Consider the following 57526-nt stretch of genomic DNA (forward strand, 5'->3'; position numbering starts at 1 on the left):
GGAAGGCAAACCCTCAGAGATATAAACACTTTTTAATCCCATAAAAAGAAAAATATCTCAACACAAGAGGAAAACGCCTTCCAACAAAAACACCGAACAACCACTCACACACCAACGGAACTACTGGTGCCCCGTTGAGCGGTTCGTGGTGAAAACTGGTGGTCCTCGTTCGCCTTTGTGGTGTATCATATTTCATTAAAATTAAGGCTTTTATATTATCTCTTTTAAGAAATCAATGCCTTCTTTTGAGTTGAATATGGGCGGGTCCCATAGCTCATCAAGCTCCGTGCGTATGGCGATGACCTTTTCTTTTTTGACCGGATCGTAGCCCTCTTTTTCGACTTTCTTCTTATACACAAGTACTCCTTTCCTCTGCCATCCCGGCGTCTCGCCGAGATTAACACCCCTGCGCCACATCATCTCGTGTATGTCCTCGTATTTCATACCGTGCATCTTCGCAGCCGCATCCTTTTCGTTCACGCCTTCTTTGACCAGGCTATAGAAACCGTATGACTGCATGTGGTTACGCCATGCCTCTGCCTGCCTGTATTGCAGGTATTCTATCATGTTCTCGGGGTGCATGGGTATCACACGGGCATCGAAGGCGAGCGGCGTGTCGATCTTCAGCGCTATCGTCAGGGCGCTCGAAAGGAAGGAAGGGACCACAGAGTCCAGCTTTTCCAATCTTCCCTCAAAAGGGAGCTCCTTAAATAAAATATTAAACTCATCGGAGAACGTGAACACCCATTCCGGGGAAAGGCCGCTTTCCAGTATCAGCCTTCGCGCCGCCGTCACCATTCCCCTTTCAAATGAAATATCGTAGGGCTTTTCAAAATTAAGTCTTTTAAGGGACTCCTTAAAGTTCCTGCCGTCCGCTCTGATGATAATGGGCGGCACCGTTTTTATGTCCCTGTATATTTCATTTTTCTTCACTTTTAATGCTCCGATAGTCAAAGAATATTTAATGGAAAATGATATATTACTAATTTTCCTTTGAAGGTAACATATGGCGTCTCGACTGAACGTGTTTATGGGTCTGCGTCTACCGTCATTCGACCGTAGGGTCTGGATATTGTTCCTGGGGACAGCCCTGAACCAGTTCGGGATGTCCATCGTGATGCCGTTCATATCCATATATCTGTACGTCTATCAGGGTATCCCTGCCAGCTATGTCGGACTGGCCATGTTCACGGCATCTTTCGTGGGAGCTATGTTCCAGTTCATAGGCGGCGAGATGTGCGACAGGCTAGGGCGCCGTTTCGTGCTCATAGCCGGGCTGGTGACGCTCATTATCAGCTTCCTGCTGCTCGGATGGGCGGTGAGCGTAAAAGCTCCCTACGCATATTATCTCGTATTTCTCTCGATGACGCGCATGGCTACGGGGCTATTCAGGCCGATACCTAATATTATCGCTGCCGATATAGTCCCGTCAGAAAAAAGGCTTGAAGTATTCGGAATACTGAGAATAGCCCTGAACATCGGGTTTGCGACAGGCCCTGTGGTCGGCGGACTTATGGCCATCATATCCTATTCGTCGATGTTCTACCTGACGGCGGTCACGAGCACGATATACTTGCTCCTTGTAATATTTTTCATCGGCGATACGAGGACGTGCAAGCCGGCAGGAAAGTTCAGCCTGAGAGACCTGAAGTCTATAAAAAGCGACAGGCCTTTCATGATCTTTTCTGTCATGCTGTTTTTGGTCGCCATAGTGTATTCGCAGATGTACACGCCTCTTTCCATGTACGCCAAAGATTTCGTGGGGCTGTCTGAGCCCGAGATAGGGATGCTGTTCGCCGTCAACGGTCTGATGGTTGTCTTCATGCAGTATCCTGTGACATTGATCGCTGACCGGTACCGGCTGACAGTCTCCATGGGTATCGGCGCGCTGCTTTATGGACTTGGATTCGGGATCGTATCGATATCCAGCGGTTTCTGGATGCTGGCGGCATGCATATTCGTAGTGACGCTGGGCGAGCTTTTCTTTAGCCCGTCGTCCACTAATCTTACTGCTAATTTATCCGCCGGGGATAAACGGGGCCGTTACCTGGGATTTTCCGGGCTTGCCAACAGTATGGGCTTCGCAGTAGGGCCGCTGCTTGGAGGGGTCCTTCTTGATGTTTTCGCAGGCTCACAGGAATATACGTGGATGATTATCGGGGCGGCGGGAGCACTGTGCACTCTGGGGTTCCTGTCGTTAAAAAAGCTGGTGCCGCCGGAAAAGAACGATGCGGAGTATTTCGGATGAGATGTTCATAGCATTAGCTATTATCAGAGAGAAATTTTATTTAAAAAATTTACTTTATAAGATCCCGGGAGATCATATCTCCTCAGGCTCTTCCTTACCGTATAAAGACACCGACGGTTGCCTTATGATGACGACATCCGCTGCAGCGAGAACCCACCTGTAAGGAATTATTACTCCCCTGGTCTCAACGTCAAATATATCCCTGTTTATGTTTACCAGCGCCAGACCGGAGATCTTTCTCTCATTAGACTCTAACTGGACGTCGTTCACCTTGCCCACGTACTTCCCCTTGTCCGTGTAGACGTTCAGGTCGAATAAAGAGGTTATATCAGCAATCATTTAGACTCCTCTCCCCTACTTATTGTAGTATAATGATATATACTTTGTTAGATAATATTTTCTTTGTATGAAGTCTTCGCTAAAGATTGCGAGCGTGATGGGGATTCCTATCAAGCTTCACATCACATTTTTACTTATACTTCCTTTGATCGCATACGCATTCGCGACGAATCCCGCTGATTTCGGGTTCAACTACGTTGAGGACACGTTCGTAAGGTACTCGATGGGAACGATCGCGGCGATATTGCTATTCGCATGTGTGCTCATCCATGAGCTGGGACATTCGTATGTGGCCGTTAAGAATAACATAAAGATCAGCGATATCACGCTTTTCCTGTTTGGCGGTGTTTCATCCATGGAGGACATCCCCCGCAATCCGAGGATAGAGATGAAAGTGGCCATCATAGGGCCGATCATAAGCATAATCCTCGGGATAGTGTTCGGGTTGTTGTATTACGGGGTCCCGGTATTAAGGGATTACCCGATAGCCAATACGATGGTCTTTCTGATGACCTATCTGAACCTGATGCTTGGATTCTTTAACATCCTGCCGGCGTTCCCGATGGACGGCGGCCGTGTCCTTCGCTCTTTCCTGGCGATGAGGATGCCATACATCCAGGCGACGAGATACGCTGTCGGGGCAGGTAAGATATTTGCGTATATGCTCGGGCTTTTCGGCCTGTTGCTGGGATTTGCAGGGATATGGCTTATCATCATCGCGTTCTTCATATACATCGCAGCAGGCGAGGAGGAGCGTTCCACTCTGGTATCGATAACTCTCGAAGGTACTAAGGTTAAAGACCTTATGACACGGGACGTTATGACGGTCGATCCCGATATGTCGGTCGCCGATTGTATCGACTGGATGTTCAAGTATAAACATCTTGGCTATCCTGTCGTAGAGAACGGAAAAGTTATAGGCATTGTGACGCTGACCGATCTCTCAAAAGTCCCTCTTGATAATCGGATGATCGTCAAGGTCAGGGACGTGATGACCAGAAACGTTATAACCCTTAAGCCCGATGATGACGCATTCACTGCGCTGCAAAAATTGTCAAAGCATAAGATAGGGCGTCTGGTGGTCATGGAAGGGGACCGGATCGCGGGAATAATATCCCGTACGGACCTGTTACGTTCCCTGGAGATCTCCGAAGTGGCGAAACAAAGCTGAACGATCGATACATTCAGATCTTCTTTGACCAGAATAGATATATTGAAATAATTATATCATATAGAATATTATATTAATCTTTGCCGGTGTGTAACATTGATGGATGAACCAGTCAATCCGCCTGTATCTCCAAACCCCCGTGAAAACGTGGTATTGATAGGTACAGCGCATGTATCTGAGAAAAGCGTAAAGGAAGTCGAGGAAGCCATCGAAAGATATCGGCCTGACGTGGTCGCTGTAGAACTTGATGAGCGGCGTTACCGGGCACTTCTTGAAGGCGACCAGCAGAAAAAAGAGATCCAGGTCAAGGAACTTTTAAAGGGAAATAATCTTTTTATCTTCATCATACAGTGGCTTCTGGCTTTCGTCCAGAGAAAGGTCGGCATGGAGACCGGAGTGAAGCCAGGCTCTGAAATGATGGCCGCGATAGAGGCGGCAAAGAAGAACGGACTTGAGGTCGCCTTAATAGACAGGGATATCGGTATCACTCTCGCCAGGTTCTGGGGAAAGATGACCCTCAGGGAAAAGTTCAGGATGTTCTATTCTCTTATTCTGGCATCCCTCGGTATAGGGACCAAGGACGTCGACATCGAAGTGATAACACAGGAGGACGTGGTCGCCGACCTGCTTGAAGAGCTGAGGAAGTTCACACCCTCGGTCGCAGAGGTTCTGGTAGACGAGAGGGACGCTTACCTGGCACATAATCTTCTCGCGATAGGCAGGACAAAAAGGGTGCTCGGAGTCGTAGGCGCCGGCCACCGTGAAGGCATACGCAAGTACATGGAGAGGCCGGAAACGATACCTTCCATTCAATCCATAATAGAGGTGCCTAAGAAGCGCGGCATAAATTTTTTAAAGCTGTTTAGCGCGCTTATAGTCCTGTCCGTAGTTGCTATCTTCGGGCTGCTCATACTTTCCGGCATACCGCTGGAGCAGCTTATACTTGCTCTTATAATATTATTTCTGGCCCAGGGAGTTCTATCCGCGTTGTTCGTGGCCATAGTTGGGGGCCATCCCAAATCGATCGCCACCGCGTTCGTTCTTGCCTGGTACGGGTTCCTGAACCCTGTGCTTGCTGTCGGATGGCTTGCAGGGATCGTAGAAGCCGCAGAAAGGCCGCCCAGCATGAAAGACCTGAATACCCTGTTGAGCGACGATGAGGACGAGGGCATCATAGATATGCTAAAAGGTATGTGGGCTAACAATCTGGTCCGGGTCATAATGGTGGCCGCGATGGCGAACATAGGCAGCATGGTGGGCACCGTTGTAGGGGCGGCAATACTCGTGTACTATTTCCACCTGACCGACCCTGTGGGATTACTGCAGGCCGGCGTATCTAACGGGTACCATGCAATAACATCGTGGCTGGGCACGTTATTTTAAGTAATGGCAGGGCCTGTAATGCTCTGTCCCTTATATCCCTTATTTTATTCGAATCTCTTTTTCACCACGAAGCGCACGAAGGCGAGTAAGGTACACTAATTTGTTAACCACGAAGCGCACGAAGGCGAGTAAGGTACACTGATTTGTTAACCACGAAGTGCACGAAGGCGAATAAGGTACACAAAACGTTAACCACGAAGCGCACGAAGGCGAGTAAGGTACACAAAACGTTAACCACGAAGCGCACGAAGGCGAGTAAGGTACACTATGTTGTTAACCACGAAGTGCACGAAGGCGAATAAGGTACACTAATTTTTTTATATTATAATCTTCTAAGAGAAGTCCTTTGTGTTCCTTGTTTGCCTTTGTGCGCTTTGTGGTTAGCAGTTTAGTGTTCCTTGTTTGCCTTTGTGCGCTTTGTGGTTAGCAGTTTAGTGTTCCTTGTTTGCCTTTGTGCGCTTTGTGGTTAGCAGTTTTGTGTTCCTTGTTTGCCTTTGTGCGCTTTGTGGTTGGAAACAGTGTCCTTGGTTGCCTTCGTGTTCTCTTAATGATCTCAACGCTTTTAATACTACACGTAATATAATTGAGTCGCGTGTTGGGCTTTCGAGATAAAAGATGCGATGGTAATACTATACATGTGAAAAAAAATTTAATCGGTATGACAGTTAAACCATTTAATATCGGGCATTATTCTCTTACATTTATCGACCGTATCTTTCTCGACGCATTCTCTATCGCATTGACGACACTGGTCGTCGGCATTATGGTCGATACCGGGATATGCACGATCTTTTCTATGGTATAGCTTACTATCGGCGCGCAGACCAGTGCCTGAGCTCCATCCCTCTCAGCCTTTATGGCCGCTACGATCGCGTCTTCCATCGTCATGGCAGAATATTCCCTTACGACGATCTTTTTGTTGTCTACGACCATTTCTCTCTCGCTTATACGGTCTAGAACGGGACGCGCAGCTATCACCGCTATGAACTTCTCCTTGCTCAAGCCTTCCAGCTGCCTTATTGCGCCGGTTATCTCCCTGAGGGTCTTGAGGTTCGGGTCCCTGTCGCCGTTCAATATCTTATAAAGGGTGCTTGGCGATATGCCCGAGCGGTCGCCAAATTCGGTAACGCTAAGGCCAAGGTCTTTTTTTATCACTTTATCCATGACCTTTCTGAACTCTTCATCCGATTGAAATGCTGCTGTAATAACATCGTCAGCTAAAGTCATCACATCAAACCTTATTCCTTATTGTATAATCCATTTAGTAATATTAGTATTTTTGTGCTAAACATACGTTTATTTGTGCAAAACGTTTATGTAAGGTTAACACATTCACTAGCTTTAAAATAAGCGGAAGGCGAATTATGGCTAATAATGATTTAATCGATCAGATAAGCAGCGGAAAGATCTCCAGAAGGACATTATTAAAGGCCGGGGCTGTAGCAGGCATCGGCCTCGCCGGCGTTTCGTTCGCAGGATGCACGGATAACGGCGGAAACGCGACCGTTACCCCTACGGGAGCCCCGCTCCAGACAAAAGACCTTGTAAGGGTCGGATATTTACCGAGCGACCACGACGCTCCGTTCTTCATCGCGGAGACAAAAGGGTATTTTGACAAGTATGGCATTAATGTCGAAGGGCAAAAGTTCAGTGCCGGTCCGGATATAATGAAGCAGATATCGGCGGGCAATCTCGACATGGCGGTCGTAGGAGCTCCACCGGTCATATCATACCTGGACAAGGACCCGGCTGCGAGGATCATTGCTCCGACACACAGCGAAGGCTCGGGACTTATAGTAAAGAAGGGTCTCGGCATAACGTCTGTCGCAGGCCTTAAGGGCAAGAAGATAGCCATACCCGGCCCGGGCTCGATACAGGACGTCATGCTCAGGAAGCTGCTGGCCGACAACGGTATCAGCTATGATAAGGACGTGAATGTCGTCACCATCCCTGCAGGCCAGATGGTCGACACGATGGCAAACGGCAACATCGACGCGGCGATCATATGGGAGCCTTTCGTTACCATGGCCGTCTTAAATGATGTCGGCGAGATACTCTTACTGTCAAAGGACATTATGCCCGGACATCCGTGCTGTGTCGTCATAGCATCGAACGAGATGATCCAGAAATATCCGGACTCCGTAAGGGCTTACTTAAAGGCTCACAAGGATGCCGTTGAGTTCATTAACGCAAATCTCAACGAATCGGCAGCAATAGTCGCCTCAAGCGAATGGCTTAACATCGACCCGGCTATCGAGGTAGAATCACTGCCGCACATGACCTTCATGTACAAGTTCGACGAGGATTATATCGCAGGTACCGAGAGCTTCGCCAGGGAGCTTAAGAACATGGGCAAGGTCAACAACGACCTTACCAGGAACGAGCTCTTCGACCTGACGTTCGTGAACGAGCTATAAATAAAATAGATCGGGGATGGAGTGTTATTTCACTCTATCCAACAACTATATTTTCTATCAGTCTTGATTAGATATCCATGCTCCAGATACGTAAACCAATATTACAAATATCGGGTGTCTTATTCGTTATCATACTCTGGGAGCTTTTAACAAGCGTATTCGGAGTGTTCAAATGGATCTTACTTCCTCCGCCGTCAGACGTGTTCATGACGATGTATAAAATGACCGCCGACGGGGAGCTTTTCATGCATGCGGGATATAGCCTGATGAGAGTCGTGCTGGGGTTCCTTGCGGCTGCGGCCATTGCAATACCTCTGGGAGTCTCGATGGGCTGGGTCCGGAGTATATCCTATATAATTGATCCGATCGTCGAAATAATCCGGCCGATACCTCCCATAGCCTGGATAGGGCTGGCGATACTATGGTTCGGCATAGGCCTTCAGTCCGCGATGTTCCTTGTTTTCATAGGTGCGTTCTTCCCGATACTGCTCAACACCATATCAGGTGTGAGAGGAGTCGAAAAGAGGCTTATAGAGGTGGCCATGACTTTCGGAGCTAACGATCTTAACGTGCTGAAAAAAGTCGTATTGCCTGCAGCCTCCCCCAGCATATTCACCGGGATGAGGATCGGCATGGGTATAGGATGGATGTGCGTCGTCGCGGCCGAAATGATAGCAGTAAAGTTCGGCCTCGGGAACCTTATTATCGAAGCGTCTAATTTCGGGCAGACGGACCGTGTCATGGTGGGCATGATAACCATAGGGGTACTGGGATTATTGATCAATTTCCTGTTCCAGTTCGCCGGGAACTACCTGTTCAAATGGCAGCAGGGTATCAACAATAACGAGGTGTGATCGATGTCGGGCGAGATCAAGATCCAGAACGTCTGTAAGGACTATAGCTCGAACGGCAGCACACTGCGTGCCATCGATAATATCTCGATCGATATAAAGGACTCGGAGTTCATTTGCATAGTCGGCCCTTCCGGTTGCGGAAAGTCCACGCTCCTCAGGATGGTCGCAGGGTTAGAGCCCATCTCAAGCGGGGAGATCCATGTGGCCGGCAAAAAGGTCACGTCGCCGACCCCAAGCATAGGCTTCGTTTTCCAGGAATATACTTTGTTCCCGTGGAGGAACGTCCAGAAGAATGTCGAGTTCGGTCTGGAGCTTAAAGGCATGCCGCCCGAAGAAAGGTCGGAACGGGCAAAAAAGTATCTGGATATGGTAGGCCTGTCGAAGTTCAAGGACTCTTATCCTCATCAGCTTTCCGGGGGCATGAAGCAGCGTGCGGCCATAGCCAGGACCCTGGCGGTCGACCCGGATATTCTTCTGATGGACGAGCCCTTCGGCGCTCTTGATGCACAGACGCGTAATCTGCTGCAGATGCAGTTGCTGGACATCTGGAAAACAGAGCGAATAAAAGTCCTTTTCGTCACGCACAGTGTGGATGAGGCAGTGTTCCTGGCGGACAGGGTCATAATCATGTCGGCCCGGCCGGGGCGTATAAAGGAGATCATAGATATTGACCTTCCGCGTCCCAGGGTAAGGACCGAGTCTGATGTGAACCAGCTAAGGAACGTCATTCTGAACTCCCTGTTCGAAGAAGTCCAGAAACTCTCGGAATATTAAACGGTCATAGTTAGTTCGTTGTGTTCATCGCATTAGGGGCACAGCGGATTTTTTTAACTTTAGCCTGTTTTTAACCGAACATTTTTGGAGAAAATTTACCGTCTATCAAGCCAGCGCTATTTTATTACGATCTTCATTAAGCCTCTGCTCAGGAAACTTTATATTAGTAGTCTTATTAATAATATTATCCAATCGTGATATTTCAGGGTGACATAATATCCATTTAGGATAATACCATTCTTAAAATAAGTTTAAATCGATGGTCTACAGATAATAAATTATTAATAACTTACCTTGAAAAATTATTTCAAATTGTAAAAATAATAAAGTATAAATCAGACTGGAAAGATGGGAAATGGAGAAAAGGCTAAGGACCGGCATACCCGGCCTGGATGAAATGACTAAAGGCGGCTTCATAAGGGGAGATACGATGCTCCTTACAGGCCCTCCGGGTACAGGTAAAACAACTTTTGGGTTACAGTTCCTGTTACAGGGAATACAGGACGGGGAGAACGGTGTATTTATCACGATAGAGGAGATGCCTAAAAAAATAATGGAGGATGCCGTTAATTTTGGCTGGGACCTGAAGCGATTACAGGCGGAGAACAAACTGAGGATATACCAGCTTCAATCGGATATGCTTCAGACCGGCGGGACCCCTATCATGCAATGCCTTGACATTATAAAGGATATTAATGCAAGAAGGATAGTGGTGGACCCGATATCCCTGTACTCCATGAACATTAACAATCCTAACGAGCTGAGGAGAGAACTTTACGCGTTCGTCAATTACATGAAGGCGAACGATGTCACGCTTCTGATGACGCATGAGGTGCCGGACATACTTGCCCGGGTGTCAAAAATATCGGATTATGGCGTAGAGTTCATCGTCGACTGTATCATAATGCTTCAGTATGTCGAGATGGAGTCCGAGATCAAAAGGTCCATAAACATATTGAAGATGAGGGGTACCGATCACGATAAGGCCATCAGGAAATATGAGATAACAAAGCGCGGTTTTGAAGTGCTGTCCCGGTTCGAAGGCTATGAAGGTATCATGAGCGGAACGGCGAGAAAGACCGGAGCGCAGGCTTTCATAGAGGCTTTTAAAAAGTAGTGTGATAAGATGGACCTACCCGGTTTCAACATTGTCCTGATAATACTGACCATCATATGCCTGATAACGATGATGGTCTTTTTATTCTTTATCAGCAGATTCTATGAGCTTAAGTTCAGGCAATCGACATATTATCTCATATACCTGATGCCGGGGCTGGCCTTCATTGCCCTGTTATTGTTCGCGCTTATTACGGGAGGCGACATTTTACAGTGGGTCGCGCTCATAACGAACCTCCTTTCGCTGATGGTCCTCTCAACTTTCGGATTTTTACTCTACTCAAAAATGATGGGGGTGTCCAGGTGATCGAAAACGGCATTCTCGACATATTGAACTGGCTTATCATGTTCGTGTCCCTTATCATAGTGTCCCTCATCTTTAAAGACCTGAGCAAGAGGCTTGGCGAGGCTCTTCAAATTAAAAAATATTACAGGCTTTTCGATGTTTGTGTGGGGATCATGATACTGGCGATGATCATGATATTCGTAGAATATGCTTCGGGTTTCGGCAGCATGCAGATACCGGGCATCGAATGGATCGCCCCTGTTTCCAGGATAATGTTCTTCGGGAGCATAGTAGTGGAAGTCGTTGTCATATTGAAATACTGGGGCTGGATAATCCCCGAGGTGTTATCATCGTTGAAGAAATAGCTCTATCAACGATACTTATAACGCTTCGCAATTAACGATTGTCTTTAACAAATATACCCAAACTTTATCAAATCGAAAATAAAATAATAATAGGTGAAGGTAGATGGCTAACAAGATCATGGTGGTCGATGATGAGCCCGACGTGGTGGACCTCGTAAAACTGGTCCTTGAGAGCGACGGGTTCGAAGTCGTCACCGCTTACAGCGGGAAAGAATGTTTAGAAAAGATCGAAAAGGAGATGCCCGATCTTGTTCTTCTGGACATAATGATGCCTCAGATGGACGGCTGGGAAGTCTTTAGAAGAATAAAAGCGAATGAGAAGACTACGAACATACCTGTGGCGATGCTCACCGCGAAGACACAGTCCATTGACAAGATGATAGGTCTCCATGTCGTAAAGGTGGATGATTATATCACCAAGCCTTTCGGAAGATCGGAACTTCTGGAGCGCGTAAAGAAGATACTGAAAGACAAGGCTCTATTGAAGAAGTGAGACCGTCTAAAGGGCATCAGGACCTTGATCCTTCACCGTTGTGGATAAGTAGTCTCTTCTATGATCTATGAACTATTAACTTCTTATCCATTGATCTTGATAGCTAAAACACTATCAAATTCTTTATCATTGTAACCTCGTCACATTTTATGATATATGGCAAATTAAAATAATTGGTAGACAATTGCTGTATATAAAATCACATATTTTGCTTATTCTTATTATTATACCGCTATAGCGATTAATATGATATATTCTTCATTTTTATATTAACAATATTTATATTTAGATATTGATTACCCTATATTGGGTAGTTATACGACTATTAGTTGATTTCCGGGACTTTTTAAATTAATGATACCGTGCCGGAGCTATCCTTTCATGTGGGGCAGAGAATGGTCAGGATAGAGGAATGTATCGGTCACTTCATTAAGAATAACACTACATTTATCATCGCGGCAGCCTTGCTTTTAATTTTCCTGTCCGTCATTTTCGCCGGAAAGATATACATGGCGACGGGGACCGAGACTTTAGTATTTAAAGATTCTCAGATCTATAAGGATATTGAATATTACAATGATCATTTTCAATCCACTACTTTTTTAATTCTCATAACATCGGACGATGTCCTGGACCCCGAAGTACTCGACGCTATGGATAAGCTTGACAGGCAAATACGGAACGATCCTAAAATAGTCGATGTTTCCGGGCTGCATGTCCTTGTCCGGGAAGGAAGCGAAGCATATTACGGTTATGATTTCATCCCCCGCAACAAAAACGATATAGAAAAGCTAATATCGCTTTCCTCGTCCAGGATGACCCAGTTCGTAGTGCCTGACAGGCATCATACCGTCATGACCGTCGAGCTTTCCAGCGACGTCGAAGAAACTGAATCTGCGGAAGTCCTCGAAAATGTCAAGTCGACGATAGCGTGGTCGCAGATGCCGCCGGGGACATCCGCGGTGATCACCGGATCGACGGCTATGATGCTCGAGATACAGAATGAGATGATGACGAGCATGACGATCATGCTTTTTAGCGCGATAATATTCATGATCGTCGCGCTTTGGTTCACTTTCGGCCATGCCAGGTGGAGGCTTCTGCCGCTTCCCATCGTCCTTATAGGGGTAATATTTACCGGAGGCGCCATGGGTTTTACCGGAGTCCCTCTCACGATGGTATCAATGGCCGTTTTCCCCATTCTTATCGGGCTCGGCGTCGAATATGCCATACAGTTCCAGAACCGCCTGATGGAAGAACTGGGGACCAGCAGCGGCCCTGGCGAGGCTGTCGTGCGTACTATCAAAAATATCGGGCCTCCTGTTTTTTATTCTATGATGACCACATGTCTCGGGTTTATGGCGATACTATCGTCGCCGATACCGATGATATTCGATTTCGGGCTCATGTGCCTCATAGGCGTAATGGTATGCTTTTTGACAGCACTGTTCCTTCTTACATCGGTGATCTACATACTGTCATCCTTATCCCGGTATAAAAAGGATAGGAAACAGAAAGAAGCCGCTCCCGGCCCCGTTGAGAACATAATAAGCTCGATCGCCGAGATAACTACAAAGAACCCCACTGTAGTCGTCTTTGCGATACTGTTGATGATCTCGGGCTACGCTCTTGACAGTAAAACGGGCATCGAGATAGACCGTTCGACTTTCGCGCCTCAAGACCTTCCGTCGGTAGTGCTTTTCAGGTCCTATAGCTCGATCATGGGGCAGGAAACGGAAGATGTGACCATACAGATCAAGGCCCACGATGTCACCAGCCCTGAGGTGGTCAAATGGCTGAATGATTTTTCCGAATATGAAATGGCCAATAACCCGGAGGTCCTCTCTGTCAGCAGCATTGCCACCGCGATGTCTGCATATAACGGCGGCACGATCCCGGATACTACAAAGGCTATCAAAGATTCTCTCAATAAAATGCCGGATGACATCAAAAAGAGGTACGTGGATGAGTATAAGACTACAGGCATTATGAGGATGGTCACAAAGGGCACGACCACTGATAACCGGATAAGCCTTCTTGAGCGTATCGACAGGGATATTCAATTCAAGCTTCCCCCGGCCGGCATCAGCGCGTCCCTTGGGGGCGAGTCACAAATGACGCTGGTAACTTTCGGCTCTTTGACTACTGACAGGCTTACAATGACCTTGCTGGGCGCTCTGAGCGTGTTCCTGGGGCTGCTGGTCGTCTACAGGGGCGACATCGTAAAAGCCATCGTTCCCGTACTTGTAGTATTCATTGTCACCGGCCTTTCTTGCGTCGTCATGTTCCTGCTAAACATGAAATATACTCCTTTATCGGTGACGCTGGGCGCTCTTACTATCGGGATCGGGATCGACTTCTCAATATTACATATGGAGCGATACTACGAGGAAAAATTAAAAGGACACGGCCCCGAAGAAGCCATGAGGATAGCCACCTCGAAGATAGGTAACGCGATTTTCTCGTCTGCCAGCACTGTTATCGCAGGTTTCGGCGCGCTTGTTATGTCAGACTTTTCCATACTCAGCAGCTTCGGTATAGTCACCATCATAGACTTTTTACTTGCGCTGATAAGCGCTTTCGTAATAATGCCGCCTTTACTTGTCACGCTGGATGTATGGATGTCAAAGAAACGTATCGTCAATCCATTTAAAGAGGATGTGAGATCATAGTCCGGGAGAAAAACAAGGCGCTCATACTCTTTTGCCTCTTTATCATATTATTCCCGGATATCTCCGTCTATAGCGCTTCGGGGCAATATGACGCGCCACAGCAGTCTCCTCCGGGTATCGGCGGAGCTCCCTGTATCGACGTGTCGATACTTGGAAACAGGGAGCTTTATCCGGGACAGACAGTCACGATAGATGTGACCCTTCAGAACGACGGTTATGTCAGCTATCTCGTGGGATACAGGTCGCCTCCGCCTGACGTGTATTATCCCCCGGTCGATCCGATAATACCCGATGATAATAACAAAACTACTCCTACTCCTACTCCTACTCCTACGGTCACGCCTACCCCTTGCCCTTCGGCTTGCGCGAACGATACAAAATGCTCAAACAATGGATCTGCATGGAGCAACTGCGGGTGCGATTCCCAGCCTCAGCCGTCAGCCAGCCCCTCCTGTGATGACTGTTATGATAAAAACGATACCGGGAACGCGACAGTCACCCCTTCGCCATCAGTATCACCCTCGCCTTCCCCGTCCCCCAGCCCGTCAGGTTATCCTGACGATTACGGGGGGTATGAGTGCCCTCCGGTATATGGGGGACTGGGGACACAATGCGGGATACCAAGCGGAATATTCCCTCCGCCTTATGATATTTACGAGTGGAACACCGACTTTAGCGGCCCCATACTTGCTACTACCGCTTTAGGTATAACATGCGACCTATCCTGTACTGGCATGCCGATGCAGGTCATATCTGATAACCATGTGGTGCTGGGTTCGCTACCGTCGGGCTCATGCTCTCTGCCTTTGAGTTTTACGCTGCGGGTAGACAGAAACGCTCCTGCCGGTGTATATGAGCTCCCGATGACAGTCACCTACAAATACATGACTGATAACGCCGCTTACTATTCTGCTTATGGCCAGTTCATGGCTTACAATAACTATGTGGAAGAAGTCGTCACTGTCAACCTTATAGTCGTTGTCAAGGATATGTTCGACCTTGTCGTTTCTGACATCTGGTCTGATAATATGGTGCCCGGTTCCGAGGGCGTCATAATAATGAAAATAAAGAACATAGGGAGTCTCGATGTGGATGAATCGGTGGCATACCTGCAGTCATCCACCATCGGCCCGCCCCAGGATATTTCCAATCTTGGTTATGGTCCGCTTTCCTCGCCTGCGACAGTAGATCAAAGCATGCTGATCCCTATCCAGAATTCTCAGTTCCTTGGCCGGATGATGGCCGGGGAAGAGAAGATAGTAAAGTTCAAGGTGGGCATATCGCCGGATGCGGGAGACGGATTATATCCTTTAAGTGTCGTAGTGTCATACGTAGATCCCTGGGGAGTACAAATGTCGTCTAACGTGAGGACTTTTGGAGTACCCGTGGAACCCGAGATGATATTTTCCGTGGATGCTGCTCCTATAGAGATTAAATGCGGAAAGAATTGCGTGGCAGATCTCACGCTTTTCAATAACGGGACACTTCCGGCTAAAGATGCCATTGTTCGTATGAACGCGCTTGACCCCTTTACGGTCGGTTATGACACGGCATATCTTGGCGATATTGGTCCGGGAGAGAACGCCAGTACGAAGTTCAGCATAAAAGTGAAGGACGATGCCGTCCCCAACACCTATTATGTTACGCTGGAAGTGAAATATTACGACTCCAACGATGACCCTCATGTGACGAGTATCATTCGTAAGCCTGTCGTTGTTGAACCTCCCCCTACTTTGCTGGAGACACTTCTGGAGAACTGGCCTCTGATAGCAGGGCTGGCGATTGCGGTGATCCTCGCTCTTGCATACTTTGCCAGAAAACTCCGAAAAAATAATAAGGCCAATGAAGGGAAATAAAAACCAGGGACTGTCATATGTCTGCCGTTAAATTGATCATGCGGTGGAATATTGTATTGCCATGATAAAAATAAGGCCTAAATTCAGCGTTTCTTAGTGCCGTGTGTCTTTAGTTCGCCGGTTTGTATTATCTTTGTCGGACTTGCTGGTATGTGCTGAGATGAAAATACATTACACAAGTGCACAGCCCGAACAACATCATTGTCACACTATCCGACAAAAACCGTATAACTCATCTACTTTAAGGGACACAGCACTTAGTTATTAATTATCATCCAAATTTACTGGTAATAGAGCACGGTGTCAAAATGTCTTTACTCTAAGCGGCTTTACTATCGCATCCCTGAGGCCTGTTAAACGATCTAATCTTATATGTAGAAAATGATCGTCCACTATTTTGTACCTTTTTATTAGCTACCGTTGTGTGCCCGGGCCACGGAATGCTAAATAGCGACGTATTCCTCTTTATTTCTTTTTTGTTCATTAATTACATGTTCGTGAGTTTATGAAACTGTTTAAAATATGTCCATACTGGTGATTTTTTAACGAACATTATCGGCAAAAGCTTAAAATAATTAATATTTTATATAATATATTGGAACAAAAGATCGGGATAGATGGGGGTAAACCAGAAAGTATTTAGGGATCAGGTGGTAATCGGTCGAAAGCTATATTTTGCAATTATAAATTATATATAGATATAAATTAGATATTAATTGCAATCTTTAAAAAATTTTGACATCTTTAATATGGCTGTTTCAAGCCGGATTAATTAAAAGTTGATACCAATTATCCAAAAACGCTAAAAGTATTTATCCTATGTAAGAAATTTAGTCGGTGAAAACAATCGGTGATTATAAGTGAGTGATGAGACGAAAACGGAAACCGTCAAGCAGGACGACCTGTGCGGTGGCCTTGAGTTCAACTCGACAAGCGAGATCGAGGTCCCGACAAAACTTATAGACCAGGTCATCGGGCAGGAACATGCGGTAGAGGTGATAAAAAAAGCTGCCAGTCAGCGCCGCCATGTCATGATGATCGGTACTCCGGGTACGGGTAAGTCCATGCTTGCGAAAGCAATGGCAGAGCTATTGCCAAAAGAAGAGCTTCAGGACGTTCTTATCTATCATAACCCCGAAGACGCCAACAACCCGAAGGTCAGGGTCGTTCCGGCAGGTAAGGGTAAACAGATCGTGAACGCACATAAGATGGAGGCGCAGAAAAACGCTCAGTTAAGAAATCTTATTATCGTACTCGCAATGCTGGGTATACTATTATTCGCATGGGTATATATGCGCGAGCAATTCATGTGGGCCATCATAGCAGTACTATTATTGTTACTCCTGTTAAGATACGTCACTCCAAAAGAAACGGCGATCACCCCTAAATTACTTGTATCAAATCAAGGAAAGACGACAGCACCCTTCATTGACGGCACAGGCGCACACGCAGGGGCGCTCCTCGGCGATGTCAGGCATGACCCGTTCCAGTCTGGCGGTCTTGAGACCCCGTCACATGACCGTGTTGAAGCAGGGGCTATCCATAAGTCGCATAAGGGTGTACTGTTCATCGATGAGATCAACACTCTCAGGATGGAGAGCCAGCAGCATCTGCTCACGGCAGTACAGGAAGGCAAGTTCTCCATAACAGGGCAGTCTGAGAGATCTTCGGGCGCGATGGTCAAGACCGACCCGGTACCATGTGACTTTATCATGGTGCTTGCGGGCAACCTTGATGCAATGGAAGGCATGCACCCCGCGCTGAGAAGCCGTATAAAGGGCTACGGTTACGAGCTGTTCATGGTGGACTCGATGGAAGACAACCTCGAGAACAGGAAGAAACTCGTAAGGTTCGTGGCGCAGGAGGTCATGAGAGACGGAAAGATCCCTCACTTTGACCGCGGCGCAGTGATGGAGGTCATCCATGAGGCAAAGCGCAGGGCTGGAAGAAAAGGTCATCTTACGTTAAAGCTGAGAGACCTCGGAGGCCTGGTCAGGGTGGCCGGGGACATCGCCCGCGCAGAGGGAGCCCAGACGACGACTGAAGACCATGTGTTGAAAGCAAAGAGGATATCCCGCTCCGTAGAGCAGCAGCTTGCGGACAACTACCTGGAGAGAAGGAAGGATTACAGGCTCTTCAAGGTAGAGGGAGAGGATGTCGGCCGCGTTAACGGGCTGGCAGTCATCGGAGGCGATTCGGGTATAGTATTACCGATAGTCGCCGAGGTCACGCCTGCAATGTCAAAGTCGGAAGGCCATGTTTATGCCACCGGTAAGCTTCAGGAGATCGCAAAGGAAGCTGTCCAGAACGTCAGCGCAATAATCAAGAAATTTACCGGACATGACATAGCCAGTATGGACGTGCACATACAGTTCGTCGGCTCGTATGAAGGCGTAGAGGGCGACAGCGCTTCAGTGTCGATAGCGACAGCGGTCATATCCGCGCTATCACAGATCCCTGTCGACCAGAGTGTGGCCATGACAGGCTCGCTTTCAGTCAGGGGCGAAGTGTTGCCGATAGGCGGTGCTACCTATAAGATAGAGGCGGCAGCGCTGGCAGGCATAAAGACGGTTCTCATACCGAAATCCAACATGGGGGACGTCCTTATCGAAGATGTCTACAAGGACCAGATTAAGATCATCCCGGTGACCAACATAGGCGAAGTCCTCGAATATGCGCTTACCGGCAAGACAAAACAGTCTTTTGTTGACAAGATCAAGAACTTTAGTGTGGATAAAATGGGCCTCGGAATATTCGACAAGGCACTGCCACACTAAATTTTTTATATTTTAGGACACTATAAGTGATAACATGCAAGAGTTCTATGACATTAGAGAACTCAACGGTTATACCACCACTATTGTGTATGACAACGGAGAGATCGACGAAATTTCCACTCATTATCTATCCGGGGCGGCTGTCAGGGCCCTCATAGGCGGCTCTTTCGGTTTCACCACGGTGGATGACCTTAACCGGGTGGACGAGGCTATCACTTCTTCTTTATCACTGGCAAGGAGGCTTAACAAGCTTAACCCCCGGCCAAAGATCGAGCTTGCTCCCAGGCCCGTCATAAAAAAAGAGGTCTATAAGGTAAAAAAGGACCCGATGAACTATAGCCTGGAGGATAAGCAGAGCATTCTTCGCTCGATAGAGCAGGCAATTAAGGAAAACGACAGCGGGGACATGATAAAAAGCACCCGCGTCAATTACGTCGAATCTTATTTTCACAGTAAATACCGCTCGTCGGAAGGGATGGAGCTAAGCTATGACGTAAGCCGCACCGGCTTTAGCGCCACGGCCGTTGCCAAAGATGGCGGCAACCTGCAGATGGGCAGGCGCAGTTACTTTAACGTGGGCGGATTTGAGATATTCGACCAGTGCGATCCTGTAAAGCTGGCGAAAGAGTCTACTGCAGAAGCTTTAGAGCTATTGAAGGCAAAGCCTTCCCCGGCAGGGCGCTATGACGTCATCCTTGATCCGGAGCTTGCCGGCGTATTCATACATGAGGCTGTCGGCCATGCGTCCGAAGCAGATACCGTCATGGAAGGCGACTCATGCCTTGAGGGTCAGATCGGGAACGTCATCGGCAGCGAGCTTGTGACAGTGCATGATGACCCGACGCTTTTACAATATGGCTATTATCCTTACGACAGCGAGGGTATACCGTCCCGGAAGACCACGATAATAGAGAAAGGTGTCATGAAAGCCTATCTGAACTCGAGGGAAACGGCACACAGGCTCGGCGGCTTACCCGGAAACGCAAGAGCCGGAGGGCTCGCGAGGCCTGTTGTAAGAATGAGCAATACGTTCATCGATAACGGCGATATGACAAAAGAAGAGGTATTCGAAGGCATCGACGGCATTTACCTTAAGGGCTCCCGCGGCGGCCAGGTTAATACGGGCGAGGGAGTTTTCCAGTTTAACGCCGTGATGGGCTATATCGTAAAGAACGGCGAAATAACGGCGCCCATCAGGGATGTCTCGCTTTCCGGTAATACGCTCAGGACGCTGAAGAGCATAGTCCGTGTAGGGGACGACCTTAAGTTCCACTCCGGCAGATGCGGAAAGGCAGGACAGGGCGTGTCGGTTGGCGACGGCTCACCGCACATACTCATTAAAGACGCGGTCGTCGGAGGGTCTTCGGAATGATGAACAGGATCAAAAAGCTCGTTAACATGGCCATAGCCCTTGGCGCGTCCGAGGCAGAGGTATACGGCTCTGTCGGCAGGAACGTCACTGTGGAGACACAGCATGGAGACATCGGCTTCGCAGAGGAAAGCATGTCGGAAGGGCTGGGTATAAGGGTCATAGCGGACGGCGCTATAGGTTACTCGTCGTCAAACGACCCTGCTAAGTATGAAGAGGCTGTCAGGGCCGCTATAGCATGCGCCAGATCAAGGGGTAAGGACCCCAATCTTAAAGGGCTCCCGCATCCGCGCCCGTACCGGAACGTGTACGGGATATATGACAGAGAGGTCGACGAGATCAAGCTGGACCGGTGCATGGATATCGCGGCAGGCATGGTCGAAGAGGCGAAGAAGGACAGGGCAGCTTCAGTTACCTTTGGCAAGTTCTCGAGCATCGTCTCGGAGACGATGATTGTCAACTCAAACGGCGTGGAGGTCGAGGATAAGGAAACGATGGTCTACGGCTATATCGATGTCATCATTAAAGAAGGGGATAACGTATCCACCGCTTTCGAATATGACGTATCGAGAGCTCTAAACCTTGATTTTTCAACTATCGGCTCAAAGGCTTCCGGGCTTGCGAGAAGGTCGCTTAACGCAGAGCCTGTAGAAAGCCATGTCACAGATGTGCTTCTCGGCCCTTACGCGTTCGCTGATATCATAGAGTCCACACTTTTATTCTCCGTTAATTCGGAGAGCGTCCAGAAGGGAAGATCCGGTCTTGCAGAGAAGATCGGACAGAAGATCGCGGCCGAGGGATTGACGATCATAGACGACGGCCTTCTGGAAAGCGGCCTGGGCAGCTCCAGGTCAGACGACGAAGGTACGCCGTCCCAGGAAACTGTGATCGTTAACGACGGCATACTTGAATCATTCCTTTATGACAACTACACTGCAGGAAAGGAGAACCGGGAATCAACAGGTAACGGCATACGCAACTCGTATACGATGACGCCAAAGGTGGGCCCCAGGAATATACGGTTCGAGTACCCCAGGTGTGACGTCATAAACGAGACAGACAAAGGCATCTACGTTAACTCGATAATCGGTGCGCATACCGCAAACCCGATCACAGGCGACTTCTCCGTCGAGTGCAGGAACGCGTTCACCGTTGAGGGCGGCGCGCTGGGCCGGCCTATAAAGTCCATGATGATAAGCGGTAACATATTTGACCTTCTCTCCAGGGTGGACGGGATGAGCAGGGAAGAAAAGGTCATAGGCGCGATAATATCGCCGACCGTAAAGATAAAGGGCATGCGCATAACTCCCGGAGCATGATCGTACGAAAGTGTCCCGGGCACATATCCTTATTTTTTTGAAAATAATTTTCTTAAAAATAAATAGACTCCAACAAATTTAAATCTTGATATAGTCTTCTAAGTATATTGGTAACAGGGTGTTTATATGAACTATAAAAGTTTGCTCGCATTGCTATCTGTATTAATGCTGGTGGCAATCAGTGGATGTACGGAAAGTGAGCAAGGCCCGTCTCCTGCGGCGTCATCTACGCCGGAGCCCACGATCAGCACGACACCAGTCCCGTCTCAGGGGCCGATAAGCATCGGCGTGATCAAAAGTAATCAGGTCTCGGTTGCAGATGTAAAGGTCGCATATAACCGCGGAAAAGAGCTTCAGGCAGAGGACTTCTCTATACTGCTTGTAAACAACGGTAATACCCCTGCCAGGAACACAGCGATATCCTTAAAGATCAGCGATGCACAGACTGCGCAATACTACTTCGGGGATCAGTTCCAGGTGGGCGAGATACCTCCCAATAGCAGTAAATGGGTAAACCTTACTACGATCTCCCATGATTATACTTTCTCGATAATGGTGGACATGGATGTCTACTGGGGAGACAACCTGGAGTTCAAGAACTCGTACAAAAAAGCTATGTCACTGGCGTTTGTCCCATGGACATAATTCTTTGATCTTTTTATTTTAATGAAGGGGATGTCTAATCTATTTTGCCGATAATAGCCCGCCTTTTTGGTTTTTCCTTCATCTGTTCCTGTTCATATATTTTATATACTAAAACCGTTTTTTAAGCAAGGACTTACTATGATCGTAAATCCTGAACCTAACAGGCGCCCCATGGATAAGGATGGCATCCGGGATCTTCTTGAAAGGGCTGAGACAGGCAGGCTGGCGACCATATCTCCGGACGGTACGCCTTACATAGTCCCTGTCCATTTTGTATTTGACGGCGAGCGCATATATTTCCATTGTGCTATGAAAGGTAAAAAGCTGGAGAATATATTAATAAACCCGTCTGTCTGCTTTGAGGCTGACGAACTGCTGGAGATCTTTATGAACGAAGAGACCCCGTGTTCTAACGACACATTTTACAGGAGCGTCATAGCTAAAGGGCTGGCATCCGTCGTGGACGATAATGAAAGGAAGCTTTATGCTCTGGGTTTACTGATGAATAAACATTCAAAGAGTGACAATACCTATAAATTTCCGATAAGATCTCTTGACGCTACCTGTATTGTAGAGATAACTGTTACAGAGATCAGCGGAAAGAAGCATGAGAGATAAATATCGAAGTTATCTTTTTAAGCCCTTTGAGCGCTTCGTGGTGGAAACTGGTGTACCTTATTCGCCTTTGTGGTTAGCTTGATCAATGATCATTCTGATAACTCTGGATAAAAGTGATAGCATGCGGAAAAATTTTGTCGCCATATAAAAAAATTTGCTTTAGAAACTAAGCATTTCAGTTCCTAAAGCTCTGTATCGGCGCCGGTATCCTTCCGCCGCGGCGCACGAATTTTGAAGATGAGAACTTGTTCAGGGGCATGACAGGGCTTCCACCCAAAAGGCCTCCGAATTCAACGTACTCGCCCTCTTTTCCTGCCGGTATGATACGTACTCCTGTAGTCTTATTGTTCACCATGCCTATTGCACACTCGTCTGCGATGATCGCCGATATTGTCTCAGGTGCGGTATCACCCGGAACTACGACCATGTCAAGCCCGACAGAGCATACGCTTGTCATGGCCTCCAGCTTGTCGATGTTTATCGCTCCCAGCTTCAAGGCTTCGACCATTCCGGCGTCCTCGCTGACCGGTATGAAAGCTCCGGACAGTCCGCCAGTGTACGAAGTAGCCATGGCGCCGCCTTTCTTGACCGCGTCTGTCAATAAAGCCAGAGCTGCAGTCGTGCCGTGAGTGCCGCATCTCTCAAGGCCCATGACCTCAAGGATATTGGCGACCGAATCGCCTTCTGCCGGGGTTGGTGCCAGCGACAGGTCCACTATGCCGAATTCGACGTTAAGCCTCTGCGCCATCTCTCTGCCGACAAGCTCTCCCATGCGAGTTATCTTGAACGATGTCCTCTTGATAGTCTCCGCAAGCTCTCCGAGGTCCGCGTCCTCCAGCTGCGTCAATACCGACCGCACGACACCCGGACCGGATATGCCGACGTTGATCACGGTCTCCGGCTCTCCCGGGCCGTGGAAAGCGCCTGCCATGAACGGGTTGTCAGGCGGGGCGTTTGAGAATACAACAAGCTTGGCACAGCCCAGCGGATCTATTGCCGCCGTCTTTTTGATCACATGGCCCATCAGGAGTATGGCGTCCATGTTGATGCCACTCTTCGTGGTCGCCACGTTAACCGAGCCGCATACCCTGTCCGTGGAAGTTAGCGCATATGGTATAGAGTTAATGAGGATGGTGTCACCCATAGTGAAGCCTTTTGAGACGAGCGACGAATATCCTCCGATAAAATCGATCCCAAGTTTTTTAGCCGATGAATCCAGTGTTTTAGCGACTTTCACCGCTCCGTCTATCGCCTCTTCCTCTTCGGCGTCGGCCAGAGGGGTGTCTATAAGCTGGGCGATGGGTGTCACCGAGATGCGCTTATTGACGATAGGGATGCCGAACTTTGCCTCAACGGCTTTTGCCTCCGGGACAAGCTTTTCTGCACGGGTGGTGATCGTCTCATAAATATTTTCACACATCTTATCGATGTCTTTATCGATGCATCCCCTCAGGTTAATGCCCATCGTCACGGTACGAATATCCAGGTGCTGGGCCTGGATCATCCGGACCGTCTCAAGTATCTCGTCTATTGAGTATATCATTCCGGCTTACACCCTGTGCATGTACTTGAAAATGTTTTCATGCTGTACGGCGATCTGGACTCCCTGCTCTCTGCCGACCTCGGCCATCCTGTCCTGGAGCTTTGCCAGGTCGTGGTCGGTTATGTCGGCTATGAGGATCATGGTGAACAGGCCCTGCACAATGGTCTGGCTTAAGTCCTCGATGTTAACGTCGAGGTCTGCTAGCGCCTTAGTTACGGCTGCTATGATTCCCGGGTGATCTATACCGTTCACGGTTATAACTGCTCTTTCTTTTTGCATACTATCCCCTTGATGATGAAATTAAAGCTATTTTTTCGCCAGCGATATGTACCTTGTCAGGCTTTTATGTATGCGCTGGGCGTGTGTCTCTATCACAATAAATCCCGCTTCTTTTAATAGTTTTTCCATAGGCTCCTTACATATCACTACGGTATACCTTCCCTCTTTAAGCGCGCGGTACATTTCCCTGAGCGCATTCCTGTAAAACACTTCCAGGGATTCGGCGGCTATAGGTGTGGATACGCCGTATGGGAAGTCGGTGACTATCGCGTCTACAGAACCGGTTTTTATCCCCATGTTCAAAGAATCCTCTTTGATGACATGATAGTTCGTCCCGTAGTGCCTGAGGTTTTTCCTGGTGCCGTAGACCATCTTTTTCTGGATGTCACAGCCCACGACCTTTATGTCATGGCTGATAAGCCCGGCTTCGACAAGCGTTCCTCCGGTGCCGGAGAACGGGTCGAGCATCCATCCTTCCGTGATGCGGCTCATATTCACTACAGCCCTGGAAATACGGGGCATCAATACGCCGGGCAAGAAAAACGGTTTCTTCAGCGGGGCCCGTTCGTCATACTGTGCCCTGTCTATCGCTCTTATAAGCCTGCCGAAAATGCAGCGGTCTTCGGTGATCAAAGCCCTGAGCACTGCATCGGGTTGTGTGAGATTCACAGGGTATCCCCTGTGCCAGAAAACGGCGCCGAGCTTTCTTTCGAAGTCTGCGGTTATGCTGCCGTAATTCTTGATGCGGTTCACTCTTACGACGAACGTTTCTCCTTCTTTTAGCTTTATGTCCGCGGTTTGAGCTTCTTTTAAGATATCTTCCGCATCATTCTTGCAGTCGAGGATGATCTCAAGTATGTTATGAGTGAGCGCTAAACGGTCCGCGAGGGCATTCACGTCCGAATCCGTATCCATTATAATCACCTGGTCATAGCTTTTTATGATGTCATAATGCCATCCGTAAGCCTCAATGCATGCTATGATCTCGCTTTTCGGCAGCGTTTCATGCTCGCCTGAAAGCTCGAATACGAGACGTCTCATCTTACTGTCGTCCATGCTCATTCAATTCCGCTTTATTTCCTCCCCTCTAAATACCGTTCTCTAATATTACCTTTTGTATGACAGATAGTATGCTCGCGCAAAAGATTATTACCTGCAAGGGTTTACCACATAAACGATATGGACAGGAGAGCGCCAGGATCCGTAAAATATCTTTCATGGCTATTGATAGGCATGCTCTCCGTTTTCTTCGCGGAGGTCATGTCCGGTTCTTACCTGTTCCCATACTTTACGGTATGGGGGATCCTGGTGGTAATGCCCTTGTACACGTTGCATACGCTGGTGTTTGCCCATGTGGTGTTCAATTATGGAAAGCCCCGTCTTTACACACTTTTTCTTGCAGGTGTGATCTTCGGGCTGTACGAAGCATATATCACTAAAGTCCTCTGGAACCCTCCGTGGGGCGCGTCATTATTCGCGGGCGGCGTGGCGATAATAGAGCTGGCGGTAATAGCTATGTGGTGGCACCCGTTCATGGCCTTTATAGCGCCTTTATTTGTATCTGAGAATGTCCTGTCAAAGTCGAAAGATATATTCAAAGGGCTTCCTGCAATGGTCCAGAGATTATGTGATACTAAAAAGAAGGTATACATCTTACTGGCTCTGTTTGTCATATTCTTCGGTCTTGTCCAGAGCGCAAATTCGCCTTCCCCCATTCACTCTCTGGCTTCCGTCATTTTGGGCGGAGGCGCTATCATGGCCCTGTTGTGGATATACAGGAGTAAGACCTCCGGGCTTGAATATTCATTAAAAGAGCTTCTTCCTGATAAAAAGGAGTTCGTTGTGCTGCTGGCAGCACTCCTTTTATTTTATGCCATGACCGGAATAGTGTTGAGGCCGGAAGCTTTACCCGGTATCGGTCCACAGCTTTTGATACTGTTGATATATGCGGTAATGTTCGCGCTTCTCTATCTTAGCCTCAAGAAGTCTAAAAAGATCGAACCGGTAAAAACTGTCGGCTTACCCGTCGGCTTCTCATGGAAACTATTAGCCGTACTGACAGTATCCTTCGCTCTCGTATCTGCTATAGGGAACGTCTTACATATCGGCCTTATCTCAATTTTGCTGGCCTGGCTGTTGTGGGGTATAACAGGCATCATCATGATGATCTTATCCGCAAGGGATGCGATCGGCAGAGTATCCTGAATGCTATCTTCAATAAAAGATATTTACCAGTAGCATATATTAACGGATGATGTTGAAGAGAGTGCGAGTCATAGCTGACTACCAGTTCGGAAAAGGCGCAGGAGAAGCCTTATTCCCTGATAACGTTAAGTTCATTTTATCCAGGACCGGCCGCGTAAGGCAGATAATTGACGGCGATAAGCGTGTCGCCACCGTAAGGGCAAACGACGGATTTCTGATCCTGAGCACATATGGCGGGCAAAAACTAAAAGAGGTCCTGCCATTCCCGCAAAAGCGCGTCATCATGAACGACGACGCAGCGCCTTTCGTAGCAAAGGGTAAGACGGCATTCGCAAAGTTCGTTCTTGACTGCGACCCGGAGATCAGGGCGCTGGAAGAGGTTCTTTTAGTGGATAAAGATGATAATCTGCTTGGGACCGGGCAGGCCCGGCTTTCCGCGCAGGAAATGAAGGACTTTAACAAGGGCACTGCTGTTATCGTAAGATACGGCGTCAAAGGAAAAGAGATGGGCGAAGAGCCATCTGAATAATTTTCTTTTTTCTATTTTTGCAGCTTTAATTTGTATCACCTATATTTGAGGCTTAGGCCTTAACCGATCTTGAGAGAAGCTATATTTAAATCTCTTCCGTTGCATATGACTGGTGATATAATGAAGAAGCCTATGGTATTCGAGGGCATCGTTGTCGCGTTAATTATAGTGCTCATGTTCGTCATGTTAGTGGTAGTGATGACGAGTGACCGGGTATCAGTCGAGAAGTGGGGTACGGCCGGTGATATGCCCATATCGTTCATGTCGCTTGCAGAAGACGGGCTTTATGCTTTTAGTGACAAAAGCGTCAGCTTCCTGGACAGAAACGGCGAAGTCAAATGGATCTACACAGTTCCCGAAGGATGGTCATTGATAACCGAAAGGAATGTCATATACAGAAATAGGTATGATTGCGAACTTGAAAAGCCCGTTCCTGTATTTGACACGGATAACGGGACGCTTTACCTGTATGCCATAAAAGGTGAAAAGACCCTGGTGGGAGAAAACATCACGCATCCATTATTACCCTATTTTACTTCGGTAGGAGAGGAGCCTGAACGGTTAAACAAGAAACTCATAGCTCTTGATGTTGATGGTAACTTGATCTGGGAACACGGCATAGAAGAATTTAGAGACCCATTCGACATCGAGAGAATATTTGTTAAGAACGGCAGGGTATACTTCCATCACTTATATAACGAAACGGTTTTTGACCGTAACGGTTCGGTCATATTCCACATAGAAGGGGTTTCCGACCCTGTTGCCGTTGATGAGAATGACAATATCTTCCTGATAAAAGGCGAGACACGATACATTTATAGCGACGGCACATGGCAAAATATGTCTATAGGGGAAATCTCTCAACCAACGGCTAAGGATTACGCCCTGTATCTTGAATACAAAGTACCTTCCGACGTCATAGAGTCATACGGGCCGGATGGCAGACTATTATGGGCTAAGGACATCAAGGAATACGTTGAAAAACAGTATCAACCTATAGGGCATATACAAAGGCAGTACGTCAGCGGTAATATAAGAAACAGGTATGGCAGCATGCCGGTATATGACCATGGCAATGTCTATGTCTTTACCGATCACGGGATCTATGCCCTGAATACTAATGGCACCCTGGAATGGAAGAAGTCATTTTACCCGCAATACATCTTTTTACTCGATGCTATGCCATTTGATATGGACGGTAATATATACTTTAAAAAATCCTATGACAAAATCAATACTTACTATCCTGCTATAGAAATGATATCGTCCGACGGAAAGGAAATCTCTTCTTCCAGACTGTATGTCTCAGATTTAATTACCATGCCAGGAGAAGACGTTGCTTTTAATAATGATTCCCTGGGGGGCAAAGACGGTATTATCTATCTGGCTAATTATGATTTCACGGATAGCGATGGCAGTGAAGATTTAGTTACTGTAAAGATAACTGCATATGACCTTAAGAATGACAGCGTATCGTGGGCTTTCAAAATGCCTGTCTATGGAAAAAAGATCGCCACATTCGATTTTACGACCGGACACGACTTATTCTCAAATGATATCTCAAGCGGCCATTTCTGGGAGAAATGCTTCCCTGAAAACGTAACAAAGTTTTGGGCTGTTACAGCGAACGCTATACCCGGCGACGATGTAGTCTATATCCATATGAATTCATTATCGGGAGAGTGGCCGCTGGTTCCCGGTAAGTCTGAGATCGCATACTCGACCGGGATGGCTGCGGTCGGTATGGATGGCAGGATGATATGGTACAGGTCGATAGGATCGCCCCTAGGATATGCTGTTGTGAATAATAGTACGATATACTACAACATGCAAAACGAGGGAAAAATATTCGCTTCGAGTATTAACCTGGCGGCAGGGGTCACCATTGCCGCTCTTTTTTACGTTTTTATTCGTTTCTTTTTCATAGGCGCTGTTTCACGTGCCAGGGACAGGCTTGGAAAGAATGAGAACCGTAATCTTATCCTGGATTATATCATAAAGAATCCTGGTTCAACGTTAAGCGATATGTCAAGCGGGCTTAACATGAACCTTGGTACGGTTCGTTATCATCTGATGATACTTTCTATCAATCACCGGATAGTTACTCACCGGGCAGATTCAAAATACGTGAGATACTTCAAGAACTCTGATTCGTATACTGACGAAGAGCAAATGATAGCCTCACTCTTAAAAAGATATAAAATGAAAAAGATACTCGAATTAATAATTAAGCACCCCGGAATATCCAATGCAGAGATCTCTCGTGCTATGGATATTTCCGAAAGCGCCGTGAGTAAGTCAATGAAAGTCCTGTATACAAAAGAACTGGTAGCTAAAATGCCTCTTGAAGGAAATGCTACCTCTTATATTCTAAATGAAAAGTATAAGGAAAAAATATCAAGTATGATAGAAAGCTCAAATAGCGAATAAGGGCATACTATCGCCAGATTTTTTACTAATTGCAGGATTATCTTCCGTATTTCCCTATCAGTTCCCCGGCCGCCAGCACATGCCTTTCCATCGCGTCCATCACCGATCTCTTCGAAGCTCCTGATGAAAGGTCCAGCTTCGTGTCAAGCGCATACACCTTGAAGTAATACCTGTGCGGCTTTCCTGCAGGCGGGCACGGTCCACCATAGCCGACCTTTCCGAAATCTGTCATTCCGTGTATGGCACCGTTATCGAGCTTTTCTATCTTCGGGACGTTCTCCTGCAGGGATGTCACGTCAGACGGAATGTTAAACAGCACCCAGTGAGTGAAGGTACGTCCCGGCGCATCCGGGTCATCGGCTATCAGCACAAAAGACTCAGTCCCTTCGGGGACGCCGCTCCACGAAAGCTGCGGGGATATGTCTGTGCCGTCACACGTATATTTTTCAGGTATCGTCTCGCCATTCTTAAAGACAGGGCTTGTGATAGTTAAGTTCATTACAGCTTGCTTCATGCTCATGTTATCCTGTTCCTCCACCAGATCATTTTGGCCGCCAGGCAAAAATTTCGGCAGCATATAGATGGCCGCCGCTATCAGGATCACAAATATAATGGACTTCAATATCTCGTCTCTGTCCAACCTGGTCACCTTGCCGGACTGGCACTTAACGATTTAGATTTAGAGAAAATAATATAACTAAATTATCCGCGCTTTTCCCATGAATATTTTATTTAGGCCACATAATATGGGCTCTTCGTTGTTTTTGAGATATTATTTTAAGGTTAGTACTTTCGGATGGCAGGTAGACACCTAACCTCACAGAACCACGGAACCACAAAATTTTTTATATGATTTTTTAAGGTCACGAAATCTCAAAGGTTCACTCACAAAAACCACAAATGCTCTAGTATCACCGTCAACGCACTAAAGTCTCAAATGCCCGGCTTAATGCTCGAAGTGCTCTAAGTCACCAACGCTAAAACAATGCCCGAACATTCTCCAAAACACAAAAGTTTAATATCCCGGTTTGTGTACCCCTGATCTATCAACAAGAATAATATCGATCGCTAAACGTCAACGGTGCAGTTAAACTTTAGTGGTTTGGAGAATGTTCGGGCATTGTTTTAGCGTTGGTGACTTAGAGAGGTTAGTGCGTTGAGCCGAGCGTTAGGGATATTAGAGCATTGACGGTGATACTAGAGCCCTTCGTGATTTAGTGAGTAAGATTTTGGGGTCTTTGAGCCCTTAAAAAATCATAAAAAAATTTTTTGTGGTTCTGTGTTTCTGTGAGGTTACGTGTCTGCCTGCCATCCGACAGGAACAACCTAAACACATCATCTCAAAGCAGATGAATAAAATATGTAAATCAGGTCGTTTTACCTGCTATAGGTACCCGTCAGCTCGACATCATCGATGACGTGGCCTTTCAGCGCATGCATGACATCGTCTTTAGTCGCTCCCGGCGACAGGTCTAACTTTGTGTCAATAGCATAAAGCCTGAAATAATATTCGTGCTGCTTTCCCGGAGGCGGGCGGGGCCCGGTATAGCCGATGTCCCCGAAGTCATTTTTTCCCTGGATGGCGCCATTGTCTAATTTGTCCTGCGCAGTGAAGCTCTCGGGAATACCTCTTGTATCAGGCGGCAGGTTGAATAATACCCAGTGTGTGATAGTGCCGTTGGGAGCATCGGCGTCATCCATGATCATGACAAGTGACTCGGTCTCTTCAGGAACGCCTTTCCACTTCAACGGCGGCGATATGTCAGAACCCTGGCATGTGTACTGCGGCGGTATCATTTCACCGTTCTGGAATGCCGGACTGGTGAAATTTAAGCTTTTCGACCCGGGGTCGTTCGGGATTATCGCCATCCCGTCTGACGATATTTGCTGGCATACGATCACGGTCCCATAAACTGCGGCCACCGCGATAATCGCCATGATCAGGGCGGTATCTAATTTCAATAATGTACCTTCTAATATTGTTTTTGGAATTTTATCTATATGTTGTATCGTGAATTTTTCTTTCGTTTTATTTATGCTTGCTCTGTCTTATCAATAAATAAGGCAGGAATAAATACTTTCAGCATTGATTTGGCAGATAATTTAAAGAAAATTCATAATCGATAAAAAATCGGATAACATTGGCAATATTTCATTATTGTGATATAAAGCTTAAATAGGCTTACTTTTACATCTCTTATGGAATGACAATGAATGGTAAAAGGCTATACGCCTCAAAGATAATGGGTGCGATCAATATCGGGCTTGGGACTGGTAAAAAGATCTCCGCGAGATCAAGGAACATACCCGGTAAGGCCGGACAGACTGCCTTTAAAAATTATCTATCTGCAAGGCAAAATGGGCTTAAGGCATGATATGAACCACACCTCCATTAGATTAAAGAACACCTCATAGCTTTATCCTCCTCTTATGTTCTCATCATGCCTTGCCAATCTCACTTATATATTGCTTTTAAAGATGTAAAATGTGTTCATCGCTTACTTACTCAAGTTTAGCGTTTGTGAGAGAAACTATATTTTAACCCTTTCATATGTTGAATGGGGTATTGATGAAAAAGGGCATCCTGTTCGAGACCACCTGGTCGGCTGTCTCCGTCGATCCAACGCTGCTTGTAGTCAAGCCTCAAGAATTCGACCCATGGAACCCATTATTTATCGCCGTGATACTCTTTGGATTAGTGTGCCTGGCTGTAGAATATTACGCTCTTAAAAAATGGCTATGATAGTGATATTGTAAGAATGTTGCATTTTTATATCTATGATCTCAAAGCTTTTCTTAAAAAGGCGTTGAGTTCTTTGAGATGAAAATGCATAATGCTCACATACAACGTAAAGTCCGGCATCGGTACGATCTATTCGACAATGATCTTGAGTCTCAATAAATAAAAGACATTAAAAAAGATAAAAAGGAGTCAGCATCACTTAAGGCTCGTGACGCTTATCTCCATAGGCTTTAACGATTTGGCCGCAGTTATGAGCATTTCCTTATACTCTTCCACGTCCGTATTGTAGTGCTCCGTCGCCATCGCGACATCGCCGTTCTCGCCAGACTTCAGGGCTTTAAGCCTCTCAGCCGTAGCATCTATCGTATCGGCTACCCAGAGATCTCTTGTAGCCTCGTCGACGGGCAGGATCATCTCGGCCCTGATAGATGTATAGAAGTCCCCTTCCGGGGTTATGTAGACCCTTGGCTTTCCGATGACCGCGACGAACGAAGGCACGTCGATGTCGGAGAATTGCTGGGCCGCCTCCGGCTGATACTGGCCTGCATACACGACGAATGAACCTGTCGGGTCCGCCACCCTGCCTCTCCAGTTCTCAGACTCTTCGCCTATGTCGTTCTTTTCTATCAGCGTGCCTACGACAAACACCCTGTTACACTTTGCGCCTGTAGGCGTAAGCATATATGTCGGGGCATACTGGTCGTCGTTCTCCTTGTATGCCTTGTTGGACGCGTTAAACTCTTTAGCGAACAGGCGCTTTGCGACCTCTCTTGCCATCGGCATTTATATCGCCTCCACTTTCTTGACGATGGAGTCTACGTCTATGTCCCTCTTTGCCGGAGACATCTCTTTGACTATAAGATTGCGGCTTCCGAGTACCGGCCCTTTTACCGTGTAATACTTTCCAAGCATGATGCGCTTGATCTCGTCAAAGACCACTCCAGGGTCGACTGCGTCCATGGCCATCTTCTTGGCGGTCTTAACGTCTATGTCAGTCATCTTGTAAGTGATCTCCTGGTTCATGATGATCTCCTGCGCTATGTGGCCGTTATCCAGAATGGCCTTAACGCGGAGGTCGTATTCGCCTTCCTGTTTACCATGGTCGACGCAAGCGCCTTTAACGAGCGTGCGGTTGCATTCGGGGCATCTCTTAATAAGGCCGCTGCCGTCCTGTATGTCAACTATGGCTCCTGTGAATGTCGTGTCATTATCCGCCACCTCGACATCCTCCGTCGGCACTACCGAGCTGGTCTTGTTTAACTTAACCGAGAATCTGCCCTGCCATGAGTCGGTGACTAAATTCTTGAATATGTAGCTCTTGTCTTCCTCCAGCATCGGAAGGTCTGACTTGGTGAAGCTGACGAACTTTATAGTCCCTGTATCGTCGCCCAATAGCCCTATCTGTGATATTGACTTGTTATCATTTTCCCATAACTGGACCACTTTAGCCTTAAGGGATACCCACATCCCGTCTTTGATTATGTCCTTGATCTTGACCGTGGCCGAGTCGCTGCCGGTCTGCGGACGCTGCAGTTTCAAGTCCCTGGTATACTGGTTAAAAACAGTCCTCTTCGCTTCTTCCTCCGGGACCTTGTACTGGTTTATAAGTGTGTCCAGCTTCGATTCGATCTCCTTCAGGGGCACCTCTGCGCCCATCTCGGAGAACCTGCTCCTTAATTCCTTTGCTAATTCCTTTACCATTTCCAATTCCTCAAGTCTCCTGTTTATCTCTCTGGGAGACAATGTACAATATATTTGAATACTATATAAACAAATTTGAAGCGCGGTGAAAGTAATATTTTTAATGTGTATTTCGGATTACATGAATTTATTTTTCATTTTATTGATAATAATGCTTTTAGAATAACAATCATTTTTTTAACTGCTAAGAGCACTAAGGCAAATAAGGCACACTGGCTTTAACCACAAAGCGCACAAGGGCGAATAAGGTCCACAGATTTTTTTAAGTATATGATAAACCTTCTAAAAAAGTCCTTTGTGTAACCTTGAGCCCTTAGAGCGCTTTATGGTGAAAAATGGTGTTCCTTGTTCGCCTTTGTGTGCTTTGTGGTGAAAAAGCCTGTGCCCTTAGTTGCCTTTGTGAAGGATTTGCGGTGAAAAGTAGCGTATTCAAATACCTTTTAGCGTGCAGATGGCTTTTCCGCGTTCCCGGCAGAGGTATCCTAAAATTATTTATATCTACTATACACAATTACGCGCTTAATGAGCATAAAGTATCAGGCCGGATCGAAAATACAGGCGGTGATAGACGCTTTAAAGAAGGAGTATCCTGAAGCGGCGATACAGACACTTAGCCATGACTTCGATTCGTATGACATGATACTTGAGCATGACTCAATGGTGCTCATCATCGGCATCAAACTGACGAGAGCGACCTCTAAGACCGTGTTTAAGCTATTACTATATGCAAAGGCTGTCGCTCAAAGATACTCGGGGAAAAAGGTAGTCATCAAGCTTTACGCTCCTTCAATATTGCCTGAAGCAGAAACTGCATTAAGGAAGTCAGGCGGGATCTTTCAGAAACTGGGCACTGTGAAGCCTAGAGGCAAGGCTTCAGATACGGTCAAGATATGCTCTCCCGGATCATGGAAAGTAGTATGCTATTTTATTAAGAACGAAGAGTCCACCATGAACCAGGCATCGGTGAATACGGGCGTATCGTACCCATGGGCTCGTGCAGTCATAAAAAAACTGATTGAGCTGGGAGCTTTTGAAGAGAAGGGGAAAAAAGTAAGGCTTGCAAACATCGATGAGCTTTTTAAGGCCGTCGCATGGGAAAGGCCGATAAGCAGCCTTAAAGGTGTTGAGTTCAAAAGCGCGTTCCATGATGAGCAGGAAGCGCTACGTGAAATATTTTGCAATATAGAGGGCATAATCCCGCGTTCGGCATGCGCCCTGTATACCGCGGCCGACCTGTATCTCGAGGGCAGGGCAAGCGGAGGGTGCGTTCAGATGTATGCCGACGAAAATTCCGCCCTTGTCATAAAAAGCATGCTGGGAGAAGGGGACGGCGTCATATTTCAGATATATTATCCTGACCGAGACTTCGGGGATGAACTTTATTCAATAGACGATATACATGTGGTATCTATGGAGCAGACTATACTAGACCTCGCAGGTCTGGGCATAGCCGGCTCTGATGCTGCAAAGGTGATGGCCAGGCAATATCGTAATGCCAGCGAATAAAGAATAAAAAAGAGTTTAAAACTTAAGCTTTTTAAACTCTTCAATGTCGTATGCGAGCCTGCCCAGTTCTTCGTCCGTGATCTCCACACGGTTCTTTATAACTCTAAGTTCTGCGTTGAGCTGCTTTATTCTTGCATACATGATGTACATTATGATAAAGCATATAACAAAACCAACCGATAGCAGCCCTATGATCAATTCCAGGAACATCTCGTTCATTATTAAATCCCTCCGAATAACGATCTCGCAAGCCTGTCAATGAAGCCTTCTTTCTTAGCTGTGCTCGATTCTTCGAGCGACACCTTGGATCCGGTGAGCTTTGCCGCAAGCCTCTTATATGCCAGGGATGCCGGGCTGTCCGGATATTTTATTACGACAGGGGTCTTGAACGCTGCCGCTCTTCTGACATGAGCGTCGTCCGGCACTACCTCCAGCACCTTCACGCCCATGATATCACCGATCTTCTGGCTTGTAAGTTCCGTTTTTTCAGCAGATGCCCTGTTAAGAACGATGCCTCCGACCGTGCCGCCCACCATTTCGGTAAGCACTTTAGTCTTAACCGCATCGGCCATTGAAGAAAGCTCAGGGTTCACTACCAGTAGCACCTCATCAGCGATCGCCAGCGGGATCACCCCATCCTTACTTATACCTGCCGGCGCATCGATGAGTATAAAATCAGCTCCCGAGACCAGTTTGCTCATTACGAACTGAAGCCTGTCAGGGTCGGCGTTCTGGAATCCCTGGAGCGATATGCCGCTCGGCACGACCTTCAATCCTGTCGGGAGTTCATATATGGCCTGGGAAATATCTGCTTTTCCAGCGAGGACTTCGTGCAGGGTTATCTTACTCCTTTCAAGTCCTAGTACCAATCCCAGGTTTGCCATTCCGATATCCGCATCTAATATTATGGTCCTATTTCCTAAAAGCGCCAGCGAGGTACCCAGGTTGACCGTCGTCATCGTCTTACCTGTGCCACCTTTACCGGAGGCGATAGTATATACCTTTGTCATTCCATTCACCCTTTTATGTTCTTATAACCCCACCACGAAATAAATGATCATGATTAATTACTTGCTTAGCAGCGCGAGATTTATCATACTTTTAATCTCATGACGCCCATACCTTATATCTTTATTTTTCAATGACTCTATAAATGACCCTATCTGGTCTTCTGACGGATAGTCATATTTTTCGAGGAATCTTTCTATCTCCTCAAGGACTTTTTCTCTATCCTTTCTCTTTCTGTCCTCAATCCCTAAATATATTTTTTCTAATACAGTATTCTCTTCGAAACAATATCCCTTATTCTTCAAATACCTTGTGAAGTCCATAATATCCAGGCTTGAGGGTTCATTCTGCCGTTTTATGAAATCGCTTATCTCCATGTCCAGCGTAAGTTCGGCTTTCGGTGCTTCAGGTAGGGGGCTTGCTTCACTTACCGGGATCAAATTTGCCGGCGGCTCAATATTTACACTGGGCGTCGTATGGGTCACTACGGTCTGCGGTTCATTTTCCTGCGACCTTTCAGGACCCATTTTTCCCATGGCCATACGTATCTTACGGGCCTCTGTTATGAGGCTCATGATCTCGTCCCCATCCGTTTGCAGGATCCTGGCGAACTTTTCGATGTTAACATCATCAGAGATGTCGGAGGGAATAGATGCAGCCTCACTGACGATGCTCATCATATCGTCCATATCTTTCTCCTGCACAATATTGTTTTCATATTTTTCAGATGCTATGCTGAATATTGATGAAGCTTGATCTTTATCGAATATTTCGTGAAGGAGATCATTTATATTGGCCATATCCGGCTCACCTTCACGGGATATCATCTCAAGGACCCTGCTTTCCCCTCCGGCACTCAGATACCGGTTCAATCCGTCCTCCTTTGCGACATCCTTTACCGTTTCCTTCAGTATGACCTCGAAGTTTTTCAATACTATACCCCCCTAATGCTTCTTTTTCCCGCCGTTGATCAGAAGATGCGTCAGTTCCAGCTTTTTTAAGATCTCGTCCACACTGTTGGCGAAATCTTTCTCTACCCTTTTTACCAGCGCAACATCGTCATCATAAGTATCGATCTCTATATCGTCCTCGACCACCTTTCTTTCTAATTCCGCGTTTTCCAGTATGGCTTTTGCAGATACGCCTATTGTACGCCGGCCTTCCGACGCCATGTTATACATGGTTTGCTGTGTCGCCTTATTTTCCGGCACCTGTCCGGAACCTATCAGAATGTCCGGGTACATTCTTAAAACCGAGTTAATGACATGTTCTTCAATGCGATAGATCTCAAGATCTCCGCCAGCATCGATTATCCGGTCGAATAGCTCACGTCCCCTGTGATGCTCTGAATAAGCCGCCTCCACATTGCCATTTAATAATATTATATGATATTCCTTGTATCCAGCCCCGTTTTTCTCGAAAAATATGATATGTCCGGCATCTATCCGCCTTTCATCCAGATATGACCGCAAGCTCGGTACGCTCTCGGCCTTGATGAACTGGCCCCTTATTTCCGGCATCCCCGCCCTCTTGCCGGGGACTGCCTGTGTATTTGTTTTTACGGCTTCCTGTCTCTGGTTTTTTACCGCCGGCATCCCATCTCTGGAAATCTCCGTCTTTTGGGATGCAGCCGGCTGGCTCGTTTTTACCGGTATCCTGAACTCTTTGCAGGCGTCATTCATGAGCTGGATCTGGCTCTGGTTAAGGCTGCAAAGCTCGATAATAGCGTCTTCGTTCTCCGTGATCTTCGATGTGAACTCAAGTTCAGGGTCAGGAAGCTCTTTCTTGCCATTGGATCCCATGGATATTACGGGTTTTCCGGAATCGTATACGACCACCCCTTCGAGAATCTCGCCGGAACCGATGATAGATACCCTGAGGTACCCGTTGAACTTCTCAACGAGAAATGACTCGTTGATATCTTTCAGGGATCTTGGTCCCTTTTCACTATTTACCAGTGTTCCACGAGGCAGCCACATACTGTATTACACATCTTTTACGTTCATCTGGGCGTTTTTGATCATAAGCCTGACAAGACCCAGGTTAACGTCCTTGCCGGCAAGGACGCACAGGAACATATCGCTTATAGGGGCGATTACCACCTTATACTGGGGTGTCTCCAGTATTATCTGATCGGTCTTTCCGAGCTGTAGCTCCTCAGTGATCTTCATTCCGGCACGCACCATGTCTTCGGTCGCTACGGCTATATGCTCAAAGTCTACGTGGCTTCCATTTTGAAATATCGGAAATCCGTCGGCCACGAGTGCTGTGGCCGTGACTCCCGGCGCTGAGGAGATATTCGATAACAGCATATCGAAAAGGCCTTCTCCTTTGGCCGAACTCGATTCCCTGGACTCTTCCTCCATTATCGACCTTAGTTCCTCGGTCTTTTTCTGGATATCGCTTTTTATCAGAGATTCCGGATAAGTCCTGACGATAAGGTCCACTTCGACATCGTTGCAGGAATATATCTCCGAGACAGTGTCGGTCAGCGTCATCATTCGCTCAAGAGCGTTCATCTGGTATAGCTTGATGTTCTGTACGGAGTATGCAGATGCCGTTATGTTACCGTCTTCCAGAAGTATGAAACCATCGGACATCCTTGTGCCCTCGGCTTTATACACTTTGATGAAGCCTTTGAAGTCCCGGGAGTATTCTCTGATCACCTCCGGGACTGGCTTTTTCGATTCCGCTATAAAATTACCATTCGGAAGCTTCAAATCCTTTACATCCTTGTTTTTTTAATTAAAGGGCCGCTGTTATCCTATCCTTGTTCTTCTTGACCTCGTATCTGATCCTGCCCAGGTTCGCCCCGGGCTCCGCTACTATGGCCAGGATCTCGTTTTCGGTGACGAGAGATAACATTATGGGTCCGTTTTGAAGCTCTACAAGCACCTGCTCGAAGTTGCCCTTTCCAAGCTCTATGCCCATTGCTTCGGACGTACCGACACTGGTTGAAGCCATAGCCCCAAGCGCGTCCACGTCCATGGTTATGTTTGAAACGTGCTCTATTATGAACCCGTCACGCCCCAGGATCGCTGCGGCGCTTACACCCTCGACCTTGATCAGGTCGCCTAAGATCCTCTTTAACATCTTTTAACCTCACGAATGACATTACCCTCATTATCTACTACTCTCAACATAATAGGCATTCTGCCTATGGCATGAGTGGCACAGGATACGCACGGGTCATATGCCCTGACTACCATCTCTATCCTGTTCAGGACACCCTCGCTGACATCCTCTCCGTGTATAAGTTTCCTGGCCGCCTGAAGCACACCTTTGTCTATCGCATCGTTATTATGTCCTGTGGCGACTATAAGGTTAGCCTTTGTGATGAATCCCTGGTCGTTCACTGTGTAATCATGTATGAGCGTGCCTCTCGGCGCCTCGACGACTCCCACGGCTTTAGTGTTCTTTACTGCGCCCGTCGCATTCCTGATGTTCTTTTCGCAGACTGACGAGTCTGCCAGTATCGACAGGGCTTTCTCGCTTATGGCCATGTACTCTATCACCCTCGCGAGATGATAAAGGAAAGGCTGCTGTGCTATGCGGCCGAACTTTGCCCTGAACTCGCCCAGCATCCTGTCAGCTTCGGGCGTGCCCATGGAATCCACCACGTTGATGCGCGCAAGCGGACCGACCCTGTAAAACCCGCTTCCTTTCTTAAGCGACGTAAACTTCATGTACGAGTACGGCTCAGCTCTTTCCACGATATAGCTCGCATAGTCCTTTCCGGGGAACTCGCAGAGCTGAGCGCCGTCCGCGCCTACCGCCCTTATGTTCCCGTCATACGGGTCAAATTTCCCGTCTTTGGTCAGGCCTATAAAGTCGGATTGCACTATTCCGACATTATTGACCAAATCGGAGTACTCTTCAAACTTCGGCAGAACGAAATCCCAGCTCGCTTTAGCGATCTCCACCGAACGCTTTGCAAAGCCTTCCAGCTCGTTCTTCTTTTCGGGAGATATTGTGAATGACATACCTCCGGGCACGGCAGATACCGGATGGATGGCCTTCCCTCCGACGTCTTCTGTGATCCGCTGCCCTATCTTGCGCGCCTCTATCGCCATCTTTGCCAGGTCCCGGTTAGCTTTTACCAGGCCTGCGACGTTCCTTAGCGCCGGGTTTGAGTCCGGCCCAAGGATGAAGTCGGGCATTCCCAGGTAAAACAGGTGCAGGGAATGGGAGCTGATGAGCTGTCCTGCCAGCAGGAGCTCTCTTAGCTTGTGGGCGGTCGCAGTTATCTGGGCCCCGTATATCTCGTCGACCGCCTTCGCGGAAGCGAGATGGTGGGCCGTCGGACAAATGCCGCAAATGCGGGGCGTTATCCTCGGGGCTTCTTCCACGGCAGCGCCTTCAAGGAACTTTTCAAAGCCCCTGAGCTCCGTAGCATGGAAATGGGCTCCGGACACCTCCCCTTTGTCGTCCAGGTTTACGGTGACGCTGGCGTGGCCCTCTATTCTGGTGATAGGTGAGATAGTTAGCTTCTTCATAGGTGTCTCTCCTTGATGATGTCTGGTATCTTCGAGACTGACTTGTTCTCCATTATCTTGCTTCCCATGACGAACGGGTAAATGGTGTGCGGCACATCATAGATCTCTTTCTCGATCTCTTTCTGCGGCAGCTCTGTCAGGTGCTGTATCCTCATGACCAGTATATTATACAGGTCTCTGCAGGGCTCTCTCAACACGTCGAGGGACGGCCCGCCGCATCCATGGCACGGTATCCCGTGCTCTGTGCAGACTGCGCCACATCTTCCGAACGTCACCGAGCCCAGGCATAAGTAGCCCTGGCCAAGGAGACACTTACCTTCTTCGGGGATGCCTTCGTTCCTTCTTTTGACCTTCCAGTCCTTTACCTGTCCCATGGTCCTCTTGCATTCCGAACATACGGATTTTTTGGACAGTTCGGGCACGTTCCCGTCCAGCAGCGGGAGCAGTATCTTTCTTAAAAAGACTTCCTTTGGCGGGCATCCTGTGATATAATAATCGACCTTTATTATGTCGCCTACCGCATACCCTCTGTAGAGCAGGTCAGGCACGTCCTCTTTCGGTATCTCTTTCTTGGCAAGCGCGGGGTCCGTAAAGACTCCTTCAAGGATCTCGTTCCTGCTGTGTATGATCGAAAGGCCGGATATTCCTCCGAAACAGGCGCAAGTACCGTAGGCAATGACTATCTTCGCTCGCTGCCTGAGCTTTTTGACCCTTTCCATGTTCTCCTTGTTGCGTATGGCCCCGCCGATGATCGCGACGTCGATCTCCTCGGGCGGCTCTTTTACGTCCATCAGAATGGGCGAGTATACCAGTTCTACCTTATCCAGAAGCTCGAGAATGTCCTCGTGAAGGTCCAGGATCGACATATGGCATCCGGCACATGATGCCAGTGGTTCCGTTGCTAGCTTTAACATCCCGCCTCACCTCAATATCAGCTTCTTCAGGCATGTGTTAGGACCGACATGGACGATCTCTAATTTGCCTCTTTTTCCAGTTATCTCCTCAACGGCCCCGACCATGTAGCCATATAGGCTCTGGCACAGGGGTCCTTTTTGCGGCATGCCCTCTCTGCGGAGGGTCTGCCTTACCAGGCAATCCCTGAACACAAGATAAATGAAAGTCTCGCCATTTTCCGTAATGATGTAGCTGTCCTTATCTTTGGGCTTCCAGAGCTCGAAATTATATTGCCTTCCGAGGATGTCGGATAGCTCCTTCAGGGCTTTCTCCACATTGTCAGTCTTGGGGAAGTATTTAGCAGTCTCATGACCCATCTTCATTCCTGCCCTGTACACTACGGCGTTAGCGCCGCCCCTGGCGATCTCTTCCAGCGACCTTATGATGGTCGCGTTCAAGACCATGATGCCGTGCAAAGCTTCCTCATAGTCCATGATGTTGCCTTCACAGTGCAAAGGCAGCTCTTCCGGCTTTACGACAGATGCCTGGGACATTATATGAACCTCCTTAACATTGAGCATACTTCCAGGTCGACGTAAAGTCTCCTCGATAAGTAGATATCTCTATGCTCGATCGCGTTTGACGGACAGATCTCATGACATGATAGGCAGGCCATACAATCCTCCGGATTTATAACAGTTGATACGCCGTCCTTAAGCTCATAGACTTTCATAGGACAGTCATGGACGCATAGCCCGCAGCCTATGCAAACCTCTTTATCTATTAATATATTTACCATCGTCCCGTACCTCAACGCTTTTAGCTAAATACCCCTGATTAGTAAGGAATTATTTTTATGTTACTTGAATATATACGTATCTCTTATAATCGAAAATATTTTTCCCGGATACCATAAATTATATATAATTTTAGAGCAAACATATGTTAAATTTGGAATAAATACCGTTAAAAACATATTATGTCTAATAATTTGACTTTATTTTTGATTCACGCATTTGCCTGTTCAGTTAACGGCTGCTTTCCAAAAGTAATATGCTTGATAGGCGACACAATAATAAATGATCTCGTTCAGCCTCTGTAAGAAATACGGCTATCGCCAGGTATGGTAAGTGCCCTGCCCGGCGAATGTTCAGGAATAAACATTATATATCGCCTGGGTATAGATATAATACCTTTAAAATATGGTAACGCGATGGCATTCTTGTATCAAAAGTGCCATGGAGAAAATATATCGTTCGACAGATGAAAATAACAAGGTTAACACTGGGGGAGAAATGACTGAAGTGATAGTCCACGACCCCGCATTATGCACTGGCTGCAGGCAATGCATGACGGCGTGTTCTTTTAAAAATTATAAGACCTATAATTATAGCTTATCGCTCTGTAAAGTGATAGAAGACCCCCGCGGGGGTTTTGTCAGGGTACACTGCCAGCACTGTAAGGACCCGATGTGCGTGGCGGCATGCCCGAAAAAGGCGATCACCAAGGATGAGAAAACGGGCTATGTGACGATCGACCAGATGCTGTGCGTCGGCTGCAAGTCGTGCATGTACGCATGCCCCATATCCATACCACAGATGAGCAAGGGCCTCAAGGTAATGGTCAAATGCGACATGTGCGAAGGGGATCCTGCTTGCTTAAAAGTATGCTCTGCAAAGGCGATCAAGCTGATGACCAGGGTAGAAGGAACCGGACTGGTCAAGGAGATGGAGAAAAGATGAAAGAGCTGTACCCCTGGCGTAAGCCTGTAAAGATATCGCTTCCGACATCAGTGAAGCCTCAGCTTATAAGGCATTTCAGCATCGGGCTGCTGTATCCTGTTACGGATGAACTTAAGGAAGCGAGGGAAAAAGCCGGCCTCGACCCGATACCTCCGACGGCTCACAGGTATAAGGAAGGTGCCGAGGACATCAGGAAGATCATCAAGGCGATGGGCGTTGACCGGAACATAGGGCTCGACCTGGAAAAGATGGAGTATAGGTTCAAATGACCGTGAAATATTCACATTTCCTTGGCTGCGTCATGCCTACAAAGATGCCGTGGGCGGAAGCGGCGATCATGAGGACGCTACCGAAGCTCGGGGTGGATATAGTATATCTGGAGAAGTCCGGATGCTGCCCGAGGGCAGGTGTATGGATATCCGTCGACCGTAGGGTCTGGCTGACCCTGGCGTCATATAACCTGCTTCAGGCAGAAGAGCAGGGCAGGGATGTCATGGTATCCTGCAACGGCTGCTATGTCACGCTTTACGAGGCCAATAAGGTACTTAATGAGGAGCCGGAGACGCTGGAAGAGGTCAACAGGTATCTTGCGGCCGCAGGAAAACATTACGACGCGAACATACGCGTCAGGCATTTCCTCGAAGTACTGTACGAGGACGTCGGTATCGACAGGATCAGGAAAGAGAGCAAGAAGCTTAACATCCGCGTCGCCATACACCCCGGTTGCCATATGAGAATATTCGCGGACGGAAAGCTCGTAAGATACTTTACAGAGCTGATCGAGGCGCTGGGCGTGGAGATAGTGCCGTACGGCCTGGAACAGATGTGCTGCGGATTACAGTCAAACCTCGCCGACAGGCAGTTCGCGACCTATGAGCGGGCCAAGAAAAAGATGGACGCGATCATGAAGACTGACGCGGACGCGCTCGTTCTCGTGTGCGCCGGCTGCTACGACCAGTTCGAAAGAGTGACCAACACGCTCAGAAAGAATGATAATTATGACTTTAACGTGCCAGTGATACATCTGGCGGAGCTCCTTGCCGTGTCCTTCGGCATGAAGCCGGACGAGTTCGGCATGCGCTACATGAGGACAGCGCCTGTGGACGGGCTCATAGAAAAACTGGAGAAAAGCGTAAAATGAAACCATATTTCATCATAGCCATATTCATACTGGTCACCAGCGTTATAGGGGTGGTCCTGTCGGAAGAGATGGTCATGCTGTTCCTGTTCGCAGAGCTAGCTTCGCTCGTGTCTTTCTACATGTTCTTCTCGGTCATCATCCCGTCATTGTTCCCCGAATATAAAAAAGTGGAAGAGAACTTCAATTGTGGCGCCAACGACCTTTACCTTGATCCGGAGGAGGCCTACGGGCCCAGGACACCTTTCGGAGGTGTGAAAAATAAGTAACGATTATGATCTGACAGTATGCCGGATATTGCCGTCCGAGGTCATACCGGCGGTAAAAGACCAGCTCTCGAAAGGGGGCAGAATGATATATGCGTCAGGGGTAGACGAGGGTGTCAACGGCATTAAAGTAGACTATTATTTCGGCTTTGACCATTTGCACAGGGGTAAGCATACCATACTCAGGACGTACCTTGACAGGGAAGACCCCGAGGTCGAGTCAGTGACGCAGATCACTCCCCAGGCAGACTGGTCGGAAAGGGAATTGATAGAGTTCCTTGGCGTGAAGGCAAAAGGGCACCCGGACCCCAGGCACTTATGGCTGCCCTTGAACTGGGAGAAGCTTCGGCTGACGGACGAGGAGAGCAAAGCCGAGGCCGCAAAGTTCAAACAGGAGCCAGTCGACAACATCCTTAATCTGCCGGTCACAGTGGTCCCATACGGGCCTTATCATCCTGCGTTCATCGAGAGTAATTACTTTAAGATGGCCGTGGAGGACGAGGTCGTAAAAACCGCGGACCTTAAGCTCGGTTTCAATCACCGCAGCGTGATCAAGCTTATGGAAAGGCGAGACTACTATAAGGACGTATACCTCGCGGAGAGGATATGCGGCTTCTGTAACGCTCATCAGTCCATCACGTTCGCCATGACGGCCGAATGCATAGGCAATGTGGAGATCCCTCCGAGAGCAGGGCTGATCCGAACGCTATTGTTCGAGCTTGAAAGGATACAGAGCCACCTGCTGGCAATAGGCCTGGTAGGCGACTTGATGGGCTTTAAGACAATGTTCATGCACTGCTTAAGGATCAGGGAAGACATCCAGGACTGCCTTGAGCTCATATCGGGACAGCGCGTCACGCACGGGCTGGGCACACTGGGAGGCGTGAGGAGAGACATCACTGCATGCCAGGCTGATTTTGTGCTTTCGAAAATCAAGGCGGTGAAAAAGTCATCCGACGAGCTATTCGATCAGGTGCTGGCAAACGATGTTCTGCTGACCAGGCTTGAGGGCGTGGGAAAGCTTTCCCATGACGATGCAATAATGCTGGGCGCAGTCGGGCCCACGGCCAGGGGCAGCAACTGGAAGATAGATGTCAGGAAAAACAGCCCGTATGCAGCATATGAAAATCTTGACTGGGAGATCATAACGGAGACTGACGGAGACTGCCTGGCAAGGCTCAAAGTGAAGATGAGAGAGGTCCTGATGGCCCTTCATATCATAGAGCAGTGCTGTGAAAAGCTTAAGTCGACGTCGGGCAGCATCGTGGCGGCGGTGTCTAAGATGCCGTGCGCGGAGGCGATATCCAAATCAGAGGCTCCGAGGGGAGAGTTGTTGTACCACGTATCCTCTGACGGCACGAACACACCCGAATATGTGCGTATAAGGACCCCGACGTTCCGCGTGGCACACATTATGCTAAAGCTGATCCACGGCGTATACGTGGGAGACGTCCCCGCGATAATCGGCTCGATAGACCCATGCTACTCATGCACGGACAGGGTCACGGTCATCAGAGGGGGAAAGGGCGAATCGGTGGAGATACGTTCGCTGGGAGAGAATAAATGATAGACATCGCATGGATAAATCCGATCATTGCCTTTATCATGGGCATCGTTCTCTCTTTCAACCTTAGAAAGATATTCGCCAGGGTACAGTCTCGCAGAGGCCCTTTACTGTGGATGCCTAAAAGCTGGTATGGCATCAACCGCAGTAAATTTCTTCAGCCGCTATATGATATACTTAAGCTATTCAGTAAAAAGACCATAATACCCCATACCGCGACTCCTATGTTCATCATAGCTCCGATAGTCGCCCTTATTTGTGCCATACTGGCGACGCTGTTCGTCCCTGTCGCAGGCATCTGCATGGACTACACCTTCAGCCTTGTGGTGCTATTCTACCTGCTGATAGGCGTGACTCTCTTCGTCATAGTCGGAGGCACCTCCAGCGCTTCTCTGTTCGCGGCGATAGGCGGTGTCAGGGAAGTGGAGCTGATGCTGGCGAACGAGATACCTTTCATACTTGGCACGTTCGCGCTGGCGATATCGTATGACACGTTATCGATCAAAGAGATGATGGGCTTTAACCTGCTGACCAATCCCTTTGCTGCGGCAGCAGTATTCATCGCGATACTGGTCAAGCTGCATATAAAGCCGTTCGACATACCCGAGGCGGACTCCGAGATAGTCGGAGGGCTGACCACCGAGTACAGCGGAAAGCTGCTCGGGGTGCTTGAGATAATCAAACTGATCATGCTGTTCGTCCTGTCAGCGCTGTTCGTCGACCTGTTCCTGTGGGTACCGTCCACCGGGATCGTATCATGGATCATATTCCTGGCGGCGATACTGTTCGTGGGGGCCGTCATAGGCTTTATTCATTCATTGTTCGCCCGCTTCAGGATCGACCAGGCCACATGGTGGCTGTTCAAGATATCGACAGTTATATCGCTCGTGGCTGTAGGGCTTGCGATCGTCGGGAGGTTCCTGCTATGAAGAACCCTGTCAAAGCGTTTGCAGGCTTAATCGCCAACTTCTTCCGAAAGCCGGTCACCATCGAGGAGAACTACGGTTTCCTCTCGGACACGTTCAGATGGCTCCCGAGAAGGGACGATGAAAAATGCACGGGCTGCGGCGCATGCTATGAGAGATGCTCGAGCGGCGCGACACATATCCACGACGTACAGGAAGAGCGTACCGTGTGCATAGACAGTCTCAACTGCATATTCTGCGGAAGATGTGCTGACGCATGTCCGGAATCCGCCTTAGAGCTTTCATTCGAGCCAAAGACGGACGATGAAAAGAAGGTCCGTGAAGAGATGTTCGACATCGAAGGCGGCGAGTGCCCGCATTCCCTTATACGCCCGAAGGAGAACAAAGAAGCGTCACTGGAGTATCTGCGCAGGATAAGCCTGGCGCATGAGCAGGGTGAGGACGGGCCGTGCACGAAGACAATGCTTCCGCTACAGCGCTGCAGCGTGTGCGGAGAGATCATGCCTGAAACGTCGAAGCATCTTGAGATAGTGAAAAAGAGGGCGCTGGAGAACCTTCAGCCCGAGACCGCGAAGATCGTCGAGGAGGATATGAAGCTGTATCTTACCGCATGTGTCTCATGCAGGCAAAAATACAGCCTTATCTGGAACACGCACCCGAGGAAGTACATATGAGCGTATTAAAAAAATCCCCGTGGATATACCACGCCCACGCAGGCGGATGTAACGGCTGCGACATAGAACTGCTGGCATGCATGGGCCCGAGATACGACCTCGAAAGGCTGGGGATCAAGTGGGTGTCTTCTCCGCGTTATGCGGATATATTACTTGTCACAGGCCCGGTGCCGCTGCACACAAAGCCTTTCCTGGAAAGGGTGTATGCGCAGACCCCCGAGCCAAAGCGAGTCATAGCCATGGGCGCATGCGGATGCTCATGCGGTGTTTTTATCGATGACGAAAATTATTCGATAGCAGGCCCGGTAGAGAAGATCATTCCAGTCGATGTGAAAATACCCGGCTGTCCGCCCAAGCCTGAGGCAATAATCGACGGCATACTAAAAGTGCTGAATAAGATGTGATCTTTTCATTTTTTCAAACGTTATGATACCCTTGTTCTCACAAATACTCAAATTTGCCATATAGGGCTTTATGATTCTACTGCAGGCATTTTTCTATAAATAAAGCCATAGTGCCATTGATATGCTTTTCCTACAATTATGGTGTAATCGACAGGCATCGTCCTAAAATATTAAAGAACCAATTTTTCGCTACAAGATCACTTAATATTGCCATACATTCTCCATTAAATGTTTTTATGAACACCGGTTAAAAAATTATCAAAAGCTATACTTATGGGTACTTATCCATGCATTTTTACTATATTTTAAGCATATTATGGGCCGATATTTACTATTTAAATAATTATTGTTTTTTTGATAGTTAATACATGGTTTAATTATTAATTTAAAGCTCAAGATTAGCAAATAATAATTATACAGTTATATATTTAGCTTATTTTTACAAAATAACCTTAAATTATAGTTATACAACAATAATCGCTATAAACTGGATATATTTCACTAATTATTTTGGTAATCTTAAATTCTATATTTACTATTATTATTATGAAAGGAGGTATGACCGCAGTATGTTTAAAAAACTTATTGCCTCAGGTGCAGCAGTACTGGCTACGGCCATAACCATGAATCCCGCAGAAGCTTTCTTCTTTGGGTCCAGGTTCTTTGGCCTCGGGTTCGGCAGCTTCGGGTTCGGTTTCCCGTTCTTCGGTGGGTTCGGTTTCCCGTTCTTCGGTGGGTTCGGTTTCCCGTTCGGAGGATTAGGGTGCGGAATACCGTTCGGTGGCTGTGGGTTCGGGTTCCCGTTCTGGTAATGGTCCAGAAAACAACCCGCTTATTTTTTTAATAATTTATTCTTTTAGCATTTTATAATGACAAATAACCATTAAACGTGAAAATCATCTTAAAATCGGGTCTATTTACATGAAAGCGGCTGTCGTTACACCGGGTCAAAAAGACTCGATCAGGGTCATAGATATTGAAACGCCGGGCATAGGGGATGACGAAGTCCTTGTAAAGGTCAGTAGCGTAGGCGTTGACGGGACCGATGAGGACATTAATGATGGCAAGTACGGTAAACCGCCCGAAGGGTGCGATCATCTTATTATCGGACATGAGGCTGTCGGCGAAGTAGAAAAGACCGGAAATAATGTAAGATGCCTGGAGCATGGGGACATTGTCGTGCCGATGGTCAGGAGGCCTTGCTGGGAGAATTGCTATAACTGCAGGAACCATCAGCCCGATATGTGCCTTACTGGCGATTACTTTGAAAGGGGGATAAAGGGCCTGCATGGATTTATGTCCGGTTATTTTTCAGAGTGGCTTGAGTACCTGATCAGGCTACCGCCTGAGCTGAAAAGTACGGGAGTTCTGCTTGAGCCGCTGAGCGTTGCGGAAAAGGGCATCAGGGAGGCTTTGAGCGTACAGGGGCGCATGCTCTGGAACCCAGGACGGGCTCTGGTCCTCGGGGCCGGGTCTCTCGGGTTGCTGGCTACGTTCATCCTGCGTGATATGGGCATCGATACGTATACTGTCGCCACCAGGGACAAAAAGAGTATTAAGGCGCAGGTAGCCGAACAGTCCGGCGCTAAGTACATAAACGCAAATGAGGAGCCCATTGATACACTGCCCGATAACTATGGTGATTTTGATATTATAATCGAGGCTACGGGTGTGAGCAGGTTAGCATTTCAGTCAATAAGCCTGGTCAACACTAACGGCGTTGTGTGCCTGTTAGGCCTTTATCCTTCCGGAAAAAAGCATGAGGTATGTACTGACTGTATCGGTATGGACATTGTGATGGGTAACAAGCTGGTTTTCGGATCGGTCAGCAGCAATCGTATCGACTTTGAGCGTGGCGTTGACCGGCTTATTTCCATAAAAAATAAATGGCCAGGGATGATGGAAAAGATGTTTACCAGGTCCGTAGCGATCGATAATGCTGCGGAAAGCCTGATAAGGGGCAGCGAGGACATTAAAGTGCTTGTAAACATGCCTGTATGATGTTATGGATCTTAATCCGTTCAATGCTCATATCATTTTTTAAAAGCATTAGAAGGAAACACCTTTCGCATATTAATCTCCAAAATGATATAATCTCAAAACCCAGACTTCCTGTTGTAATCACATTAAAGGCCATTGGGTAGGGGAATGTTATGGTCGACAGGAGCAGGATACACCAGTGGCATACTAAATCCAACCGGATCATCGATGCGCTGGTCATTCGTGAAAACAATCTGACATACGTAACGGCACAGAATGGAGACATACCAATAACGGAGAACCAGGGCTACGGTCTTTATTACAGGGATTGCAGGTTTTTAAGCGGTTATATTCTCAAGATCAACGGCGAGACGCCTACGGAGATACAGTCCAGCGATGAGAAAGGGTATATGTCTACAACGATGATGACCAATCCCAATTTTATTGACCTGAAGGGAGTCGTGATCGGCAAGGAGACGATAAGCATCCGCAGGGACGCAATAATACCGGGATGCGTACAGGAGACGATATCCATCGTTAATTTCAATGAGTTCGACGTGCACGTTTCCCTGACGCTGGAGTTTGACTCGGACTTTGACGATATTTTCACCGTGAGGGGCATATCTGAAAAATCAGGCGGAGAGTTATATCCCATCAAATATGAAAACGGTCTGCTGCATATCTCATACCATGGACAGGACGGGCATATGCGCAACACAAAGGTCATGTTCAGTCCGGGGCCTGAAGAGGTCGATAATGGCGTATGTACTTTCTGTCTTGTCCTGAAGCCACATGATGAAAAAAAGATACTCGTATGCATCTCAGTAGAAGATATATCTCCCGGAGAAAGACCCGGAGAATTGCACATTCATGATGTGGGTGATGAGCTAAAAAAGATAAGGTCTTCCTACCTGGCCACGATGGAGTGCTGCAGCAATATAATCACCAGTAATAACGTTTTTAACAAAGTCTTTCTTCGATCCATGGCAGATCTCAGGATGCTTCATATGAGCCTTGAGGAAGATCGATTCCACTCTGCGGGTGTGCCATGGTATGACGCGCTTTTCGGGAGGGACAGTATCATATCGGCTTTGCAGATACTTCCATTTGAGTCCGGCATGGCGAAAAGCACGTTAAGGCTCCTCGCTGCGTACCAGGGGAAAGATATCTGCGAATGGAAGGACGAGAGCCCGGGCAAGATACTCCACGAGCTGAGGCTGGGCGAAAAGGCGAATCTTGGGGAGATACCGCATACGCCCTATTATGGCAGCATAGACTCCACGCCTCTTTTCCTCATACTGCTTGCTGAATACATTAACTGGACCGGTGACATAGAGCTATTCCACAGCCTTAAGGATAACGTCGAGCTTGCACTGAAATGGATCGATGATTTTACCGACCTGGATGGCAGCGGACTCGTATCTTATGCGGTAAAGTCAAAGTTCGGGCTATATAACCAGGGATGGAAGGATTCGAACGACGCAATATTACATTCTGACGGCACGCTTGCGAAGAGCCCGATAGCGCTGGCAGAAGTCCAGGGCTATGTTTACCGGGCAAAACAGTCTATGGCGGATCTTTATGAAAGCACGGGCAGTGAAGATATTGCGGCAGGTCTTGTGAAGGATGCAAGAAAGATCAAATCGATCTTCAATGAACGGTTTTGGATGGGGGATAAGAAGTTTTACGCCCAGGCCATCGACTCCTGCGGGCTTTGCGATGTTATATCCTCTAACCCCGGGCAGGCTCTCTGGAGCGGGATAGTGGACACGAACAGGGCAAAATTCATAGCAGACAGGCTATTCGAACCCGATATGTTTTCCGGATGGGGTATACGGACGCTGTCATCCGGCGAGATCAATTATAATCCGCTGGGCTACCATGTCGGCACCGTTTGGCCGCATGATAATTCAATGATATCAATGGGACTATGCGAGTACGGGTTTTGCGAGGAATCGACGGCGCTGTTCAGCAGCATGTACGAGGCGGCGGGCTTCTACCCCCGCTACAGGCTGCCGGAACTTTTTGGCGGGTTTTACCGCGAGGAATATGACATGCCTATTAAGTACCCTGTAGCATGCAGCCCTCAGGCATGGTCATCAGGCACGATACCTTACATGCTTTCGGCTTCTCTGGGCCTCAAAGCGGATGCGATGAATAATAGCCTGACGCTTTTAAAGCCTCATCTGCCTCCCTGGCTAAACTACGTGCAGATAAAAGACCTGAAGGTCGGCAAGGCTTCGACGGACCTTGAATTTCAGCGGGTTAAAGATAACACTCTCGTTAATGTCGTAAAGCGGGGCGATATGGATGTCTATGTCGTATATTGATACCCGGTCATTTGTCCTGTGTCCATTAGTGTATATGTCATAAGTTCGATGATCTATACGATGATACCGTTTGCCGTTTGTTAGCCTATGCATCACATCAACGTACGGCATTAACACCATCAAATCCGACAATGATCATATAAAACGGCGATTTATCGGGACACAGCACTAAGTTTTATCTAAAAATAATCGTCATTTGACGTAGCGTGCTATATATTGACTCATTTAATCAAAATATTTATTAATTTTCGTTATTTTTGGCATTACTACTATAATGTGGTTTGAATTTAGTCTAAAACAACTTTTATATATAAATGATTTTATACAGACTTTTAATGCTATGCTGGTTGGTTAGTGTCGATTTTTTAGCCGAATGTTTCACAAGGCTTATTAGGGTTTACTGCTATTCTACATGTAAAATCATTAAGAAATGCGATATATGGAGGATAAAACTTGAAGGAAATTCGAATACACGGACGCGGCGGTCAGGGTTCCGTCACCGCGGCAGAGCTGATAGCTGTCGCGGCATTCGAGGACGGTAAATGGAGCCAGGCCTTCCCTTACTTCGGCACTGAGAGGAGGGGTGCTCCCGTGACTGCGTTCGCAAGAATATCCGATTCACAGATTCGGATAAGAAGCCAGATCTATCAGCCGGACTATGTTATCGTGCAGGATCCGTCCCTCATACACTCGGTAGATGTGGCGAGCGGCATTAAGGACGACGGGCTCATTTTAATTAACTCTGATAAGAAACCATCTGAGATAGGCATCAACACGAAGGCGAAGATCAAGACGATAGACGCGACCTCTCTCGCTCTGGAGGTCATAGGCCTCCCGATAGTTAACACTGCCTTGCTCGGCGCTTTTGCCGGCGCGACGGGAATGATCAGGCTGGAGTCCGTGAACAAGGCGATCAAGGCCAGATTCCCCGGAAAGGTCGGAGATAAGAACGTAGAGGCCGTAAAGAGGGCCTTTGAGCTAATGGCTCGCTAGGGTGAGGATCATGGCTGACAATAAACAAAGACTTACTATAGGCCTGGTGGCAAAGCCCGGCAGCACGCTACAGTACCACACTGGCGGCTGGAGGACATACCGGCCGGTTATTGACCATGAGAAGTGCATAGGCTGCAAGAGATGCGCAGACTCTTGCATGGAAGGCGCACCGTTCGAATGCGCGCACGACGGCAAAAAGAAAAAGTTCTGTGTAAATTATGATTATTGTAAGGGCTGCGGCGTTTGCGCCTACGAGTGCCCGGTAGACGCTATTGAAATGGTAGTGGAGGAGAAATAATGGCAAAGATGGCAGTCATTGAGGGCTCACATGCAATAGCCGAAGCAGCTAAGGTATGCAGGCCGGCGGTAGTATCAGCTTATCCCATAACCCCGCAGACTCACATCGTCGAGGACATCTCACAGATGATCGCGGACGGGGAGCTAATGAACTGCGAATACGTTCGTACGGAGAGCGAATTTTCGGCAGCGTCCGTAATACTGGGTGCGGCAGCGGCCGGTACAAGGGTATTCAGCGCAACGTCATCCCAGGGCGCTGTCCTGATGTACGAGGTGCTCTTCAGTATGGCAGGCATGAGGCTCCCGGGCGTGCTCGCTATGGCGAACAGGTCAGTATCATCACCCTTATCGATATGGAACGACCACCAGGACGCGATCTCAGCCAGGGATAACGGCTGGATACAGCTCTGGGCCGAGGACAACCAGGAAGCCGCCGACATGATCGTGCAGGCATTCAAGATCGGGGAAGATCGCAGGATCCTGCTGCCGGTCATGGTCAATCTGGATGGTTTCCTTATTACGCACACATATGAGCCGGTAGAGATTCTCGACCAGAATATGGTGGACGAGTTCCTGCCTCCGTATGAGCCGCTATACAAGCTTGACCCGAAAGACCCGGTAACAATGGGTGCACTGGCCCAGCCGGAGTATTATACTGAGGCCAGGTACATGATACACTATGCACAGCTCTGTGCAAAAGATGTCATAGAAGAGGTTGCCGAAGAGTTCGGTAAGAAATTCGGCAGGTATAAGGGAGGCCTAATCGATACCTACAAGATGGAAGGGGCCGAGGTCGTCCTGATATCAATGGGCTCAGTAATAGGGACCATGAAGGATGCAGTCGATGAGATGAGGGCAGAAGGGATCCCGGTCGGCATAGTCAAGATAAGGTCTTACAGGCCGTTCCCGGTAGAGGCCCTTCGCGAAGCGTTGAAGGGTGCCAAAGTCGTCTGCGTTCTCGATAAGAACATCTCAATGGGCATGGAAGGCGCCGTCTTCACGGACCTTAAAGCGGCACTATACAACGTAAAGGGATCTCCGGACATACTCGGGTTCATAATAGGGCTCGGAGGCCGTGACATCACTATAACTGACATCAAGAATCTCACGAACAAGGGATTCGCAAAGATGCGCGGCGAGAAGGTATCGGAGATGGAATGGTATAAACTTGATGTTGATATCCTCCCGGAGGGGATATAAATGGCGGCACTAGAAGACCTATTTGCTTCGGGCCACAGGGCATGCGCAGGCTGCGGCTGCTCGCTTTTCCTTAAGACGCTGCTCAATGTGACCGGCCCCAATGTAATCATTACCGAGGCCACGGGGTGTATGGAGGTCATATCGACGCCTTACCCTGAAAGCGCATGGAAGGTGCCCTGGATACACTCGCTTTTCGAGAACGCGGCACCTGTAGCAGCCGGCATAGAGGCGGCCCTTAAGGCGACAGGAAGAAAGAATGATACAAAGGTAATAGCCATTGGCGGTGACGGTGCTACAATAGACATCGGCTTCGGCAACCTGTCAGGCGTGATGGAGAGGGGCCATGATATTCTCTACATCTGCTACGACAATGAGGCATACATGAATACCGGCATACAGCGCAGCGGCTCTACGCCATATGACGCGTCCACGACCACGACGCCTGCCGGTAAAGTATCTTTCGGCAATCAGAGCCAGAAGAAGAACGCTCCCGCAATAATGGCCGCTCACGGCATACCGTATGTGGCTACAACGTCTATGGGATACCCGGCCGACTTTGCCAAGAAGGTAAGAAAAGCTTTATCCATCGAGGGCCCGAAGTATATACAGGTACATGCCACATGCACGCCCGGATGGGGTATTGACAGCGCCTTATCCATAGAGATCTTAAGGCTTGCCGTAGAGACTGCAATGTACCCGCTTTACGAGTATGAGAACGGCGAGGTCACCAGCGTCAAGAAGATCAAGGGCAGGAAACCGGTCCGCGAGTACCTCGAAAAACAGAAGAGGTTTTCACATCTGTTCAAGATGCCTAACGGTGATAAGGAGATCGAAAAGATACAGCAGATCGCCGACCTTAACGCAAAGCACTTTGGCCTTGACGTGGTGGAAAAGGCTAAACCCAAAGAAGCAAAGGCGGAGTAAACCAATGTATGTAGGAAGGTTCGTTATAATCGGGAAAACGAACGGAAAGCTCTGGGCAGGATACAGGGTATCCTCCCGCTCATTTCCGAACCGCTATGCGGTCAGGTCCAATGATATGACGGTCGCTATAATGCCAAGGGATGTTAAAGACCTGGAGAAAAGCCCGTACATATCATATAATACCATTAAGATCCTGCCGACCGCGGCGGTAGTCACCAACGGGTCCCATACGGATCCCATTGTTGAAAAGATCGCGATGGGCTATCCCGCGAGGGACGCACTGGCACTGACATTGCTGGCCATGGACTATGAAAAAGATGCTCTTAACACTCCACGTATCGCAGCAGTAGTTACCAAAGACTCTGGATTTTTGGGCATCGTGACCAAGGATGGCATCAGCGTTAGTGAATTGCCGCTACAGGATGGCGATTGCTATATGGTCGCTACCTACGAGAAGACAACGTTTTCTAAGGTGACCCTGGAAGCCACGTCAGCAGACGACCTTGCCAGGAAGATGTACGACCTTACCTTTGAGAAGCCGGTATGCTCTGCAGCAGCATACCAGAAAGACGGCGGATTCGAGCTCGGAACTTATAATGGGCCTCAGTGAAGGTCCATTACTTCTTTATTTTTAAAATATCCTTAAAGGATAGCTTTCACAAATCACTTTAATGGCTCTTTTAATGTTTTAACAGGCTCTGTTCCTTATCGCCATACAATTTATGCCATAATCTAAAAAGCTCCAGGTTTTCATCCCTCAAAAAATCACCGATGATATTCACGTACATAGCGCTCCTCTTTTTCATTTCCTCGTTCGAGATCTCTATTACGTCAAAACCATAATCGATGCCATCCCTTATACGGGCGCCGTGTACGATCTTTGATATACTGGCAAGATAGCATGCGGTGAAGCACATCGTGCACGGCTCGCAGGTACAGTATATCGTACAACCCGAAAGGTCGGTCGTGCCCAGTCTTTTACAGGCCTCGCGTATAGCATTGATCTCGGCATGGGATGTGATGTCCGTATCCCTGACTATCATGTTATGTTC

General features: G+C 47.9%; 60 protein-coding genes (1 of these 60 cut by a window edge). 39 read left to right on the top strand and 21 right to left on the bottom strand.

What is annotated here, in order from left to right:
- Positions 1-210 precede the first annotated feature (210 nt).
- Positions 211-933: a tRNA(His) guanylyltransferase Thg1 family protein gene (locus CUJ83_RS13035; RefSeq protein ID WP_230742762.1), complete on the bottom strand. Its 723-nt coding sequence runs from the start codon at positions 931-933 to the stop codon at positions 211-213.
- A gap of 73 nt (positions 934-1006) precedes the next feature.
- On the opposite strand from CUJ83_RS13035, the gene CUJ83_RS13040 reads away from it, so the two are divergent.
- Positions 1007-2248, top strand: coding sequence for an MDR family MFS transporter (locus tag CUJ83_RS13040; protein ID WP_230742763.1), 1242 nt, complete (start codon positions 1007-1009; stop codon positions 2246-2248).
- A 72-nt stretch (positions 2249-2320) separates the two neighbouring features.
- Here CUJ83_RS13040 and CUJ83_RS13045 read toward each other — a convergent pair whose 3' ends face one another.
- Positions 2321-2587, bottom strand: a complete 267-nt coding sequence (locus CUJ83_RS13045; RefSeq protein WP_230742764.1) for a PRC-barrel domain-containing protein — start codon at positions 2585-2587, stop codon at positions 2321-2323.
- A gap of 67 nt (positions 2588-2654) precedes the next feature.
- On the opposite strand from CUJ83_RS13045, the gene CUJ83_RS13050 reads away from it, so the two are divergent.
- Both CUJ83_RS13050 and CUJ83_RS13055 read left to right on the top strand, forming a co-directional pair.
- Positions 2655-3758, top strand: coding sequence for a CBS domain-containing protein (locus CUJ83_RS13050; RefSeq protein ID WP_230742765.1), 1104 nt, complete (start codon positions 2655-2657; stop codon positions 3756-3758).
- A 99-nt stretch (positions 3759-3857) separates the two neighbouring features.
- On the top strand, positions 3858-5141 hold the full coding sequence (locus tag CUJ83_RS13055; RefSeq protein WP_230742766.1) for a TraB/GumN family protein: 1284 nt from the start codon (positions 3858-3860) through the stop codon (positions 5139-5141).
- A 687-nt stretch (positions 5142-5828) separates the two neighbouring features.
- Here CUJ83_RS13055 and CUJ83_RS13060 read toward each other — a convergent pair.
- Positions 5829-6368 (bottom strand): helix-turn-helix domain-containing protein, encoded by a 540-nt coding sequence (locus CUJ83_RS13060; RefSeq protein WP_230742767.1) that lies wholly within the window; start codon positions 6366-6368, stop codon positions 5829-5831.
- A 137-nt stretch (positions 6369-6505) separates the two neighbouring features.
- Between CUJ83_RS13060 and CUJ83_RS13065 the strand changes: the two genes are divergently transcribed.
- The 14 genes from CUJ83_RS13065 (at position 6506) to CUJ83_RS13130 (ending at position 22702) form a co-directional block, all read left to right on the top strand.
- Complete coding sequence (locus CUJ83_RS13065; RefSeq protein ID WP_230742768.1) at positions 6506-7558, top strand: aliphatic sulfonate ABC transporter substrate-binding protein; 1053 nt, start codon at positions 6506-6508, stop codon at positions 7556-7558.
- Between the two features lie 77 nt (positions 7559-7635).
- Complete coding sequence (locus tag CUJ83_RS13070; protein WP_230742769.1) at positions 7636-8412, top strand: ABC transporter permease; 777 nt, start codon at positions 7636-7638, stop codon at positions 8410-8412.
- Between the two features lie 3 nt (positions 8413-8415).
- The gene (locus CUJ83_RS13075; RefSeq protein ID WP_230742770.1) at positions 8416-9186 is read left to right on the top strand and encodes an ABC transporter ATP-binding protein; all 771 of its coding nucleotides are present in this window, start codon (positions 8416-8418) and stop codon (positions 9184-9186) included.
- A 355-nt stretch (positions 9187-9541) separates the two neighbouring features.
- A complete protein-coding gene (locus tag CUJ83_RS13080) occupies positions 9542-10303 on the top strand; it encodes an RAD55 family ATPase (protein WP_230742771.1) in 762 nt (253 codons plus the stop codon).
- 9 nt (positions 10304-10312) lie between these two features.
- On the top strand, positions 10313-10609 hold the full coding sequence (locus tag CUJ83_RS13085) for a hypothetical protein (protein WP_230742772.1): 297 nt from the start codon (positions 10313-10315) through the stop codon (positions 10607-10609).
- The gene (locus CUJ83_RS13090) at positions 10606-10953 is read left to right on the top strand and encodes a hypothetical protein (RefSeq protein ID WP_230742773.1); all 348 of its coding nucleotides are present in this window, start codon (positions 10606-10608) and stop codon (positions 10951-10953) included. The genes CUJ83_RS13085 and CUJ83_RS13090 overlap by 4 nt, the downstream gene beginning before the upstream one ends.
- 103 nt (positions 10954-11056) lie before the next feature.
- Complete coding sequence (locus CUJ83_RS13095) at positions 11057-11446, top strand: response regulator transcription factor (protein ID WP_230742774.1); 390 nt, start codon at positions 11057-11059, stop codon at positions 11444-11446.
- Positions 11447-11841: 395 nt separating this feature from the next.
- Positions 11842-14118: an efflux RND transporter permease subunit gene (locus CUJ83_RS13100; RefSeq protein ID WP_230742775.1), complete on the top strand. Its 2277-nt coding sequence runs from the start codon at positions 11842-11844 to the stop codon at positions 14116-14118.
- A gap of 140 nt (positions 14119-14258) precedes the next feature.
- Positions 14259-15974, top strand: a complete 1716-nt coding sequence (locus CUJ83_RS13105; protein ID WP_230742776.1) for a COG1361 S-layer family protein — start codon at positions 14259-14261, stop codon at positions 15972-15974.
- A gap of 860 nt (positions 15975-16834) precedes the next feature.
- Positions 16835-18751, top strand: coding sequence for an ATP-dependent protease LonB (gene lonB, locus CUJ83_RS13110; protein WP_230742777.1), 1917 nt, complete (start codon positions 16835-16837; stop codon positions 18749-18751).
- A gap of 34 nt (positions 18752-18785) precedes the next feature.
- Positions 18786-20123: a TldD/PmbA family protein gene (locus CUJ83_RS13115; protein WP_230742778.1), complete on the top strand. Its 1338-nt coding sequence runs from the start codon at positions 18786-18788 to the stop codon at positions 20121-20123.
- Positions 20120-21439 carry a TldD/PmbA family protein gene (locus tag CUJ83_RS13120; protein WP_230742779.1) on the top strand — a complete coding sequence of 440 codons (1320 nt, stop codon included), beginning with the start codon at positions 20120-20122 and terminating at the stop codon, positions 21437-21439. Before CUJ83_RS13115 ends, CUJ83_RS13120 begins: the two co-directional genes overlap by 4 nt.
- A 126-nt stretch (positions 21440-21565) precedes the next feature.
- On the top strand, positions 21566-22084 hold the full coding sequence (locus CUJ83_RS13125) for a hypothetical protein (protein WP_230742780.1): 519 nt from the start codon (positions 21566-21568) through the stop codon (positions 22082-22084).
- A gap of 138 nt (positions 22085-22222) precedes the next feature.
- On the top strand, positions 22223-22702 hold the full coding sequence (locus tag CUJ83_RS13130; RefSeq protein ID WP_230742781.1) for a pyridoxamine 5'-phosphate oxidase family protein: 480 nt from the start codon (positions 22223-22225) through the stop codon (positions 22700-22702).
- A gap of 175 nt (positions 22703-22877) precedes the next feature.
- Here the strand turns inward: CUJ83_RS13130 and CUJ83_RS13135 are convergent, their stop codons facing one another.
- From CUJ83_RS13135 to CUJ83_RS13145, 3 genes are read right to left on the bottom strand one after another with little or no spacing between them, the layout of a single operon-like run.
- Complete coding sequence (locus CUJ83_RS13135) at positions 22878-24245, bottom strand: PFL family protein (protein WP_230742782.1); 1368 nt, start codon at positions 24243-24245, stop codon at positions 22878-22880.
- 6 nt (positions 24246-24251) lie between these two features.
- Positions 24252-24524 carry an ACT domain-containing protein gene (locus tag CUJ83_RS13140; protein WP_230742783.1) on the bottom strand — a complete coding sequence of 91 codons (273 nt, stop codon included), beginning with the start codon at positions 24522-24524 and terminating at the stop codon, positions 24252-24254.
- A gap of 27 nt (positions 24525-24551) precedes the next feature.
- On the bottom strand, positions 24552-25586 hold the full coding sequence (locus tag CUJ83_RS13145) for a methyltransferase domain-containing protein (protein ID WP_230742784.1): 1035 nt from the start codon (positions 25584-25586) through the stop codon (positions 24552-24554).
- A gap of 117 nt (positions 25587-25703) precedes the next feature.
- Between CUJ83_RS13145 and CUJ83_RS13150 the strand changes: the two genes are divergently transcribed.
- The 3 genes from CUJ83_RS13150 (at position 25704) to CUJ83_RS13160 (ending at position 29688) form a co-directional block, all read left to right on the top strand.
- Entirely contained in the window at positions 25704-26729 is a 1026-nt protein-coding gene (locus tag CUJ83_RS13150; protein ID WP_230742785.1) for an AF_0692 family protein, read from the top strand.
- Positions 26730-26775: 46 nt separating this feature from the next.
- Positions 26776-27258, top strand: a complete 483-nt coding sequence (locus tag CUJ83_RS13155) for a PUA domain-containing protein (RefSeq protein WP_230742786.1) — start codon at positions 26776-26778, stop codon at positions 27256-27258.
- A 120-nt stretch (positions 27259-27378) separates the two neighbouring features.
- The gene (locus tag CUJ83_RS13160; protein ID WP_230742787.1) at positions 27379-29688 is read left to right on the top strand and encodes a winged helix-turn-helix transcriptional regulator; all 2310 of its coding nucleotides are present in this window, start codon (positions 27379-27381) and stop codon (positions 29686-29688) included.
- Between the two features lie 37 nt (positions 29689-29725).
- Here CUJ83_RS13160 and CUJ83_RS13165 read toward each other — a convergent pair whose 3' ends face one another.
- Together CUJ83_RS13165 and CUJ83_RS13170 are read right to left on the bottom strand one after the other, a co-directional pair.
- Positions 29726-30328: a YbhB/YbcL family Raf kinase inhibitor-like protein gene (locus CUJ83_RS13165; RefSeq protein ID WP_230742788.1), complete on the bottom strand. Its 603-nt coding sequence runs from the start codon at positions 30326-30328 to the stop codon at positions 29726-29728.
- A 737-nt stretch (positions 30329-31065) separates the two neighbouring features.
- A complete protein-coding gene (locus tag CUJ83_RS13170; RefSeq protein WP_230742789.1) occupies positions 31066-31650 on the bottom strand; it encodes a YbhB/YbcL family Raf kinase inhibitor-like protein in 585 nt (194 codons plus the stop codon).
- 242 nt (positions 31651-31892) lie between these two features.
- Between CUJ83_RS13170 and CUJ83_RS13175 the strand changes: the two genes are divergently transcribed.
- Both CUJ83_RS13175 and CUJ83_RS13180 read left to right on the top strand, forming a co-directional pair.
- On the top strand, positions 31893-32063 hold the full coding sequence (locus CUJ83_RS13175; protein WP_230742790.1) for a hypothetical protein: 171 nt from the start codon (positions 31893-31895) through the stop codon (positions 32061-32063).
- A gap of 194 nt (positions 32064-32257) precedes the next feature.
- On the top strand, positions 32258-32431 hold the full coding sequence (locus CUJ83_RS13180; RefSeq protein WP_230742791.1) for a hypothetical protein: 174 nt from the start codon (positions 32258-32260) through the stop codon (positions 32429-32431).
- Positions 32432-32626: 195 nt separating this feature from the next.
- On the opposite strand, the gene CUJ83_RS13185 is transcribed toward CUJ83_RS13180, so the two are convergent.
- Positions 32627-33214 (bottom strand): RPA family protein, encoded by a 588-nt coding sequence (locus tag CUJ83_RS13185; protein WP_230742792.1) that lies wholly within the window; start codon positions 33212-33214, stop codon positions 32627-32629.
- Positions 33215-34132, bottom strand: coding sequence for a replication factor A (locus tag CUJ83_RS13190; protein WP_230742793.1), 918 nt, complete (start codon positions 34130-34132; stop codon positions 33215-33217).
- A 522-nt stretch (positions 34133-34654) separates the two neighbouring features.
- Between CUJ83_RS13190 and CUJ83_RS13195 the strand changes: the two genes are divergently transcribed.
- On the top strand, positions 34655-35638 hold the full coding sequence (locus CUJ83_RS13195) for a hypothetical protein (RefSeq protein ID WP_230742794.1): 984 nt from the start codon (positions 34655-34657) through the stop codon (positions 35636-35638).
- Positions 35639-35653: 15 nt separating this feature from the next.
- Here the strand turns inward: CUJ83_RS13195 and CUJ83_RS13200 are convergent, their stop codons facing one another.
- Genes CUJ83_RS13200 through CUJ83_RS13245 form a run of 10 tightly spaced genes read right to left on the bottom strand, consistent with a single transcriptional unit; the run spans position 35654 to position 42835 of the window.
- Entirely contained in the window at positions 35654-35857 is a 204-nt protein-coding gene (locus CUJ83_RS13200) for a hypothetical protein (protein ID WP_230742795.1), read from the bottom strand.
- A 2-nt stretch (positions 35858-35859) separates the two neighbouring features.
- Positions 35860-36648, bottom strand: a complete 789-nt coding sequence (minD, locus tag CUJ83_RS13205; RefSeq protein ID WP_230742796.1) for a cell division ATPase MinD — start codon at positions 36646-36648, stop codon at positions 35860-35862.
- Between the two features lie 57 nt (positions 36649-36705).
- Positions 36706-37578 carry a hypothetical protein gene (locus CUJ83_RS13210; protein WP_230742797.1) on the bottom strand — a complete coding sequence of 291 codons (873 nt, stop codon included), beginning with the start codon at positions 37576-37578 and terminating at the stop codon, positions 36706-36708.
- Positions 37579-37590: 12 nt separating this feature from the next.
- Complete coding sequence (locus tag CUJ83_RS13215) at positions 37591-38625, bottom strand: DUF2226 domain-containing protein (protein WP_230742798.1); 1035 nt, start codon at positions 38623-38625, stop codon at positions 37591-37593.
- Between the two features lie 6 nt (positions 38626-38631).
- The gene (locus CUJ83_RS13220) at positions 38632-39366 is read right to left on the bottom strand and encodes a roadblock/LC7 domain-containing protein (RefSeq protein WP_230742799.1); all 735 of its coding nucleotides are present in this window, start codon (positions 39364-39366) and stop codon (positions 38632-38634) included.
- A gap of 25 nt (positions 39367-39391) precedes the next feature.
- On the bottom strand, positions 39392-39739 hold the full coding sequence (locus tag CUJ83_RS13225; protein WP_230742800.1) for a roadblock/LC7 domain-containing protein: 348 nt from the start codon (positions 39737-39739) through the stop codon (positions 39392-39394).
- On the bottom strand, positions 39733-41142 hold the full coding sequence (locus CUJ83_RS13230; protein ID WP_230742801.1) for a Ni/Fe hydrogenase subunit alpha: 1410 nt from the start codon (positions 41140-41142) through the stop codon (positions 39733-39735). Before CUJ83_RS13230 ends, CUJ83_RS13225 begins: the two co-directional genes overlap by 7 nt.
- The gene (locus tag CUJ83_RS13235) at positions 41139-42056 is read right to left on the bottom strand and encodes an NADH-quinone oxidoreductase subunit B family protein (protein WP_230742802.1); all 918 of its coding nucleotides are present in this window, start codon (positions 42054-42056) and stop codon (positions 41139-41141) included. Before CUJ83_RS13235 ends, CUJ83_RS13230 begins: the two co-directional genes overlap by 4 nt.
- A gap of 6 nt (positions 42057-42062) precedes the next feature.
- Complete coding sequence (locus tag CUJ83_RS13240; RefSeq protein WP_230742803.1) at positions 42063-42590, bottom strand: hydrocarbon binding protein (contains V4R domain); 528 nt, start codon at positions 42588-42590, stop codon at positions 42063-42065.
- On the bottom strand, positions 42590-42835 hold the full coding sequence (locus CUJ83_RS13245; protein WP_230742804.1) for a 4Fe-4S dicluster domain-containing protein: 246 nt from the start codon (positions 42833-42835) through the stop codon (positions 42590-42592). Before CUJ83_RS13245 ends, CUJ83_RS13240 begins: the two co-directional genes overlap by 1 nt.
- A 496-nt stretch (positions 42836-43331) precedes the next feature.
- Between CUJ83_RS13245 and CUJ83_RS13250 the strand changes: the two genes are divergently transcribed.
- The 16 genes from CUJ83_RS13250 (at position 43332) to CUJ83_RS13325 (ending at position 57084) form a co-directional block, all read left to right on the top strand.
- Positions 43332-43778, top strand: a complete 447-nt coding sequence (locus CUJ83_RS13250; protein ID WP_230742805.1) for a 4Fe-4S dicluster domain-containing protein — start codon at positions 43332-43334, stop codon at positions 43776-43778.
- Positions 43775-44047 carry a hdrC-like protein gene (locus tag CUJ83_RS13255; protein WP_230742806.1) on the top strand — a complete coding sequence of 91 codons (273 nt, stop codon included), beginning with the start codon at positions 43775-43777 and terminating at the stop codon, positions 44045-44047. The genes CUJ83_RS13250 and CUJ83_RS13255 overlap by 4 nt, the downstream gene beginning before the upstream one ends.
- Positions 44044-44919, top strand: coding sequence for a CoB--CoM heterodisulfide reductase iron-sulfur subunit B family protein (locus CUJ83_RS13260; RefSeq protein ID WP_230742807.1), 876 nt, complete (start codon positions 44044-44046; stop codon positions 44917-44919). Before CUJ83_RS13255 ends, CUJ83_RS13260 begins: the two co-directional genes overlap by 4 nt.
- Positions 44916-45185: a hypothetical protein gene (locus tag CUJ83_RS13265; protein WP_230742808.1), complete on the top strand. Its 270-nt coding sequence runs from the start codon at positions 44916-44918 to the stop codon at positions 45183-45185. The genes CUJ83_RS13260 and CUJ83_RS13265 overlap by 4 nt, the downstream gene beginning before the upstream one ends.
- Positions 45186-45213: 28 nt before the next feature.
- A complete protein-coding gene (locus tag CUJ83_RS13270; RefSeq protein WP_230742809.1) occupies positions 45214-46749 on the top strand; it encodes a hydrogenase large subunit in 1536 nt (511 codons plus the stop codon).
- Positions 46746-47675, top strand: a complete 930-nt coding sequence (locus tag CUJ83_RS13275) for a respiratory chain complex I subunit 1 family protein (protein ID WP_230742810.1) — start codon at positions 46746-46748, stop codon at positions 47673-47675. Before CUJ83_RS13270 ends, CUJ83_RS13275 begins: the two co-directional genes overlap by 4 nt.
- Complete coding sequence (locus CUJ83_RS13280) at positions 47672-48346, top strand: 4Fe-4S dicluster domain-containing protein (RefSeq protein ID WP_230742811.1); 675 nt, start codon at positions 47672-47674, stop codon at positions 48344-48346. The genes CUJ83_RS13275 and CUJ83_RS13280 overlap by 4 nt, the downstream gene beginning before the upstream one ends.
- Entirely contained in the window at positions 48343-48750 is a 408-nt protein-coding gene (locus CUJ83_RS13285; RefSeq protein WP_230742812.1) for an NADH-quinone oxidoreductase subunit B family protein, read from the top strand. The genes CUJ83_RS13280 and CUJ83_RS13285 overlap by 4 nt, the downstream gene beginning before the upstream one ends.
- 569 nt (positions 48751-49319) lie before the next feature.
- Complete coding sequence (locus CUJ83_RS13290; RefSeq protein WP_230742813.1) at positions 49320-49562, top strand: hypothetical protein; 243 nt, start codon at positions 49320-49322, stop codon at positions 49560-49562.
- A 109-nt stretch (positions 49563-49671) separates the two neighbouring features.
- Positions 49672-50751 (top strand): glucose 1-dehydrogenase, encoded by a 1080-nt coding sequence (locus CUJ83_RS13295; RefSeq protein WP_230742814.1) that lies wholly within the window; start codon positions 49672-49674, stop codon positions 50749-50751.
- 152 nt (positions 50752-50903) lie between these two features.
- Entirely contained in the window at positions 50904-53060 is a 2157-nt protein-coding gene (locus tag CUJ83_RS13300) for an amylo-alpha-1,6-glucosidase (RefSeq protein WP_230742815.1), read from the top strand.
- 453 nt (positions 53061-53513) lie between these two features.
- Positions 53514-54053 carry a pyruvate ferredoxin oxidoreductase subunit gamma gene (locus CUJ83_RS13305; RefSeq protein WP_230742816.1) on the top strand — a complete coding sequence of 180 codons (540 nt, stop codon included), beginning with the start codon at positions 53514-53516 and terminating at the stop codon, positions 54051-54053.
- A gap of 10 nt (positions 54054-54063) precedes the next feature.
- Entirely contained in the window at positions 54064-54351 is a 288-nt protein-coding gene (locus tag CUJ83_RS13310) for a 4Fe-4S binding protein (protein WP_230742817.1), read from the top strand.
- A complete protein-coding gene (locus tag CUJ83_RS13315; protein ID WP_230742818.1) occupies positions 54351-55550 on the top strand; it encodes a transketolase C-terminal domain-containing protein in 1200 nt (399 codons plus the stop codon). The genes CUJ83_RS13310 and CUJ83_RS13315 overlap by 1 nt, the downstream gene beginning before the upstream one ends.
- The gene (porB, locus tag CUJ83_RS13320) at positions 55551-56474 is read left to right on the top strand and encodes a pyruvate synthase subunit PorB (protein ID WP_230742819.1); all 924 of its coding nucleotides are present in this window, start codon (positions 55551-55553) and stop codon (positions 56472-56474) included.
- A gap of 4 nt (positions 56475-56478) precedes the next feature.
- Positions 56479-57084, top strand: a complete 606-nt coding sequence (locus CUJ83_RS13325) for an IMP cyclohydrolase (protein WP_230742820.1) — start codon at positions 56479-56481, stop codon at positions 57082-57084.
- A 70-nt stretch (positions 57085-57154) separates the two neighbouring features.
- On the opposite strand, the gene CUJ83_RS13330 is transcribed toward CUJ83_RS13325, so the two are convergent.
- Positions 57155-57526, bottom strand: partial view of a nucleoside deaminase gene (locus CUJ83_RS13330; RefSeq protein WP_230742821.1) — the 3' portion only. 114 nt of this gene lie beyond the right edge of the window; the window shows 372 of its 486 coding nt (coding positions 115-486); its start codon lies beyond the right edge, outside the window; its stop codon occupies positions 57155-57157.

Origin of the sequence: Methanooceanicella nereidis (assembly GCF_021023085.1) — an archaeon.
In the GTDB taxonomy this organism is placed as follows: Archaea; Halobacteriota; Methanocellia; order Methanocellales; family Methanocellaceae; genus Methanooceanicella; species Methanooceanicella nereidis.

Bases quoted from the DNA above. Each gene is read 5' to 3' on its own strand.
- CUJ83_RS13040 (WP_230742763.1), top strand. From the start codon at position 1,007: ATGGCGTCTCGACTGAACGTGTTTATGGGTCTGCGTCTACCGTCATTC.
- CUJ83_RS13045 (WP_230742764.1), bottom strand. From the start codon at position 2,587: ATGATTGCTGATATAACCTCTTTATTCGACCTGAACGTCTACACGGAC.
- CUJ83_RS13050 (WP_230742765.1), top strand. From the start codon at position 2,655: ATGAAGTCTTCGCTAAAGATTGCGAGCGTGATGGGGATTCCTATCAAG.
- CUJ83_RS13055 (WP_230742766.1), top strand. From the start codon at position 3,858: ATGGATGAACCAGTCAATCCGCCTGTATCTCCAAACCCCCGTGAAAAC.
- CUJ83_RS13060 (WP_230742767.1), bottom strand. From the start codon at position 6,368: ATGACTTTAGCTGACGATGTTATTACAGCAGCATTTCAATCGGATGAA.
- CUJ83_RS13065 (WP_230742768.1), top strand. From the start codon at position 6,506: ATGGCTAATAATGATTTAATCGATCAGATAAGCAGCGGAAAGATCTCC.
- CUJ83_RS13070 (WP_230742769.1), top strand. From the start codon at position 7,636: ATGCTCCAGATACGTAAACCAATATTACAAATATCGGGTGTCTTATTC.
- CUJ83_RS13075 (WP_230742770.1), top strand. From the start codon at position 8,416: ATGTCGGGCGAGATCAAGATCCAGAACGTCTGTAAGGACTATAGCTCG.
- CUJ83_RS13080 (WP_230742771.1), top strand. From the start codon at position 9,542: ATGGAGAAAAGGCTAAGGACCGGCATACCCGGCCTGGATGAAATGACT.
- CUJ83_RS13085 (WP_230742772.1), top strand. From the start codon at position 10,313: ATGGACCTACCCGGTTTCAACATTGTCCTGATAATACTGACCATCATA.
- CUJ83_RS13095 (WP_230742774.1), top strand. From the start codon at position 11,057: ATGGCTAACAAGATCATGGTGGTCGATGATGAGCCCGACGTGGTGGAC.
- CUJ83_RS13100 (WP_230742775.1), top strand. From the start codon at position 11,842: ATGGTCAGGATAGAGGAATGTATCGGTCACTTCATTAAGAATAACACT.
- CUJ83_RS13115 (WP_230742778.1), top strand. From the start codon at position 18,786: ATGCAAGAGTTCTATGACATTAGAGAACTCAACGGTTATACCACCACT.
- CUJ83_RS13120 (WP_230742779.1), top strand. From the start codon at position 20,120: ATGATGAACAGGATCAAAAAGCTCGTTAACATGGCCATAGCCCTTGGC.
- CUJ83_RS13125 (WP_230742780.1), top strand. From the start codon at position 21,566: ATGAACTATAAAAGTTTGCTCGCATTGCTATCTGTATTAATGCTGGTG.
- CUJ83_RS13130 (WP_230742781.1), top strand. From the start codon at position 22,223: ATGATCGTAAATCCTGAACCTAACAGGCGCCCCATGGATAAGGATGGC.
- CUJ83_RS13135 (WP_230742782.1), bottom strand. From the start codon at position 24,245: ATGATATACTCAATAGACGAGATACTTGAGACGGTCCGGATGATCCAG.
- CUJ83_RS13140 (WP_230742783.1), bottom strand. From the start codon at position 24,524: ATGCAAAAAGAAAGAGCAGTTATAACCGTGAACGGTATAGATCACCCG.
- CUJ83_RS13145 (WP_230742784.1), bottom strand. From the start codon at position 25,586: ATGAGCATGGACGACAGTAAGATGAGACGTCTCGTATTCGAGCTTTCA.
- CUJ83_RS13150 (WP_230742785.1), top strand. From the start codon at position 25,704: ATGGACAGGAGAGCGCCAGGATCCGTAAAATATCTTTCATGGCTATTG.
- CUJ83_RS13155 (WP_230742786.1), top strand. From the start codon at position 26,776: ATGATGTTGAAGAGAGTGCGAGTCATAGCTGACTACCAGTTCGGAAAA.
- CUJ83_RS13160 (WP_230742787.1), top strand. From the start codon at position 27,379: ATGAAGAAGCCTATGGTATTCGAGGGCATCGTTGTCGCGTTAATTATA.
- CUJ83_RS13175 (WP_230742790.1), top strand. From the start codon at position 31,893: ATGACAATGAATGGTAAAAGGCTATACGCCTCAAAGATAATGGGTGCG.
- CUJ83_RS13180 (WP_230742791.1), top strand. From the start codon at position 32,258: ATGAAAAAGGGCATCCTGTTCGAGACCACCTGGTCGGCTGTCTCCGTC.
- CUJ83_RS13185 (WP_230742792.1), bottom strand. From the start codon at position 33,214: ATGCCGATGGCAAGAGAGGTCGCAAAGCGCCTGTTCGCTAAAGAGTTT.
- CUJ83_RS13190 (WP_230742793.1), bottom strand. From the start codon at position 34,132: ATGGTAAAGGAATTAGCAAAGGAATTAAGGAGCAGGTTCTCCGAGATG.
- CUJ83_RS13195 (WP_230742794.1), top strand. From the start codon at position 34,655: ATGAGCATAAAGTATCAGGCCGGATCGAAAATACAGGCGGTGATAGAC.
- CUJ83_RS13200 (WP_230742795.1), bottom strand. From the start codon at position 35,857: ATGAACGAGATGTTCCTGGAATTGATCATAGGGCTGCTATCGGTTGGT.
- minD (WP_230742796.1), bottom strand. From the start codon at position 36,648: ATGACAAAGGTATATACTATCGCCTCCGGTAAAGGTGGCACAGGTAAG.
- CUJ83_RS13215 (WP_230742798.1), bottom strand. From the start codon at position 38,625: ATGTGGCTGCCTCGTGGAACACTGGTAAATAGTGAAAAGGGACCAAGA.
- CUJ83_RS13225 (WP_230742800.1), bottom strand. From the start codon at position 39,739: ATGTTAAAGAGGATCTTAGGCGACCTGATCAAGGTCGAGGGTGTAAGC.
- CUJ83_RS13230 (WP_230742801.1), bottom strand. From the start codon at position 41,142: ATGAAGAAGCTAACTATCTCACCTATCACCAGAATAGAGGGCCACGCC.
- CUJ83_RS13235 (WP_230742802.1), bottom strand. From the start codon at position 42,056: ATGTTAAAGCTAGCAACGGAACCACTGGCATCATGTGCCGGATGCCAT.
- CUJ83_RS13240 (WP_230742803.1), bottom strand. From the start codon at position 42,590: ATGTCCCAGGCATCTGTCGTAAAGCCGGAAGAGCTGCCTTTGCACTGT.
- CUJ83_RS13245 (WP_230742804.1), bottom strand. From the start codon at position 42,835: ATGGTAAATATATTAATAGATAAAGAGGTTTGCATAGGCTGCGGGCTA.
- CUJ83_RS13250 (WP_230742805.1), top strand. From the start codon at position 43,332: ATGACTGAAGTGATAGTCCACGACCCCGCATTATGCACTGGCTGCAGG.
- CUJ83_RS13255 (WP_230742806.1), top strand. From the start codon at position 43,775: ATGAAAGAGCTGTACCCCTGGCGTAAGCCTGTAAAGATATCGCTTCCG.
- CUJ83_RS13260 (WP_230742807.1), top strand. From the start codon at position 44,044: ATGACCGTGAAATATTCACATTTCCTTGGCTGCGTCATGCCTACAAAG.
- CUJ83_RS13265 (WP_230742808.1), top strand. From the start codon at position 44,916: ATGAAACCATATTTCATCATAGCCATATTCATACTGGTCACCAGCGTT.
- CUJ83_RS13275 (WP_230742810.1), top strand. From the start codon at position 46,746: ATGATAGACATCGCATGGATAAATCCGATCATTGCCTTTATCATGGGC.
- CUJ83_RS13280 (WP_230742811.1), top strand. From the start codon at position 47,672: ATGAAGAACCCTGTCAAAGCGTTTGCAGGCTTAATCGCCAACTTCTTC.
- CUJ83_RS13285 (WP_230742812.1), top strand. From the start codon at position 48,343: ATGAGCGTATTAAAAAAATCCCCGTGGATATACCACGCCCACGCAGGC.
- CUJ83_RS13290 (WP_230742813.1), top strand. From the start codon at position 49,320: ATGTTTAAAAAACTTATTGCCTCAGGTGCAGCAGTACTGGCTACGGCC.
- CUJ83_RS13295 (WP_230742814.1), top strand. From the start codon at position 49,672: ATGAAAGCGGCTGTCGTTACACCGGGTCAAAAAGACTCGATCAGGGTC.
- CUJ83_RS13300 (WP_230742815.1), top strand. From the start codon at position 50,904: ATGGTCGACAGGAGCAGGATACACCAGTGGCATACTAAATCCAACCGG.
- CUJ83_RS13310 (WP_230742817.1), top strand. From the start codon at position 54,064: ATGGCTGACAATAAACAAAGACTTACTATAGGCCTGGTGGCAAAGCCC.
- CUJ83_RS13315 (WP_230742818.1), top strand. From the start codon at position 54,351: ATGGCAAAGATGGCAGTCATTGAGGGCTCACATGCAATAGCCGAAGCA.
- porB (WP_230742819.1), top strand. From the start codon at position 55,551: ATGGCGGCACTAGAAGACCTATTTGCTTCGGGCCACAGGGCATGCGCA.
- CUJ83_RS13325 (WP_230742820.1), top strand. From the start codon at position 56,479: ATGTATGTAGGAAGGTTCGTTATAATCGGGAAAACGAACGGAAAGCTC.